The 57,671-nt window shown below is 46.7% G+C and carries 47 protein-coding genes and 1 tRNA gene; 31 read left to right on the top strand and 17 right to left on the bottom strand.

Features of this window, described 5'->3' with window-relative positions; translation table 11 throughout:
* Window positions 1-179: 179 nt before the first annotated feature.
* A complete protein-coding gene (locus HQM11_11660; GenBank protein MBF0351681.1) occupies window positions 180-2,162 on the top strand; it encodes a neutral/alkaline non-lysosomal ceramidase N-terminal domain-containing protein in 1,983 nt (660 codons plus the stop codon).
* A gap of 2 nt (window positions 2,163-2,164) precedes the next feature.
* Here the strand turns inward: HQM11_11660 and ppk1 are convergent, their stop codons facing one another.
* On the bottom strand, window positions 2,165-4,264 hold the full coding sequence (gene ppk1, locus HQM11_11655; protein ID MBF0351680.1) for a polyphosphate kinase 1: 2,100 nt from the start codon (window positions 4,262-4,264) through the stop codon (window positions 2,165-2,167).
* A gap of 254 nt (window positions 4,265-4,518) precedes the next feature.
* On the opposite strand from ppk1, the gene HQM11_11650 reads away from it, so the two are divergent.
* From HQM11_11650 to hisD, 3 genes are read left to right on the top strand one after another with little or no spacing between them, the layout of a single operon-like run.
* Window positions 4,519-6,414: a response regulator gene (locus tag HQM11_11650; protein MBF0351679.1), complete on the top strand. Its 1,896-nt coding sequence runs from the start codon at window positions 4,519-4,521 to the stop codon at window positions 6,412-6,414.
* The gene (locus HQM11_11645) at window positions 6,411-7,547 is read left to right on the top strand and encodes a SpoIIE family protein phosphatase (protein MBF0351678.1); all 1,137 of its coding nucleotides are present in this window, start codon (window positions 6,411-6,413) and stop codon (window positions 7,545-7,547) included. The genes HQM11_11650 and HQM11_11645 overlap by 4 nt, the downstream gene beginning before the upstream one ends.
* Before the next feature lie 15 nt (window positions 7,548-7,562).
* Complete coding sequence (hisD, locus tag HQM11_11640; protein MBF0351677.1) at window positions 7,563-8,855, top strand: histidinol dehydrogenase; 1,293 nt, start codon at window positions 7,563-7,565, stop codon at window positions 8,853-8,855.
* Window positions 8,856-8,890: 35 nt separating this feature from the next.
* On the opposite strand, the gene HQM11_11635 is transcribed toward hisD, so the two are convergent.
* Window positions 8,891-8,968, bottom strand: a tRNA-Met gene (locus HQM11_11635).
* 118 nt (window positions 8,969-9,086) lie between these two features.
* Here HQM11_11635 and HQM11_11630 point away from each other — a divergent pair.
* Window positions 9,087-9,359 carry a TMEM165/GDT1 family protein gene (locus HQM11_11630; protein ID MBF0351676.1) on the top strand — a complete coding sequence of 91 codons (273 nt, stop codon included), beginning with the start codon at window positions 9,087-9,089 and terminating at the stop codon, window positions 9,357-9,359.
* Between the two features lie 56 nt (window positions 9,360-9,415).
* Here the strand turns inward: HQM11_11630 and HQM11_11625 are convergent, their stop codons facing one another.
* The 6 genes from HQM11_11625 to HQM11_11600 all read right to left on the bottom strand — a co-directional run bounded on the left by HQM11_11625 (window position 9,416) and on the right by HQM11_11600 (window position 14,563).
* Window positions 9,416-10,381 carry an Rpn family recombination-promoting nuclease/putative transposase gene (locus HQM11_11625; protein ID MBF0351675.1) on the bottom strand — a complete coding sequence of 322 codons (966 nt, stop codon included), beginning with the start codon at window positions 10,379-10,381 and terminating at the stop codon, window positions 9,416-9,418.
* 233 nt (window positions 10,382-10,614) lie between these two features.
* A complete protein-coding gene (locus HQM11_11620; GenBank protein ID MBF0351674.1) occupies window positions 10,615-11,355 on the bottom strand; it encodes a transporter substrate-binding domain-containing protein in 741 nt (246 codons plus the stop codon).
* A gap of 47 nt (window positions 11,356-11,402) precedes the next feature.
* Window positions 11,403-11,855: a nucleoside deaminase gene (locus tag HQM11_11615; protein ID MBF0351673.1), complete on the bottom strand. Its 453-nt coding sequence runs from the start codon at window positions 11,853-11,855 to the stop codon at window positions 11,403-11,405.
* Window positions 11,856-11,883: 28 nt separating this feature from the next.
* Window positions 11,884-12,120, bottom strand: a complete 237-nt coding sequence (locus HQM11_11610) for a hypothetical protein (GenBank protein MBF0351672.1) — start codon at window positions 12,118-12,120, stop codon at window positions 11,884-11,886.
* Window positions 12,121-12,142: 22 nt separating this feature from the next.
* Entirely contained in the window at window positions 12,143-12,820 is a 678-nt protein-coding gene (locus HQM11_11605; protein ID MBF0351671.1) for a hypothetical protein, read from the bottom strand.
* A 24-nt stretch (window positions 12,821-12,844) separates the two neighbouring features.
* Entirely contained in the window at window positions 12,845-14,563 is a 1,719-nt protein-coding gene (locus tag HQM11_11600; GenBank protein ID MBF0351670.1) for a hypothetical protein, read from the bottom strand.
* 365 nt (window positions 14,564-14,928) lie between these two features.
* On the opposite strand from HQM11_11600, the gene HQM11_11595 reads away from it, so the two are divergent.
* A complete protein-coding gene (locus HQM11_11595) occupies window positions 14,929-16,551 on the top strand; it encodes an outer membrane protein transport protein (protein MBF0351669.1) in 1,623 nt (540 codons plus the stop codon).
* A gap of 17 nt (window positions 16,552-16,568) precedes the next feature.
* A complete protein-coding gene (locus HQM11_11590) occupies window positions 16,569-17,939 on the top strand; it encodes an adenylate/guanylate cyclase domain-containing protein (protein ID MBF0351668.1) in 1,371 nt (456 codons plus the stop codon).
* On the opposite strand, the gene HQM11_11585 is transcribed toward HQM11_11590, so the two are convergent.
* The 4 genes from HQM11_11585 to yajC all read right to left on the bottom strand — a co-directional run bounded on the left by HQM11_11585 (window position 17,940) and on the right by yajC (window position 22,122).
* On the bottom strand, window positions 17,940-18,812 hold the full coding sequence (locus HQM11_11585; protein MBF0351667.1) for a prephenate dehydrogenase/arogenate dehydrogenase family protein: 873 nt from the start codon (window positions 18,810-18,812) through the stop codon (window positions 17,940-17,942).
* Entirely contained in the window at window positions 18,812-19,735 is a 924-nt protein-coding gene (secF, locus tag HQM11_11580) for a protein translocase subunit SecF (GenBank protein ID MBF0351666.1), read from the bottom strand. Before secF ends, HQM11_11585 begins: the two co-directional genes overlap by 1 nt.
* Before the next feature lie 19 nt (window positions 19,736-19,754).
* On the bottom strand, window positions 19,755-21,320 hold the full coding sequence (secD, locus tag HQM11_11575) for a protein translocase subunit SecD (GenBank protein MBF0351665.1): 1,566 nt from the start codon (window positions 21,318-21,320) through the stop codon (window positions 19,755-19,757).
* A 421-nt stretch (window positions 21,321-21,741) separates the two neighbouring features.
* Window positions 21,742-22,122 (bottom strand): preprotein translocase subunit YajC, encoded by a 381-nt coding sequence (yajC, locus tag HQM11_11570; protein ID MBF0351664.1) that lies wholly within the window; start codon window positions 22,120-22,122, stop codon window positions 21,742-21,744.
* A gap of 84 nt (window positions 22,123-22,206) precedes the next feature.
* Here yajC and HQM11_11565 point away from each other — a divergent pair, with 84 nt between their 5' ends.
* Entirely contained in the window at window positions 22,207-23,346 is a 1,140-nt protein-coding gene (locus tag HQM11_11565) for a hypothetical protein (GenBank protein ID MBF0351663.1), read from the top strand.
* A 118-nt stretch (window positions 23,347-23,464) separates the two neighbouring features.
* On the top strand, window positions 23,465-25,162 hold the full coding sequence (locus HQM11_11560; GenBank protein ID MBF0351662.1) for an acyl-CoA dehydrogenase: 1,698 nt from the start codon (window positions 23,465-23,467) through the stop codon (window positions 25,160-25,162).
* Window positions 25,163-25,233: 71 nt separating this feature from the next.
* On the opposite strand, the gene HQM11_11555 is transcribed toward HQM11_11560, so the two are convergent.
* A complete protein-coding gene (locus HQM11_11555; GenBank protein MBF0351661.1) occupies window positions 25,234-26,901 on the bottom strand; it encodes an acyl-CoA/acyl-ACP dehydrogenase in 1,668 nt (555 codons plus the stop codon).
* A gap of 13 nt (window positions 26,902-26,914) precedes the next feature.
* Window positions 26,915-28,153: a crotonyl-CoA carboxylase/reductase gene (gene ccrA, locus HQM11_11550; GenBank protein MBF0351660.1), complete on the bottom strand. Its 1,239-nt coding sequence runs from the start codon at window positions 28,151-28,153 to the stop codon at window positions 26,915-26,917.
* Between the two features lie 585 nt (window positions 28,154-28,738).
* Here ccrA and HQM11_11545 point away from each other — a divergent pair.
* On the top strand, window positions 28,739-29,746 hold the full coding sequence (locus tag HQM11_11545) for an NAD-dependent epimerase/dehydratase family protein (protein MBF0351659.1): 1,008 nt from the start codon (window positions 28,739-28,741) through the stop codon (window positions 29,744-29,746).
* Between the two features lie 37 nt (window positions 29,747-29,783).
* A complete protein-coding gene (gene miaA / locus HQM11_11540; protein MBF0351658.1) occupies window positions 29,784-30,731 on the top strand; it encodes a tRNA (adenosine(37)-N6)-dimethylallyltransferase MiaA in 948 nt (315 codons plus the stop codon).
* 11 nt (window positions 30,732-30,742) lie between these two features.
* On the opposite strand, the gene HQM11_11535 is transcribed toward miaA, so the two are convergent.
* The gene (locus tag HQM11_11535) at window positions 30,743-31,981 is read right to left on the bottom strand and encodes an aspartate aminotransferase family protein (GenBank protein ID MBF0351657.1); all 1,239 of its coding nucleotides are present in this window, start codon (window positions 31,979-31,981) and stop codon (window positions 30,743-30,745) included.
* Complete coding sequence (locus HQM11_11530) at window positions 31,978-33,411, bottom strand: aspartate aminotransferase family protein (GenBank protein MBF0351656.1); 1,434 nt, start codon at window positions 33,409-33,411, stop codon at window positions 31,978-31,980. Before HQM11_11530 ends, HQM11_11535 begins: the two co-directional genes overlap by 4 nt.
* A 140-nt stretch (window positions 33,412-33,551) precedes the next feature.
* Here HQM11_11530 and HQM11_11525 point away from each other — a divergent pair, with 140 nt between their 5' ends.
* Genes HQM11_11525 through HQM11_11510 form a run of 4 tightly spaced genes read left to right on the top strand, consistent with a single transcriptional unit; the run spans window position 33,552 to window position 39,674 of the window.
* On the top strand, window positions 33,552-34,505 hold the full coding sequence (locus HQM11_11525; protein MBF0351655.1) for a tRNA-dihydrouridine synthase family protein: 954 nt from the start codon (window positions 33,552-33,554) through the stop codon (window positions 34,503-34,505).
* Window positions 34,506-34,563: 58 nt separating this feature from the next.
* Window positions 34,564-35,721 carry a SpoIIE family protein phosphatase gene (locus HQM11_11520; protein ID MBF0351654.1) on the top strand — a complete coding sequence of 386 codons (1,158 nt, stop codon included), beginning with the start codon at window positions 34,564-34,566 and terminating at the stop codon, window positions 35,719-35,721.
* Between the two features lie 17 nt (window positions 35,722-35,738).
* On the top strand, window positions 35,739-36,749 hold the full coding sequence (locus tag HQM11_11515; GenBank protein MBF0351653.1) for an ABC transporter substrate-binding protein: 1,011 nt from the start codon (window positions 35,739-35,741) through the stop codon (window positions 36,747-36,749).
* 12 nt (window positions 36,750-36,761) lie between these two features.
* The gene (locus HQM11_11510) at window positions 36,762-39,674 is read left to right on the top strand and encodes a PAS domain S-box protein (GenBank protein MBF0351652.1); all 2,913 of its coding nucleotides are present in this window, start codon (window positions 36,762-36,764) and stop codon (window positions 39,672-39,674) included.
* Between the two features lie 253 nt (window positions 39,675-39,927).
* Here HQM11_11510 and meaB read toward each other — a convergent pair whose 3' ends face one another.
* Complete coding sequence (gene meaB / locus HQM11_11505) at window positions 39,928-40,914, bottom strand: methylmalonyl Co-A mutase-associated GTPase MeaB (GenBank protein MBF0351651.1); 987 nt, start codon at window positions 40,912-40,914, stop codon at window positions 39,928-39,930.
* Between the two features lie 247 nt (window positions 40,915-41,161).
* On the opposite strand from meaB, the gene HQM11_11500 reads away from it, so the two are divergent.
* The 16 genes from HQM11_11500 to HQM11_11425 all read left to right on the top strand — a co-directional run bounded on the left by HQM11_11500 (window position 41,162) and on the right by HQM11_11425 (window position 57,565).
* Window positions 41,162-43,951, top strand: coding sequence for an Hpt domain-containing protein (locus HQM11_11500; protein MBF0351650.1), 2,790 nt, complete (start codon window positions 41,162-41,164; stop codon window positions 43,949-43,951).
* 51 nt (window positions 43,952-44,002) lie between these two features.
* Window positions 44,003-44,206: a hypothetical protein gene (locus HQM11_11495; protein MBF0351649.1), complete on the top strand. Its 204-nt coding sequence runs from the start codon at window positions 44,003-44,005 to the stop codon at window positions 44,204-44,206.
* A gap of 81 nt (window positions 44,207-44,287) precedes the next feature.
* Window positions 44,288-45,289 carry a magnesium/cobalt transporter CorA gene (gene corA / locus HQM11_11490; protein ID MBF0351648.1) on the top strand — a complete coding sequence of 334 codons (1,002 nt, stop codon included), beginning with the start codon at window positions 44,288-44,290 and terminating at the stop codon, window positions 45,287-45,289.
* Between the two features lies 1 nt (window position 45,290).
* Window positions 45,291-46,271: a magnesium/cobalt transporter CorA gene (corA, locus tag HQM11_11485; GenBank protein ID MBF0351647.1), complete on the top strand. Its 981-nt coding sequence runs from the start codon at window positions 45,291-45,293 to the stop codon at window positions 46,269-46,271.
* A 133-nt stretch (window positions 46,272-46,404) separates the two neighbouring features.
* On the top strand, window positions 46,405-46,653 hold the full coding sequence (locus tag HQM11_11480; protein MBF0351646.1) for a DUF433 domain-containing protein: 249 nt from the start codon (window positions 46,405-46,407) through the stop codon (window positions 46,651-46,653).
* Entirely contained in the window at window positions 46,650-47,018 is a 369-nt protein-coding gene (locus HQM11_11475) for a DUF5615 family PIN-like protein (protein ID MBF0351645.1), read from the top strand. The genes HQM11_11480 and HQM11_11475 overlap by 4 nt, the downstream gene beginning before the upstream one ends.
* A gap of 100 nt (window positions 47,019-47,118) precedes the next feature.
* Window positions 47,119-47,577, top strand: coding sequence for a hypothetical protein (locus HQM11_11470; protein ID MBF0351644.1), 459 nt, complete (start codon window positions 47,119-47,121; stop codon window positions 47,575-47,577).
* On the top strand, window positions 47,574-49,793 hold the full coding sequence (locus HQM11_11465) for a hypothetical protein (protein MBF0351643.1): 2,220 nt from the start codon (window positions 47,574-47,576) through the stop codon (window positions 49,791-49,793). The genes HQM11_11470 and HQM11_11465 overlap by 4 nt, the downstream gene beginning before the upstream one ends.
* Window positions 49,794-49,801: 8 nt before the next feature.
* Entirely contained in the window at window positions 49,802-50,869 is a 1,068-nt protein-coding gene (locus HQM11_11460; GenBank protein MBF0351642.1) for a DUF444 family protein, read from the top strand.
* Entirely contained in the window at window positions 50,869-52,491 is a 1,623-nt protein-coding gene (locus HQM11_11455) for a SpoVR family protein (GenBank protein MBF0351641.1), read from the top strand. The genes HQM11_11460 and HQM11_11455 overlap by 1 nt, the downstream gene beginning before the upstream one ends.
* A 23-nt stretch (window positions 52,492-52,514) precedes the next feature.
* Window positions 52,515-52,700: a hypothetical protein gene (locus HQM11_11450; GenBank protein MBF0351640.1), complete on the top strand. Its 186-nt coding sequence runs from the start codon at window positions 52,515-52,517 to the stop codon at window positions 52,698-52,700.
* Window positions 52,697-53,305 (top strand): zeta toxin family protein, encoded by a 609-nt coding sequence (locus HQM11_11445; GenBank protein MBF0351639.1) that lies wholly within the window; start codon window positions 52,697-52,699, stop codon window positions 53,303-53,305. The genes HQM11_11450 and HQM11_11445 overlap by 4 nt, the downstream gene beginning before the upstream one ends.
* 69 nt (window positions 53,306-53,374) lie before the next feature.
* Window positions 53,375-55,867, top strand: coding sequence for a hypothetical protein (locus tag HQM11_11440; GenBank protein MBF0351638.1), 2,493 nt, complete (start codon window positions 53,375-53,377; stop codon window positions 55,865-55,867).
* A 97-nt stretch (window positions 55,868-55,964) separates the two neighbouring features.
* Complete coding sequence (locus tag HQM11_11435; protein ID MBF0351637.1) at window positions 55,965-56,525, top strand: DUF3782 domain-containing protein; 561 nt, start codon at window positions 55,965-55,967, stop codon at window positions 56,523-56,525.
* Window positions 56,526-56,666: 141 nt separating this feature from the next.
* Complete coding sequence (locus HQM11_11430; GenBank protein ID MBF0351636.1) at window positions 56,667-57,254, top strand: hypothetical protein; 588 nt, start codon at window positions 56,667-56,669, stop codon at window positions 57,252-57,254.
* Between the two features lie 95 nt (window positions 57,255-57,349).
* Window positions 57,350-57,565, top strand: a complete 216-nt coding sequence (locus HQM11_11425) for a hypothetical protein (protein MBF0351635.1) — start codon at window positions 57,350-57,352, stop codon at window positions 57,563-57,565.
* The last annotated feature ends 106 nt before the right edge of the window (window positions 57,566-57,671 follow it).

Raw genomic sequence — 57,671 nt, 5'->3', positions numbered from 1 at the left:
GAGGATCTCTGAAGCGTCCATCCGTCAAAGACGACCTGTCACATTGAGAAAACGATACTGTCGAATTCAATCTTCCTGTTTTCCAAATAAAAATTTTCTGTTAAGAACAATGGTAGACAGCGTTGTTAGCGGTCCAATCCACCGATTTGTTGGCTGAACCCCGGCTTGACAGGAGACTTATGACATCTTCACAGACTCGCACCTCAGATTATGAAATAGGCGTTGGAAAACAGGATATCACCGGCAATGTTCTGGGTCTCGGGATGATGGGTTATGGCACACCTGAGCAGAAAACCTGGGGCATTCAACTGCGGTTATGGAGTCGGGCATTCATCATGCGCGATACGGACTCAGGAAAAAGAGTGGTATTTGTCTGTGCGGATTTATGTTTCATTTCCCAATCCATCAAGCTTGCTGTCATCAGAAAACTCCGACGCCGTTTCGAAGGCTTGTATGATCATGAAAATGTGATGATCACGGCAACGCATACGCATTCCGGCCCCGGTGGATACTCCCATTATCCGTTATACAACATCACCACCTGGGGTTTTTCCTCACAGAATTTCAGAAGAATCGTGAATGGTATTTTTCAATCTGTCATCACGGCACATCGTCAATTGAAACCGGGACTGTTTTTCATGAACAGGGGGGAGTTGACAGGAATCAGCGTCAATCGCTCTCCGGAAGCGTATCGGGCAAATCCTGACTCAATCGAATATCCGCATGATACCAACAAGGAAATGACTGTTTGTACATTCACAACACTGGATGCAAAACCTGTGGGGGTGATTAGTTGGTATGCGATTCATCCCACCTCCACCAGCAAAAACAACCGTTACATCAGCGGAGACAGCAAAGGTTATGCGGCCTGGCGTTTTGAGAAAGAAATGCGGGAGAAATATAAGGATAATTCATTTGTGGCGGCGTTTGCCAACAGTGAGCATGGTGATACATCACCCAACATTCGGGGAGATGGTATGGGCGAAGGGAAAGATGACCTGGAAAGTACAGAAATATGCGGTTTCAGACAATTTGAGAAGGCCTGGGAATTGTTTGAGGCAAAAGGCAAACCTGTGACAGGACCGTTAGATTTTAGGCACCGATGGGTAAAAATGCCCGGCTATGTGGTTGCTCCGGAATTTACGGGCACCACTGAAATTCGTTTGCCAACTTCGGCTTTGGGAGTTTCCTTTGCCGCGGGTGCCTCACAGGATGGCCCCAGCGATGTGCCGGGAATTCAGGAAGGACTCAACAAGGGCAAAACATGGACGCTTCCACATATCTGGAAACACAATAAAGGTCTTTCGGCTAAAGCCATTGGCACTGCGACCTGGATGTTGTCACGCCTCTGGGATGATCCGGAACATCAGCATAAACCTGTCATTTTACCCACAGGAATTTCGCAAAACGCACCATGGACGCCGCAAACTCTGCCATTTCAGATTTTTCAGATTGGCATGCTGGGCTTGATTTCAGTTCCGGGAGAAATGACCACGATGTGTGGCAGACGGTTGAAACATCAATTATCGAGCGTCCTGATCAACAAGGGGATCCAGCATCTTGTGATCGCTGGACTGGCCAATACCTACACCGGTTATATTGAAACGCGGGAAGCCTACGCACTTCAGCATTATGAAGGTGCCTCCGTTCATTTTGGCCCCTATACCTTCAATGCGTATCAGCAGATTTATTCCGAACTGTCTCACATGATGGCGTATGGCATTGCGGTCAAGGAATCCCGGGCACCGATTTTTCAGTTCCCCATGTTCCAGCGTGTGGAACTCCGGCAAAGAAGTCTGAAAGCAAGCCCCACGCAGGGGATGGTCCGCCAACAACCCCGTAGCGTATACCATCCCGGTGAGAAAGTTCTGTTTCAGCTCAATGCATCCAATCCGAATGATGACCTGGAGCAGACTCAAACCTATGTGCTCGTAGAACGACAGCATCAAGGCCGATGGGAATGCGTTGCTGTCGATTCAGATTGGGATACCCGGGTTCGATGGTTTCAGCAAAAAAAAGACCTCATCGCAGAAATCATCTGGAACATCCCGGACGAAACAATTCCGGGAATTTACAGGGTGGTGTATCAGGGGTCTCAGAGAACATTCCGTGATTTTGTGCCTTATCAGGGAGTAAGCCGCACATTCAGAGTCACTTCCTGATTCTACAAATTTCCACTTTTGGCATACCAATTGAGGAGATAATCCTGCGAATCAATTCCGTCTTTCTGAAGATTTTTCAGACGTTCATATTTGCCGTTGGACTGTAAAACAAAGGCTCTCACAGAATCATTGAGCACACTGCCCAGAACCATATTTTTGAGATGCTCCATGATTTTGGGGTCCAGTACAGGGCACAGGACTTCAACCCGTTTATCCAGATTCCTCTCCATCAGATCCGCGGAGCCGATATACATGTTTTCCTGTCCACCATTCAGAAAATAATAAATTCGGGAGTGTTCCAGAAACCGGCCCACCACTGAGATCACTCTGATGTTCTCACTGATGCCCTTGATTCCGGGGCGGAGACAGCAAATGCCCCGAACAATCAGGTCAATTTTGATACCGGCCTGTGAGGCCTGATACATGGCACGGATTATTTCAGGGTCTGTCAATCCGTTCGCCTTGATAATGATTCTCGTTTCCCGGCCTTCACGGGCATGCAGGATTTCCCGTTCAATCATTCTCATAATGCCGGGGCGCAGACCCGCTGGTGCTACCAGTAAATGTTTATAGTCCTTTTTATTGGAGTAACCCGTGATCACATTGAACACATCCGAAACATCACCACCGATTTCATCATTGGCGGTAAATAATCCGGTATCGGTGTAAATTTGCGCGGTTCCGCGATTATAGTTTCCTGAGCCAATATGCATGTAGCGCCGGATACCATCGGATTCTTTGCGAATGACCAGACACAACTTGCAGTGTGTTTTGAGCTTCATCACGCCATACACCACATGCACGCCCACTTCCTCAAGGCGTTTGGCCCAGATGATATTATTTTTTTCATCAAACCGGGCTTTGAGTTCAACCAGAACAGACACCTGTTTCCCGGCTTCAGCCGCCTGAATAAGCTGGTCCACAATCGGTGAGTTGGAACCAATGCGGTACAGCGTCATTTTAATCACAATCACATTGGGATCATTGACTGCCGCCGAAATAAAATTTTCGACAGAAACAAACGACTCAAACGGATGATGCACCAGCAAATCCTGAATCTTGATGCGTTCAAGCAGCGTATCCCGGTTGTGTTCACTGAACAGGACAGGTGGCGAAAACGGTGTGTCTTTCAATTGTGGCCGATGGAGTTGATAGAGTTGCATCAGACTGCCATAATTCATGCGACTGTCCGTCCGCGTGACCACACCTTCCATCGCCCGGGTGTTTTCAATCAGAATGTTCAGAATACGGTCGGGCATGTTCTGTTCTACCTGGAGCATTGAAACCTCGCCATATCTGACTCGTTTCAGGCTTTCATCCACTGTTTGCAGGAGATCATCCGCTTCATCTTCCTGTATGACCACATCCGTATCACGGATCATCCGGAACAAATAGATTTCTTCGATTTTGGTCCCTGGAAAAAGCTCTTGCATATGGTCTTTGAGCACATCTTCCACAAACACAAAGACATGCCCTGAAATACCGCAAACCTGCTCAGGAATACGTACAAACCTCGGCAATACGGCTGTAATTTTAACCCGGGCAAATCTGGTTTCTCCCTGATGCCGGATCACAACAGCCAGGCTGGTGCTGAGATTGGAAATATGTGGGAAGGGATGTCCGGGATCATAGGCCAGAGGAGTCAATACGGGATATATTTCCTTGAGAAAATACGAGCTTAGAAATTGTCGGATTTGGTCCGTATAATCGGCGGCATCCAGAAACACAATCGACTTTTCCCGAAGTTGAGGCTTCAAGGTTTTTTCCCAGCATTGAGTCATGTCATTGAGCATTTTTTCAGCACGTTCCCGAATCGCCCAGAACTGGCGGCGTGTTGTCAGGCCATCCTGTGAGAGATCATCAATATTGTTCACAATCTTTTTGATGATTGTTGCCAGACGAATCATAAAAAACTCATCCAGATTCGTGCCGACAATCGCCAGAAATTTCACTCTTTCCAGCAAAGGATGCATGTCATCATATGCCTGGTCCAGCACACGTTGATTGAATTCCAGCCAACTCAACTCACGGTTGATATACAGCAGAGGGTTTTTAAGATCGGCAGGATCAAGATTTTCCCAGTCCAGCGGGAGTTCCGGCATGGCTTTGCTTGGCCTTCCGTTGTTCAGAATTGTTCCGCTATTGGTGGTAGATACTCCTTTTTTCATGTTTTTTCTGACAGATGGCATTTTTCTCCTCTTCAATTTATGACATATTTGAGTGCTGAAACTTGTTTTCAGACTTGTAAGCGCTACTTCTTCTCAATACATATAGCCTATAAGTGTTTTATTTGTGTTAACGGGATTGATTGACAAACGCAATAGAGGAATAAAAATCATCTCTTTCTGGTTATCCTATGTTTAAAAATTGGCTGTGGTTTTCTTCTCAAAATCAGGAGGAATCTTCTTATCACCGATTATCAAAACTGCTGGCAACGCCAGGCACAGAGGACGGGTTCGGGCAGATCTGCCGACAGGTCGCGGCTGAATTAGGTGTTCCTTTTGTGCTGATCGGCGAGATTCAGCACAATTCTACAATCATGACCAAAGCGTTCTGGCACAGGGACCACCTTGAACCAAGCCGGAGCATCTCCGCAGCAGATCTCAAATGGGATTTCTGTAATGCGACCCAACGTTGTGAAATTCATGATCCCGAAGCCTTAAAAACGCCATTTTTCATGAATCGGAATATAAAAGGCTATTTTGCCTGCCCTCTCCAAAATCCCGAAGGCCTCTGGATCGGAATACTCGCGGTGTTTCATGACAAACCGCTGCACCTTGATGCCGCGCAAACCAGCCTTTTGACTCTTCTGGGAAACTATCTGACCCCCTGGATTGAACTGGCTCAGATCAAACGCCACTATGCCCGACAAAACCACAATTACTATGACAGCATGTCCCATGAGATCCGCTCACCTTTGAGTTCGGTCAAAGGTTTTGCGGAAGTTCTGCTGACGATGTTTAAAAAACAGGAGATGAAAGAGCAGTGCGAACACTATCTGCAGATCCTGCTCAGCAACATCAGTAATCTGGAAGAAGCCATTTACAATATTTCCGCGCTCGCCAAATTCAATCCAGACAGTACCGAGCCTAAATGGGAAAAATTCGATCTCAGAGTCATGGTGAAAGGCTTGATGACCTTGCTGAAAAAAACGGCTATGGAACAAAATATTGATTTCAGTTATGCCTTTCAGGGGCAAACCCCCGTCCACATCAGCAGTGACCGGGGACGCTTGAATCATCTGCTCAAAGGATTGCTTGAAATCTGTCTGGAGGGTCCCCCCTCTTTTTCTGTTGTACGTCTCGAAGTTGAGCCCCATCCAGATCAGATTTTATTTGCGCTGGTTTTATCCATCAATGAAGACGACATGCAACAACGCGAGCAACAATTTCAGATGTTAACGCAACCTCTTGACAAACAGGTACAGGGTGCTTTTCAGGATGCGAGACTCAAGCGGATTGCACAATGGGGATCTGAATTGCAGGGAAAATTCACTCTGGAACACACGGCAACTCATTTGACACTGAATTTCTGGTTGAACATCGATAAAATAGCCATCACACCAGAAAGGATCATAAAATCTGAAAAACAGGTTTATGCAGGAAAAACGGTATTGATTGCCGACGATAATGACACGCATCTGTTTCTCACTAAAATTATGCTCGGTGATCTGGGAGTGCAGGTAGAAACAGCGATCAATGGCAAGGAAGCCTTAAAAAAAGCAGAACAGTGTCATCCCTCACTCATTCTCATGGATCTTCAAATGCCTGAAATGGATGGAATTCAAACCACTGAACAGTTGAAACAACGACCAAACTGCGCCAATATTCCTGTGATTGGAATCTTGCCCTATGGCACCAGCGATACTGAAAAAAAATCAGGCTGTTTTGAGGACTGTCTTTCAAAACCATTACAAAAAGACTCGTTACTGGCCCTGTGTAAAAAGTATCTGGGAAGAGAAAATGATCCGGAATCACCTTCGGAACATACGACATCCGCCACCATGACGATGCAGGACATTCCAGACGCAATGCGTCAGACTTTTATTCAAGAAGCGGAAGAACTCGCAAACATCAGTTTCTGGCGCTATACCGTGCTGGAAAAACAATTGGAAACCATGAAACAACAACTGAATTCTGTTCCATATATCAATCAACAGATCACTTTGTTGCAGGAAGCTCTGGTCAATATGGATCAGGAGTCCTTCCAAACTATTCTTGATCAACTCCTGCAAACTTTGAGGTCCATGTGAATCAAGATACCAGACCCCTGATCCTTGTGGTGGATGATTCACCGGATGTGCTCAAGTTCATGGTATTGCTATTAAAAAACAGCGGCTTTGATATTTTGTCGTTGATGAACAGTCGAGAACTTGAAACGGTGCTGAACGAACAGAAACCTGATCTGATTCTGTTGGATTTATACATGCCTGAAATGGACGGAATTGCTGTCCTTAAATTTTTAAAAAAATCCCACTACAACATTCCTGTCATCATGCTGACCAGTGAGAATGAAAAAACGATGCTCGCATCCTGTCTGGATTTTGGTGCTGTGGACTATATCACCAAACCGGTTCATGAACTTGAGTTGAACGCACGCATTCATACCGCACTGCGGATGGATGCCCAATATCATGAAATTCTTGAATTAAAAAATCAGTTGGCCGAACAACTGGAGGAAGTCGGCGACATCCAGAAAAAACTGCTGGTCAGTCAGGTCCCCCAAACGCCTTTTTTTGACGTAGAAATTTTTTATGAACCGACTGAATACGCCAGTGGTGATTATTATGATACCTTTCCCATTGATGATGAGCATACAGCTTTTGTGATGGCGGATGTCAGCGGACATGGGGCTCCCGCCATGGTCACCATGACGCTGGTTCGGGGGTATCTGCGAATTTTGACCAGTAAGGATCTTTCACCCTCCGATGCGTTGGTCAAACTCAATCAGGCGTTATGGGATACGTTGCCCACCCAACAATATCTCACCATGTTTTATTCCATCTTTCATCATCCCTCAAGAACTCTGCGCTATGCTTGTGCCGGACACACTCCGCCTTTGATCTATCAAAACCAACAGCATCGGGTTTCTGTCCTGAAAACACATTCAGGATTGCCGCTCAAACTGCTGGAAGCCCAAAAACACTATGAGGAAGCTGAAATCAGGATTTCATCAGGCGATCAACTGCTACTCTATACGGATGGATATTCTGAATGTATGAACGAAAATAAATGTTTTCTCGGAATTCCGCAGATGAGTATTTACTTTGAGCGATCTATCCAATATCCTGCCGTTCTGAAAAACATGGTAAAATTACTCCATCAATACACTGGCAGTATGCATAAAACCGATGATATCGCTATGCTTCTGGTGAAATTCAAATAGATTGGAAACGGCGTTATGAAAGTACGTATTTTTGAAGGAATGTCTCAATATCTGCAAAATCTGGCAGACGTGCCCACCCGTGATATTTCGGCCTCTGTGCGCCAGATTCTGGAAACTGTCAAACAAACAGGGGATGCGGCTTTGGCTGGATACACCCGGCAATTTGACAAAATCGCGTTGACGCAATTCAAGGTTCCTCCAGACGCGTTAAAACAGGCTTTGTCAGCACTGCCCCCCTCCCTGAAAGAAACCATTTGTCGAGCCGCCACCAATATCAAGGAATTCCATCAACGGCAAAAAACAGAAACGCAACTCCGTTTTGAGAAAGATGGCGCCATTTTGGGATGGAAAGTATCCCCCATTGATTGCGTTGGCATCTATGTTCCGGGGGGACGCGCGGTCTATCCATCGACAGTGTTGATGAATGTGATTCCGGCACAGGTGGCTGGAGTGCCCAGAATTGTGGTTGTGTCGCCGCCGACAGAAAGCGGATTGCCCCACACGCTGATTCTGGCAACACTGGAATTATTGGGAATTACTGAAATCTATGCGGTTGGAGGTGCCCAGGCGATCGGCGCATTGGCCTATGGCACAGAAACGATTGAACCTGTATATAAAATAACCGGCCCAGGAAACGCCTGGGTTGCGGAAGCCAAACGGCAGGTCTACGGAATTGTCGGAATTGATTCATTTGCGGGTCCCAGTGAAATCATGATTGCCTGCACACAACCCGAGATTCCTGTGGAATATCTTGGCCGCGATATGTTGTCACAAGCTGAGCACGATCCTGACGCCCGGGCTGTCCTTGTGACAAACTCTTCGCAACAGGCTCTGAGTGTCGCCGCATGGCTGGAAGAAATCATTCCCACCCTTCCCCGTCGGGAAATCATCGAAGCCTCTTTCCTCAATAACTCAGCGATTGTGGTGGAAGAACATGTTGATGACATTTTTGACGCCATTAATGTGTTTGCCCCGGAACATCTGGAACTCCTGATCCCTGATCCCTTCGAAAAGCTACACAAAATCCGGAATGCGGGTGCGGTGTTCATGGGACCTTATAGCCCTGAGCCTGTGGGCGATTATTTTGCAGGCCCCAACCACACTCTGCCCACTTCAGGTTGTGCGAAATTCTCTTCTCCGCTGGGAGTTCAGGATTTCATTAAAACAACCTCGGTGATTGGCTATTCTGCTCAACGCCTGCGTCAGGACAGCACGGCCATTATGGAATTCGCTGAAAGTGAAGGCTTGTATGCTCACGCATCGGCTGTTCGCGCACGTCTGGAGATTCCACTGAAAGATAGGGAATGATTTGCTGAACTGAGGGGCTGTCGCAATGAGGAAAATGGTAGCAAGGGGGGGAATTGAACCCCCAACCTCAGGGTTATGAATCCTGCGCTCTCAACCAATTGAGCTACCTTGCCAAAAGGAAAGCGCCGGTAATACATGAGTTATCTTGACAAAACAAGGCTTTTTTAGAACCATGACGCGGTTGTTTGAAATTTTTTAAACATGAAAATGACCGACTGTTAACGGAGTGTTATGAAAGAATTATGGTTTGTTTTCGCAAGTGTGTTTTTGGCGGAACTTGGTGATAAAACCCAGCTTGCCACCCTGATGTTTTCTACCAATCAGGAATTGAGCAAATGGGGTGTTTTTGCGGCTTCTGCCTCAGCCTTGGTGCTGTCTTCTTTTCTGGCCGTTCTCGTGGGAAGTCAGTTGAGCCACCTCATCAACCCCCGCTGGCTCAAAATTATTGCTGGCGCCGGATTTATTCTGATTGGACTGTGGACTCTCTGGGATATCCGCAATTGAGTACCCATCATGGTGATCCAGTCTACCTTGTTTCAAAACTTTGGACTGGGACTGGCTCAGGATTTCATGGCTGTGTCAGGATTAATTCCCGCTTGTTTGAGCAGTTCCCGTAATTTGTTTGTTTCCTGCCGCTCCATGTTCAATTCCTGCTCAGCTTTCTGTTTTTCCTGTTCAGCTTTCTGTTGTGCTTGCTCAGCTTTCTGTTGTGCTTGCTCAGCGTTCTGTTGTGCTTGCTCTGTCTGCTTCCGGGTTTCTTCCAACATCTGACGAGCCTGTTTCAAATCATCCTCCGCCTTTTGTTTTTCACGTTCAACACGCAGCATTTCGTTTTCACGGAACCGTTGCAGTCGTTGGCCTTCCAGGCGGGCTTCATACAACCAGTAATCGGCATCTCTTTCGGCAAAACGTTTCATGACACTCATGGCATCCCTCAAAGGTTCAATGGGTTGAAGTTCTTCCGGGAGATTCTCCCAGTGTCTGGCTTCCTCGAAAAAATACATCCAGGCATCTTCCGGTTCGAGTGGATGGTGTTCCGGTTTTTTCCATTTGGGCAATTCCAGAACATGAATAGCACAATGATCCGTCAGACTGACCTGATGTTGAGAATCATACACCTGAAAATGATGATGCACAACAGATGATTCCGAAAATAGGGTGCCGTCCAGCAACCAGATGGCAATGACCGGATGAAGTCGGGAATAATCTTCACCTTCCTCAATTTGTTTTTTGTAAAGCACGCTCCAGTTGTACAGCATGCGTTCACTCAGACATCGTTCAAGTGTCAGTTGCACTTCGATCTGATAAAGATGTCCTTGCGCATCCTGAGCCTTGACATCCACCACTGTGAGTTTGTCGTTGAGGAATTCCTTGGCGTTGTAGGGGTTGAGGATTTCTACATCGGTGATGGGGCAATTCTGCTTGAGGATACTGTTGAGAAAATGAATCAGAATCCCCTTGTGCTCCGGATCACCCAGAATGGCCTTGAACACACAGTCAATCAAGGGGTTGATCAATCGTTTCATAAAAACCTCTCAACAAAGAAAATCAGGAAAACATTCTAAACGATTACATGCCACTCTGGGATCACATCGTAGACCAATCGGTAACATAGTCTACGCACCATCTGGGGCGGGGGTTCTGTGGCTAAAAACGACGGTATCGCAGGGCAAATATTCTGAGATACCCCGGAGTCTGTATATCCGTGATTTTCTGTTCAATGGCTTCCCGCATATTTTCTCCGTGAAAAGCTCTTCTATCAAGGGCTTATGTTGTATTTTGCTTTGAGCACCGCTATTTCACCAGCATGTCCATTGAGAAATTTGTTAAATTTTTCAATAACCTCAGGATGTTTTTTAGAGGATATTTTGTATGAATCACTGGTGTGTGGAAGACTTGGATCAAATACCGCACCACCTGGTTTTTTCAAAATTTCATTCAATTGATAACGGGCAACTGTGATATTGATATAGGCACAGTCAACCCTTCCCATAATCACTTGCTGTAACAGTCCTGTGAATGAATTATTTTCAGAGACCTTGATCGAACCAGATTTGATCTGATCCAGATAATCCCATGCTGTAAATCCACGCACTGTTCCAAGCACTTTAATGCTTGACAGACCTTTTCCCACTTTCGCGGGCAAGACCATACAGCCATCAATATAGTCAATCACAGGATCACTGTAAATAATCTGGATATCTTTCCTCAGATCTGTCTGCCAGTTGGGGTGATCAGGAAATTTGAAGTCAATTTTTCCCGCAAAAAAATTGTCATACAGACGTTTGACAGGAAAGGGTTTTATCTCCATCTCCAGTTTTTCTGTTTTTTCAAAGAGATTGAACAGATCAGAAGCATAGCCCAGATAGGTCTCGCCCTCACTGGAATATAACGGGAAATATTGAAGATCTTCGACACCCCACAGATATTTTTCCGCATGGCTTTGTTGAGTTGTGATAAAAAACAGCCCCAAAGTCCATAGCACTATCCATTTTTTCATAGACACACTCTCTCAATATAGATTAACCAAACGGACTTACCAGAAATTCAATAACAGATTTTTGAATTCAGATTTGCCCATATTTCAAAAACATCAAGTGCCTCATCCCGTAAGAACTGCGACATGGGAAGAGAACGTTCTGAAACCGGTTTCAGATATTCGTCATAAATTGCCCGATCATCAAAACCAATGACGGCCGCGTCTTCACGGGTTGCCGCATAGTAGATCCGGTCCAGTCTCGCCCAGTAGATGGCCCCCAGGCACATGGGGCAAGGTTCACAACTGGTATAAATGTCACAACCGTTCAATTGAAAGGAGCCTGATTGTGCCGTCGCGTCACGAATCGCCACAATTTCTGCATGAGCTGTAGGATCATTGGTGGAAGTAACCTGATTCTGTCCTCGGCCAATCACTTCACCCTGTCTCACGATTACCGCACCAAAAGGTCCTCCTTTTCGGGCTTTCATGCCATCCATTGCCAGTTGAAGGGCTTCTTTCATGTAGCAGGCATTCATTGATGCGGGGATTTTATTTGGCACAATATTTTTTGGTGAACAGGGTTTTGAGTCGCTGGTATTCAGACATGGCATCTTCTTCAAAATACAGATGAAAGACGATCTCATCGGTATAAAGATTGATCATCCTGGTTTCGAAACTGACAAACAGAATATGTTCCATGTTCAGGAAAAATCCGCCTCGTTCCATGCCCACGGGTAATTTGCCGACAACCGATAATCCAGGTATTTTTCTTATTTCAACAAACATTGGGCCTGTTTCTGCTGAGGTGTTAGCCTGCGATTTCAATCATGATTTCATCCACAAATCCTGAAAGTGTCGCCAATTGTTCATCATTCAGGGTGGGGAGTAGTTTTTTCATGGCTCCATGAATGGCTTTTCGCGCAATGACCACCCCCCAATTGACGGTTTTCATTCCCCACTGGCCAACCTGCAATCTGCGGGCAGCCTCCAGAAAATAAAAGTCCAGACCGGTGTCTGTCAGTGCGTACATGACAGTGAGTGTGTATTCAGAATGCTGGCTGGGTGGGGATTCGTTCTGGATACGCCTGACATTTTCTTTCAAGCGTTCTGCCAGTTCGCCTTCAATGGGAAATCCCAACGAAGCTTTTCCGTCATGTTCAAGTAGCATTTCTTCCAACAGGCCCATGAGTGGATGCAATTGTTCATTCGTCATGTTTTTGAGAATTTTGCGGATCATCACATGCAATCCGCCCTTGGCTGTTTTCAGTGCCATGTTGATGATGGTGATCCCCCAACCTCCAAGTTTTAATCGTTGAATCAACCCTGCAAAATAAAAATTCATGCCGACATCCACCAATTCACAGATCAAGTCGATGACAAATGGCAGATGCTGAATTTCAGGCGGTTCCCTGCGGACTCGCCGACAGGCCTCCTTGAGTTTGTGTTCCAATTCGGAATTTAGAGGAAACGCGATAAAAGCAGACATAATTCCTATCACTAACGGGTTCGGTTATTTCTTTTTGGATGCGGGTTTATCCATTTGCAGGCCTTCCTTGTTGTCCCAGAAACGGCCAAGATCTTCTTCTGACAGCTTGTAGCCACCATGCAGGGAACCTGCGACAGGAATTGTTGGAAAGGTGACATTGTAGCCAAAAGTCCCGCTGACACGCCAGGCCATTTGTCCCATAAGGTTTTCACGACTGAACAAGGTGTTGACCATAGGAATCAGATACTCCTCACTACGATTCAGCACAACCATCATCGCGTCAACATCCAGATGTTTCAGGAATTCTTTCTGAATATCCCGGTTATCACGCAACAGGATGTTGACTGCTTCAACAGAAGGTTGGAGATCCATGTTTTTGACCACTTTGGCCAGAAATCCCGGGTTGTTCATCATCAGCACGGTGATGGCTCCACCCAGCAATTTTCCATCCAGTCCGCCGATAAGTTCGCTCATGAATCCTGTATTTTCTTCCATCAGGATATTCGCCGCATCCGCGATCAGTTTGACGTTGACCGGTTTCAGCACATTGGAGACCAACCTTGGATTCTGCTTGAGCAATTGATTGACCGAAGTTCCAACAGCCTGCATATCAAGATCTTTGGCCATTGTCGCCAGAAATTCCGGATTTTCCTGAAGTGTGGCATTGAGTGCATGGGCCACCACCTGGGGATCCATGCTTTTCACAAGAACCGGCAGAAATTTGGGATTGGCTTTGAGCAAATTGTTGGTCGCGGTACCCACTGCGGTGGCATTCATCCCACCGACCATGTCAGAGAGCAGCATGGGGTGATCTTCAACCAGATAATTGATGGAAGCGGCAATATTGCCGGTTTCAAGGTCGCCCACCAGATTGGATGCCAATCGTGGGTTGTCTTTGATGACATGATTGACGGTTACCGCCAGTCCTTGAGTGTTCATGCCGCTGATCAATTCAGACAGCATTTTGGGATGTTCTCTCAACAAATTGTTGATGGATAATGCCAGAATCCTGGTGTCGAGACCACCCGCAATGCCGGAAATAAATTTCTGATGTTGCTCCAGCAGAATATTCATTCCCTGAGTCAAAACTTTTGTGTCGATGCCTCCCACCACTTTTGAAACAAACTCGGTGTTTTGTTTCAACAAATTATTGACGGTCTGGGCAATGATCGCCGCATCCAGTTCCGCCAGCAGACTGGAGGCGAAATCCGGGTTTTTCTTCATCGTTGTATTGATCATGCCAGCCAGAGCATTGGGATCAAGAACACTCAGCATTTCACTGGCAAACGCCGGATTCTGCTTGACGAGAATGTTGACCTGCGTACCAATCGCTTTTCCATCGACTTTTTGCGCGAATTTGCTGGAAAATTCAGGCGTGTTTCTGGCGGCCCGGTTCAGTGCTTCAGCCATGAGCACCGGATCCAGATGCTGGACGTAATCACTCAGCAGATCGGGACTTTCCCGCAACAGATTATTGACCATGGTCGCCGCGGCTTCACGATCAATGCGTCCGGGTAAATTACTCAGCAATTCCGGATTATCCCGCATGTATTTGTTGATGGTCGGAATGATAAAACGGGCACTGATATGCTCAATGACCGGATCAGCCCAGCGTGACAGAAAAAATGCTGGTGCCACAACAAAAATGACGAGGATTGTGGCAATATTCGCAAGATTGAGAATCTTCTGCAAAGTTGAGTTCATGAGAATTCCTGGACTTGGAGCTTTTATGGCTTCGGGCATGTTCCTCCTGTTCCGCTGTGATCAGACAAGAACAAATCTGGTTAATAAACGGGTTGCAAAACAAATCAGTTCACGTCAAGACATCGTCACGCGCTATCTGACTTATTTTCTGGTATCAAAATAAATACATGTTCACAAAGGGAAATTTGAACAATCCTCATTTTTTAAAACAAGTCCCTGAATTTATAATTTTTTTATCTTTTTCAGGTTGTTTCTTGCAAAAGATGATTTTCTCCGTTAAAGCAACACCTAGCGACATGAAACTCCAGTCTGAGGCCAGATCTGTGATTTCAGCAGGAGTATTCAGTCAGGGGGATGCCTCACCAGGTGAGGTCAAAAAACTAACCTGAAATGATGAGTGATTTATGCGAACGCAATGGAAAATCAATGGAATAATGGTTCTGCTCTGGTTTATGGGCATTTCAACAGCGTATGGTGCTTTGGGGAACGCATTGACGAGTACCAATCAACTGGTTCAAAATGCCGTCATGACCTTCAATGACTATGCTGAAACCGTGGCCACCAACCCGGCAGGCATGATGCGACTGGAACCGGGAATGCATTTCAGTATTGGTGGACACCTCATCAATTTTCGATTGCAGTGGGAAGGCTCTTTCGGGGGCGATGGCAGTGCGGATCAGGCTGATAAGAATATCGGGAAAAAACAGACAGAAACATCATTACCCATTGAACTATTGCCGCTTGAAACAGGTGGGTTTCTAACAGCACCCAGTTTTGAATTTGCCAAAAGAAATGACGATGACGCCTGGGGTTTTGCCTTCAAACCCACCTTTGCGGCGGCCATGAAATGGGATAGAAACTGGGCAGGAAAAGATATTGTACAGGATGTCACACTGGTGATTGTAGGACTCAATGTGAACTATGCCACCGATCTGGATGAGAACAATCACATAGCCTTTGGCGTGACCCATCATATTCCTTATTTTGATTACCGCCGGGATGGGATTGATCTGAACCTGGATAACCCTCTTGTGCTGGAAGGTGTAACCGATTATGTCAATGAGCTGACCCTGGGACTGGCGAATCTGCTTCCTGAAGGGTTCAATCTGGACACGATTGTTGGTGGTGTCATGGGATTTATCTCTGACAATATGGGTTTATTCGGGTTGAGTAATCCAATCCGATTGAACGAAACCATCCATTTGTATGGAAATGGTGGCGGACAAAATTTCAATGTGGCTTATCTCGGGCAATATGAAAATTTCTTTCTGGCTATGCATTATCAATCGTCCTTCAAGCTCACGATTCTCGGTGAAGGGAAATTTTCCATCAACCCGCTGGCTGAAGCAGGTCTGATTCTGGCGGATACCGCAATTTCCAAGGCGTTCCCTGCCATGTCCAACGGACTCAATTTAAAATTGAATGACATGTCGTTCAAAGCCAATGTCGGCTTACCCTGGTATATGGAAACAGCACTGGGGTGGAAAGATGATCCGGAAAACCCAACCATCGAAGGTGAAGTGGGCTATGCGGAAATCGGTTTCAGCATGTTTTCTACGCTGAGTGCCGATTTGCCTCAGCGTGCCAGTCTGTTGAAAATTGTTGGCTTTGAAGAAGACAATATCTCGCTCCCGTTCCAATTACAGGATATCAAAGTTTACCGCGCTGGCGGAGCCTATCATTTCAATGAAAAATATCTGATACGGGGTGGCGCTGAAAAAACCACAAGTTTGACTGATCCACGATTAATGTCAGCGATTATCCCTATCGGGGAAGTTGTGAAAATGGGGATAGGTGGAGAATACCGCATGTCGAACACAGACAGCATCAGTTTTGGTTTTGCGACCATCATTCTTATGCCAACCACCACCAACAGTGACGTTCGCAACAACGCCAGAGCCGGTGTGTTTCAGGATCCGTTCAATGGAACCTGGCAAGGGCTTGTGGGTGCGGCCAGTGTGACCTATAACTTCAAATTCGGCGGGGTCAAGGAATTCTGTGACTGGGCTACTGACTCAGAAACCTGATCTGATATTTTAAAGCCATGTCTCACGGACATGGCGTTTCCTTCCGTATTGCCATGAAACACACATCTCTCTTTTCCTTGCATCATACTTCTCATCTTCCTGAAAATGCGGAGAAAGCCTTTGAAAGCTACTTGCGCCAGCAATTATTGAGAGCTGAGGAACTGCGTACCCTGCTGATCATTGCCATCTTTTCTCTGGTACTGATCGTTGTCACAGGATTTTACATGGTTCTGCCCCGCCAATTCGATGAATTGTTCAATCATCGGCTCCACCTGGGCCATGCGTGGTTCTTTTTTGGCGGAATCATTGCGTATGAATTCATTTCCAAAATGGTGATTCACAAGGCCATTGAAGACAACAGTCGCTGGGTGACATGGATGCGTTACGGACAGGTGATTGAAGAAACCACCATCCCCACCATCGGTATCTGGCTGATGGGATATATTATTGATCCGGTCGGCGCTCTCCTTGGTCCGGCAACCTATATGTATTTTATTTTTCTGGTACTCAGCATCTTGCGTCTTGATTTCAAAATGTCGCTGTTATCGGGCTTTCTAAGTGGTCTGCAATATCTGGGAATATCGTGGTACAGCATTCATCAACCGTCAGCAGAGTCTTATCCCTATGCCATGACCAATATTTTTCATCATCTGGATAAAGCCGCGATTCTGGCATGTACTGGTTTTATCACCGGACTGATCGCCCGCGAAATCAACAAAAGAATCTGGCTGTCGTTCAATTCAGTTGAAGAACGCAACCGGGTGGTGAATATGTTCGGACAGCATGTTTCTCCGCAAGTGGTGAATCAGTTGTTGCAACAAAAAACGGATGTGAACAGCGAAATGCGGCATGTGTGCGTGATGTTTCTGGATATTCGGCAATTCACCCGGTTTTCAGAAGCCCATTCGCCTGAAGAAGTTGTGGTTTATCTCAACACCCTGTTTGGATTCATGATTGAAATCATCAATCGACACAAAGGCATCATCAATAAATTTCTGGGAGATGGATTCATGGCAATTTTCGGGGCGCCTCTGGCCGATGGTGAAGAAAGCCAGAATGCCGTGAATGCGGCTCTTGAAATTTGCAGAACGATCGAAACCCTGATTCAGGAAGGAAAAATCCAGCCCACACGAATTGGCATCGGCCTGCATACCGGCAACGCCATTACCGGCAATATCGGCTCGCAAACCCGCAAGGAATACACGGTGATTGGCGACACGGTCAACCTGGCCTCACGCATCGAACAACTCAACAAACAGTTCAATTCCCAGATTCTCATTTCAGAATCTGTCTGGGAAAAAATCATGCATGTTGAATCCATGGTGAGCCTGGGCGAAGTCCCCATTCGTGGACGGAATCAGCAGATTCAATTGTATCAACTGGGGTGATCAACTAATCCACTGATCGCGGGATGCTTTGGCCTGTTGAAGCAGTTGTGCCAGGCCGTCACGGTCGTCTTGTTCGATGGCTGTCTGGAGATTTTGCATGACCGCAAAAAATTTATTCAGATTGGCCAGCAGGTTGGCTTTGTTTTCCAGAAAAATATCGGCCCACATTTCCGGACTGGAAGAGGCTATCCGGGAAAAATCTTTCAATCCGGCACCGGAAAATTTCAGAATCTCCGGTTCATCCGCTCCAGCGATGGTTTGAATGCTGCCATACGCCAGCAGGTGCGGCAGATGACTGACCCAGGAAAACACCCGGTCATGAGTGTTTTCGTCCATTGTGATCACACGACTTCCGACTCGTTCCCAGAGGCTTCGGATCAATTCCAGATGCTCTGGTGCGGTGTTATTCGCCGGCGTCACAATGAACATTTTGTTTTGAAACAATCCGGTGCGGGCATGTTGAGGACCAAATTGTTCGGAACCGGCGATGGGATGTCCACCGACAAAGGCTATGTCTGAAAATTCAGAGGCCATCAGACGCATCACCGGGCCTTTGACACTGCCCACATCGGTCATCACAACCTGTGGAGAAAGTTTTCCGCGCAATTCACGAATGACCGTTGAACAGGACCGTACCGGTACAGCCAGAACCACCAGGGTTGCTTGTTTGAGCGCCTCATCCCACACGGTCGAAGCCTGATCAACAATTCCAAGTCTCAAAGCCTGCTGGCAGTGTTCTTCACGGAGATCATAACCGATCACCTGCTTCACAATTCCCTGTTTTTTGAGATCCAGCGCCAGCGAGCCACCAATAAGTCCAAGACCAATGATGGCAAGGGATGGTAACGGGAACTCCACAGAAGATGGCCGCATCACGCCTGTTTTTGTTCAGATTTTTGAGGAACGACCCGATTGAGCCACAACAAACAGGGACTTGCGATGTAGATGGTTGAATATGTTCCTGAAACAATTCCGACCAGCAGAGCCAATGCGAAATCATGAATAATTTCACCGCCCATCGCATACAACGCGGCTACTACCAGCAGGGTAGTACCCGATGTGAGGATGGTGCGGCTCATCGTTTCATTGGTGCTCAGATTGATCAAATCGCTCAGCTCACGTTTGCGGAAACGTGCCTGATTTTCACGCACACGATCAAAAATAACAATGGTGTCATTGAGGGAATATCCTACCACCGTCAGCAATGCGGCCACGACGGTCAAAGTAATTTCATGCTCAAAAAATGAAAACACACCCACTACAAAACAGATATCATGAACCAGTGCGGCAATGGCACCTACCGCAAACCGCCATTCAAACCTGAAGGATATATAAATCAATACCAATCCCAAAGCCACCAGGATCGCATCAAGCGCACTTGTTTTCAATTCGTCACCAACCTTGGGACCAATGCTTTCAATGCGCCGGATCTCCATTTGAGGATATTGGGTACCTAAATATTTCTGGATGTTACCGGTCAGTTCTTCTCCGGTTCCCAGAACACTGTCCACCGGAAGCAACAGCAGAATTTCGTTGTTTTCTTCATCGCCAAAAGTCTGAAGCATCACCTCGCCAATATTGAGCGAACTGAAGATGGTCCGTATCTCATCCAGGTTATACGTTTGTCCCAGACGGATCTGCACATTGGTTCCACCACGGAAATCAATTCCATAATTCAGACCTTTATGCAGAAAAATGGACACCAGTGAGGCCAAAATCACAATCCCGGAAAAAATCATGGCCATTTTATATTTTCCGACAAAATCCAGATTCAGCGTATCTTTAAATAATTCCATTTGAGTCACTCCTGTTCACCTAAATACTGATTGAATTGAGTTGCTTACGATTCATATACACCACATCAAACAAAAATCGGGTCACGACAATCGCCGTGAACATACTGGAAAGAATCCCGATGGACAGCGTCACCGCGAATCCCTTGATGGGGCCTGTACCAAACTGGAGCAGTGCCAAAGCGGCAAACAGGGTGGTGATGTTCGAATCAAAAATAGTGGAAAACGCCTTGCCAAAACCTTCCTTGATAGCCGTTCTGGGTTTGGAACTACTTTTCAGTTCTTCCCGGATGCGCTGAAAAATGAGCACATTCGCATCCACAGACATACCAACCGTCAACACAATTCCCGCCATTCCCGGCAATGTGAGTGTCGCGTCAAACGCGGCCAGAATAGAAACAATCAGGAGGATGTTCATGCCAAGAGCAATATCCGCAAAAAGACCGGCAACCTTGTAATACACAATCATGAACACCAATACCAGCACACCGCCGAATATCAATGACGTCAATCCTTGCCTGATCGAATCTTCACCCAGGCTGGCACCCACAGTGCGTTCTTCCCGAATTTCAATAGGCGCGGGCAGGGAACCGGAACGCAGAACCACAGCCAGATCACTGGCGTTTTCCAGAGTGAACTGTCCTGAAATGGAAGCTTCACCCCCGGTTATGGCTTCACGAATCACCGGTGCGGACTGAACTTTGTCATCGAGAATGATCGCCAGACGACGTCCTTTGTTTTTTTCGGTAATCTTGGCGAAACGTTCTGCTCCCGTAGCGTCAAAAGACAGTGCGACATAGGGTTCATTGTTTTGTGAATCGAACCGAACCTGAGCATCTCTGATGACTTCTCCCGTCAACAATGCTTTTTTCTCAACCACAAACGGAATTTTCCGTTCAAGTTTCTGCAATTGTCTGTTCCAGACTTCCTCATATTTAACTTCTTCATTCGCTGACGCAGTACCACGGGTTGCGTTATCATTCACCAGACGGAATTCAAGAATCGCCTGGGGGCCGATCAATTCAATCGCCCGCTGTCTGTCTTTCAATCCGGGAAGTTGAATGAGGATGCTGTTGTCACCCTGACGCTGCAACGATGGCTCACTGACACCCAGACCATCAATCCGGTTTCTCAGCACTTCCAGTGCCTGATCCACAGATCCCTTGCGGATACGCTCGGCTTCTGAAGCTTTCATACTGATCCGGATCTGGCCATTTTGCTCTGTCTTGTCAAACAGCACCAGGAATCGGTCATAGGGGTCTGCCTCGAGATCAATCTTTTCAGTTTCAGCGAGTTCCAGAACGATATCATTGCCATCCTGTGCGATATGAATGTAATCCACCTGGTTATCCAGCATCAACTCTTCCAGTTCCTGGGTTGTTCTGCGGACAATCTCCGTCACGGCCTCATCCACCTTCACTTCAATATCCAGATACATCCCGCCCTGAAGATCCAGTCCCAGGTTGACTTTATGCTCAACTTTCAGTGGATCGCCCCCGGGTTTATAAGCTTCCCATGTGGGCCATGCGTAAAACAATGCCGCGCTCAGAACCAGTAAAATCAAGATTCCTTTCAGTTTAATCTCCATAACCTTTCCTTTTTGGGATCGTGAAACCTTCCTCAATCAATCCATTTCCAGCAAGTTCTCCTACTGCGGAAACAGTGGCCCACAGGCCAATCATGGGAAGAAAATTATTGTTGCTTGAATACCTGCAAGGCAGGCGATTGTTCGTTTTATAAAATTTTAATGACAAGCTGTGTTACCAAAACTGAAGGGCAATCGAATCAATTTGATGCACCTTCAGCCGTTGCAATACCATGAAAACCATAAGGTTTGTGGTTAATTTGTTGCTGTAAATTTTCTGGTGACGGCAACCGCTTCAAGCCCTCGCACGGTGTCATTCCGTGCTTGACACGGAATCCATCGGCGCACTCCGGGATCCCCGTTTTCACGGGGATGACATCGTGGCAGGCCACAGGATTTCATCACAAAATTATTTACAGCAGGGTTAATTTTCGATTTTCTCGATTTTCTCGATTTTCTCCGCTTTTTCCTCAGTATTTTTTTTCTCAGAAAGTTCCTGTACCAGTCGCCCAATTTGCTGACGTTCAATCTTGATGCGCACTTTGTCAGAGACTTCCAGCGTGACGGAATCATCTCCTAATTTAAAAATAGTGCCGAAAATGCCGCCTGTTGTGACAACCTGATCTCCTTTTTTCAGATCTGCCAGCATATTCTGATGAGATTTTTGTTTTTTCTGCTGAGGTCGGATGATAAGAAAGTAAAACACTACAAAAATCAGAATAAACGGAATAAATTGTATCATTGCGTTAGGACCTGCACCTCCGCCCGGACCTTGTGCCATTGCTACCGATTCCCATGGAAACATGTTATTTCTCCAAAAAAAGATTGATCAATCAAACGGTTCAAATAAAAAAAACGGTGTCTAACACCATTTATGGAAAATCTCACGATGAAAATACGTTGTTTGCGAATTGACTGGTATCCACGCAGGATTTTCAGGTCGGCGTTACCTGCTGGAGCATGGAATCTCAATGGTCTCATAAAAATTCTGGCAGGACTGTTTTTATTTAATTTTATGGTATCTGCAGGATTCTGCGCCGAAATCCCTCTGGAAACAGGAACAGAAATTCGGGGAGATGCCCGGTGGATTGAAACCAGTGAAGCCCAATACATCAAGCTGGAGATTCCTCGCGTCACCCTCAATTTCAGCGGCAACGTGACGGACATAACCCGGTTTCGTCTGCGTCTGGCCTTTGACTCATGGATGTCAGAAAACACCGGAGATCCTTCAAACACGGTGGAGTATGCCTGGATTGAACGACAAGTGACTCCTGATTTTCACCTCCGTGCCGGCAAAATTTTTATTCCCTTGGGCGCATGGGAAAACGACGCGTCTGCCCTGGACCAGTATTTATATTCCCTTGCGGTTTCAGCCTTGCCTGTCACTTACGCCAACGGTCTGGATATCCGTTTTCTGGCTGGCGGTCAAACGTTTGCGCTTCAGGGATTTGAAAGTCCGTATGAAGCTCATGAAGAATCAGCGGCATTACTGGCTTACAACCTGGTCTGGTATGGCAGTTTCGTTGAGGGACAACTGTTGCCCCTTGTTTCATGGGGGCGAATTCCGGTTCCACGGACCCAAACAATTCTTGAAAATATCACTGTGACCACCGCTGTTCATGATACCATCCATTCAGGTGTTGGTCTTCGCTGGACGACCGTAAGAATTATGCTGGAAATGGAATATACCCGCCAAACTTTTGCAGAATATCAATCTGAAACCGATGATTCCGGTCAGATTTCCCGGGTTCGTTTTCCTGAAGAACACATTGCATCACAGGTTTTAAATTTCAGCTACCATTGGCCGGAAACATGGAACTGGTTGTTCAAATACACCCATGATGAAAATCAGTCCGGAGACAAAAACCACATACGGCAAATTGGTGTGGCCACAGGTTGGGAGTTTTTTCCGGATGAAACGGAAAACTATCGGATTCATACCATACTGCTCCGGATTACCGATTATCAAGGGGCCTCAACCAACATCCGCCATGAAGTGAATCTGGGAACCAGTATTCGGTTTCCATGAATGTAGGGGCGATCCCTACTATTATCGTCTCGTCATTTGTGATGAGTTCATTGATATCTTGTGCGTTCACGCAGAGCAACCGCACCTAATCCTCAGTTAATCCTCAAGGGAGATCACCATGGAATTATTCAATCCCAATAAATATCAGGATCGTCATCCGGTCGCAAAGACCAATGAAATGATGAAAAATATCATCGCCTGGTTTGAGCAAAAAGGCCTAAAAAGCATCAAGGAAGACTGGCATCAGAAAAAATGGAATTATGAATTTGTAGAGTTTCTAAAACAGCAACAGGTCTTCGCCACCTTGATGACACCAGAAAATTATGGCGATCCCGGATCAAGCTGGAATACCTTCCGCAACGTGGATTTTGCGGAAATCAGCAGTTTCTATGGAATCACCTACTGGTACACCTTCCAGGTCTCCATGCTTGGACTCGGCCCGATTTTTAACGGCGACAATGAAGCCGTGAAGCACAAAACCGCAAAACTTCTCCAGGAAGGCGCTGTTTTCGCGTTTGGCCTTTCTGAGAAAGAACATGGCGCCGATATTTATTCATCCGATATGATGCTGTACCCGCAACCGGATGGAACCTGGCTGGCTCGAGGCGACAAGTATTATATCGGTAACGGAAATGAAGCCTCCCTGGTGTCTACTTTCGCGAAAATTGATGGCACCAATGAATATGTATTTTTTGTGGTGGATTCCAAACACCCCAACTACGAATGCGTCAAAAACGTGGTGAATGAGCAGAACTATGTTGCCGAATACAGATTGAATGATTATCCCATCACCAACCATGATATTCTCAGTCGGGGACAAAAAGCCTGGGATGACATGCTCAACACCATCAATCTCTGTAAATTCAATCTGGGATTTGGAGCCATCGGACTTGCCACTCACGCCTTCTATGAAGCCATTGATCATGCGGCCAATCGCAATCTTTACGGCAAATTTGTCACCGATTTCCCCCATGTGCAGCGTTTGTTTGTCGATTCCTACTGCCGCCTGTTTGCCATGAAACTGTTTGCGACGCGCGCAACTGATTACATGCGATCCGCCTCCAGAGATGACCGACGCTATCTGTTGTATAACCCAATGGTAAAAATGAAAGTCACCACCCAGGGGGAAGAAGTGGTTCGGATGTTATGGGACATTATTGCGGCCAAGGGGTTTGAAAAGGAGCCTTTTTTCGAGATTGCCGCTCATGAAATCGGAATGCTGCCCAAACTGGAAGGAACGGTTCATGTGAATATGGCCCTGATTGTCAAATTCATGAAGAACTTTTTCTTCAGCCCTCAACCCTTTCCTGAAATTCCACGACGTTCAGACAACAACAATGACACATTCATGTTCCATCAGGGTGAAACCAAAGGACTGGGCAAGATTCAGTTCCATGATTATCATCTGGCCTATGACTCTGTAAATCTGGAGAATGTGAAAATTTTCAGGGAACAAATTGAGTTGTTTAAAAAATTATTGATCAAGGCCGGACCAACGGATGAGCAATCCAAAGACATTGATTATCTGCTGGCCTTGGGTGAAATTTTCACGTTGGTGGCTTATGGGCAACTGTTGTTGGAAAACATGAAGATTGAAAAGGTCGAAGAAGATCTGATGGAAGAAATTTTTGATTTCATGATCAGGGATTTTTCAAAACACGCCTTGACGCTGTATTCCAAAACCAGCAACTCGGATCTCCAGAAAAAAATGGCTTTGGAGTTGATCAAAAGTCCGGCCTTCCGTCAGGAACGTTTTGATAAAATCTGGAAGAACTATATCTATTCCATGAAAGCTCAGTATTCCATGAAAGACTGATATTTTACAGAAGGGATGTTCGGCAGGCAATGGGAGGGGAACCGGGATTCCGGTTCCCGCAACAATAAAAATCAGCCTGCTATTTCACGAAGAAGAGCAGGCATGACCACACGCAGAGCCAGAATTTCTTCGGCTCCTTCAAAGATACTCAACACACGGGCATCCTGAAAATAGCGGGAAACCGCATATTCCTCAGCATAGCCCATACCACCATGAAGCTGGAGCGCTTCACGGGTGACATACTCCGCCTGACGGCAGGAGAGCAGTTTCACCATGGAGGCTTCCATCTGCCCTTTCTTTTCGTTCATCAACCGTGCGGCTTTGTAGGTCAATTGACGACAGGCCTGAATCGACATGGCCATTTGAGCTACTTTTGCTTGAGATATTCTGTAGTCAATCAGGGACTTACCAAAAACCTTCCGATCCTTGGCATATTGCTTTCCGGCTTCATAAGCCGCCTGCATGACGCCCAAAGCTCGAGCCGCTGTTTGCAGACGTCCGCCTGAAAAGCCTGCCATCTGCATGTAAAAGCCTTTTCCTCGACCTTCCTGTCCACCGATCTGTTGATCTTCAGGGACAAAATAGTTTTCAAAATTGACTTCATAGGAATGCATTCCGCGATAGCCGATGGTGGCGATCGCACGTCCGGAAATATGGCCGCCCTGTGGTTGGGTGTATTCAAAATCATGGCCGTTGAACGAAGGTTTTTCAGCAATGAACAAGGACAATCCCTTGTGTTTGAGTTTGGGATCTTCCTCTGAACGTGCCAGCACCATCAGCAGATCGGCTTTTCCGGCAAAAGTACACCAGGTTTTAACACCGTTGATCAGCCATCCGCCTTGTGTTTGCCTGGCTGTGACAGACACTCCGGCCACATCGGAACCCACGTTGGGTTCTGTGACCGCAACCGCGCACAGTTTTTCGCCGGAAGCGAGCTTGGGCAACCATTTTTTCTTCTGTGCTTCGGTTCCGCCTTTCAGCAGGGCTTTTGACAAAATTTCAGGCCGTGTGATCAGACTTCCGACAATCACAGCGCCACGAGACAAAGCTTCGGTGACCACCACGATTCCCAGATTGTCCTCTTCGTCCTGAAATCCGCCATATTCCGCAGGAATGGACAGGCCGAAACAGTCGAGTTCCTTGACCATTTTGATGATTTTTTCCGGAATGAGCAAATCTTTGCGATGGATTTCTTCAGCCAGAGGTTTCACTTCTTTTTCAGCAAAATCCCTGAAGGTTTCTAGCATGAGCGTGTGATCTTCGCCCAGATTCCAGGAACCATCCGACTGAAACCGATCAATCAGTTCCAGGACTTTTCCAGCATATTCACTGCCTGCTGTTTCAGCGATAAACTGACTGGTGATTTTGTCGGTCAAAAACTGCTGACATTCCGCAGTGAAGCTATCCAGTCTGAGGGCGCAATAGGACAACTGTTCCCGAATCGCCTGGATGGTTGTGCCGATATAACCGATGGCCATCGTTCGTTCCAGTTCGCCGAGTTCCGCATATTCCACCATGACTTCAGCCGCCTGCCATTGGGAATAAACCATCCCCAGACGATAAGCTTCCACCTGATAGTTATCCATCAGATCAGTATCAATCGATCCGTCTTTGGTGGACAATTCCGCCAGTTTTTTCAAAACAGCGCGGACCTGCTCACCGGCTTGATCCAGCAGGGTTTTCCCTGCGGCCAGCCATGCTGTTCCGTTGCTTTCACCACTCAATACAATTGCACTCATAGAGATCTCCAGATTATAAGGTCGTCATTCCTGTGTTGCGGGCATTGACCAAAATGGACATATTGCCGGAAGGATGTTTGTTTTCATACATCAACTGATGACAGTCACCGGTTTGTTCAAACGTGAACGTTCGAGCCAGACAAGGATCCACTTTCTTGTCAATCACGAGCTGGTTGATGGCCGCGCATTGTTCATCATTGGCAAAATGCGATCCCTGAAGACGTTTCTGTCGCATCCAGTGGTAGCGCAAATCCAAAGTGGCGTTGAATCCGGTTGTGCCAGCACAGATCACCACCATACCGCCGGTTTCCACCATGAAAATGGAGGTTGGGATCGTTGTTTCACCAGGGTGTTCAAACACGATGGTCGGACTGCGTTTTTGTCCAAGAGCGTCCCAGAATGCTTTGCCGAATTTTTTTGCTCCGGCCAGCCATTCATTATATTTTTCGGTGTCTTTCCAGTGTGGCATCATACCCCAGTGATTGAAATCCTTACGATTGATCACTCCGACAGCACCCAGTTTTTTACAATAATCGAATTTATCTTTTTCTGAAACAACCGCAACCGGCAAACCACCAGCGGCCTTGACAATCTGGATTGCCATGGAACCCAGACCACCGGCGGCACCCCAGATCAGCACCGGATCATCTTTCTGAACCTGATTGCCCAACCAGCCATGCAACATCCGGTATGCGGTTGCGCCGACCAGCATGTAGGTTGCGGCTTCTTCCCAATTCAAATGCTTGGGTTTGGGCAGACATTGATGGTCCTGGACCCGGGTGAACTGTGAAAAACTGCCATAATTGGATTCGTAGCCCCAGATGTGTTGACTTGGAGCGATTCCCGGATCTTTGCCGGCCAGAACATGAGGGTCGTTTGGATCCCAGCAGCCACAATGGACCACCACTTCATCACCGACCTTGACGTTTTTCACATCACTGCCTGTTTTCCAGACAATACCGGATGCGTCACTGCCGCCAATATGAAAATCTTCAGGTTCTCCCTGTTTGTTACGAGCTTTGATAACATTGACCGGAATCCCCAGAGCGGCCCAGACATTGTTATAGTTCACACCTGCTGCCATGACATACACCAGAACATCCCGTGGGCCCATTTCAGGCACAGGAATCTTTTCGATCTGAAATGCCTGTTTTGGTTCACCAAAACGTGACTCTCTGATTACTTGAGCTAACATGTATTGTGGAACTTCTCCCAAAGCTGGGTGTTCTCCCATCGGATAATATTCTTTCATATTTTCTTCTCCGTTTGATTGATAAAAACTCCAAAGACGGTTTGGAAAGCAGGAAACCATAAGCAAACAGCCATAACCTTGCAAGTCTATATTGCTTTGATTTCAGCGATACAGACGCATACGGTTGCCTTTTTTCGCAAATCATTTGGACTGGACGAAAATCCATGGATTCTGCTACACATAATCAACATCTCATAGGCCAGGTTCAACACCCATGGGCGACCGGCGAGTCGCCCAACACAATCTCGTCGGCGATGTGCATCACCCAGGGGCGACCGGCGGGTCGCCCCTACGCATAACATAATCCCATTGGGGCGTTGATATCATCTGGTGCGGTATGCACACACACAACGTTGAAACCGTAGGGGCGACCGGCGGGTCGCCCAACACAATCTCGTCGGCGATGTGCATCACCCATGGGCGACCGGCGGGTCGCCCCTACGCATAACATAATCCCGTTGGGGCGTTGATATCATCTGGTGCGGTATGCCCACACACAACGTTGAAACCGTAGGGGCGACCGGCGGGTCGCCCAACACAAAAATAGATACGGGTCGCCCAACAAAAAACAAATAGAGGTTCAACATGTCATCGAAGATTTTTATCGCAGGAATCACAGGTTTTCTGGGCAGTCGCACCGCTAAAATACTGCATGCCCATGGATATGAGGTTTATGGAATGGTGCGATCCGGTTCCCAGACCGATCATGTGCAAAAATATATCAGAGAAACGCTGACTGCGGATTTGCTGATTCAGGAAGATCTGAGCAGAATCAAACAATTTTTGCTGAAACATGAGATTTTCCAACTGATTTTTGCGGTGGGTTCGGTCAATTATCATCACGATTATGAAACCGCACGAAAACATAATGTTCAGACCGCCCTGAATTTTATGCAACTGGCAGAGGAACTTCACACACAGCGGAAACTCCACAAAATTGTTGGTGTCGGCAGTGTCGCGGCTCGTGGTTTTATGCTCAGCAAACCCGCACCGGCGCAATATCTCACTGAATCGGTGAGTCATTTCCAGCCCACCCGAAGTATCTATTGCGATATCAAATATGAAATTCAACAACTGATGACAGTCTATTGCCAACGGAGTCTTCTGCCGTTGGTGATGGTGGAGCCAGGTTCGCTGGTCGGCCCACCAACAGGTCGGGCAACCAGCACCAATGTAGGACTGGTCGAAAAAATCCTGAAGGGCTTCCCTGTACTTGCGGGTGGTGTGAGCTACGCTTCTGTGGAGCGGGTGGCTGAAGGCGTGATGCTGGCGTTGGAAAAAGGACGGATTGGTGAAACTTACATACTGGGTGGTGAGAATTTGACGATGACAGCTTTTGCCAAACTGATTCGGCAACTCCAGCATGAAAGAGTGTCTCCCGACAAACACAGTCTGCCTGTCCTGACCATTCCCAGAGTTGCGGCATTAATTCTGGGAAAACTTAAACTGGTGATCAATCCTCAACAAGCTGTGATGGGCAGTGCGTTTCATTTTGTGAATGACACCAAAGCACGTCAGGAACTGGGATACCATCATGACCATGAGGATTTGATCCAGGCTCTGCAAGAGATGCTCGCGGTTGATGGACCTTAGTTTCTGCAACCATTCACCACTATCGAGGGAACATTCCATGACATTGACCGCTGAAAATCATTTACGCCTGCCTGTTCTGGCAATTGTCGGCCCAACCGCCAGCAGTAAAAGTGAGCTGGCAATTGAACTGGCTCAGACTCTGAATGGAGAAATCATCTGCACAGACTCCATGCAGGTTTACCGCTTCATGGATATTGGCACGGCCAAACCTGACAAGGTCGATCAGGCAAAAATCCCGCATCATCAACTGGATCTGATTGAACCGGACCAGACCTATTCTGCCGGCAAGTTTGAGACGGATTGTGACCACTTGATTCAGGCAATAGCACAAAAAAACAAACTTCCGATTCTGGTTGGCGGAACCGGATTGTATTTTCGGGCGGCAGTTTATGGAATTTCCAAAATTCCAGCAGTTCCGGAAGCGCTTCGTGAACAGGTGGAAACATGGCATGCTGAACATGGTCTGAATTATTGTTATCAGCAATTGCGGAATCATGATCCTGTGATGGCGGAAAGGTTACACGCCAATGACACCTCACGCATTCTGCGCGCACTGGAAGTATGGTTACACACCGGCACCTCCATGGCTGTATTTCAGGAACAAAACGCCTTTGCCGACGCAACGCCCAAGTATCCATTGTTGGCGCTGGGTTACCAGTTTGAGCGGGAAACACTCTATGAACGGATCAATCAGCGCACCCTGTTGATGATGGATGCCGGATGGATTGAAGAAGTCGAATTTCTGCTGGAACGTTATTCACCGGAACTCAAACCCCTGAAGGCTATTGGCTATCTGCAGATTGCTCAATACCTTTCCGGTAAACTGACCCGTGACGCAATGGTTGAACAAATTCAGCAAAAAACCCGCAATTTTGCCAAACGCCAATTGACCTGGTTCCGCAAAGAACCGGATATCCACTGGTTTGCCAAAGGTCAGGAGTCACTCATTCTCGATAGCATCCGCAGGTTTCGGCAAAATGATTAGATCTACCTTATTCACGAGGTGCTCAGAGCACTCAACGTGATTTCAAGCGCATCCAGGATTTTCCGGATGTGAGCGGCTTGAAGGGTCAGGGCCGGACGCAATAACACGGTGTTTTGATCCACCCGACCGGGTTGACACAAGACACCGTTTTTTGCCAGCGATTGACAGACCTTGCGAGCCTGTGCCCTGTTGCCAAACCGTAGCGACCACAACAAGCCTTTTCCCGCCACCGAACGCAATGGAGGATATTTCTGTTTAAGACTATTCAATCCACGTTGAAATTCCAGCCCTGCTGTTTCAGCATTGTTCCAGGGTTGAGTGGCTTCATAAACTTCCAGTGCTTTCAGCGTCACCCGGCAACCAAGATCAGAACCGCCAAAAGTGGAAAGATGGATCAACGGATGGGCGTTCATGAAGGTGCCCAGTTCAGGGGTATAAAGTGTGACGGTTAACGGGAAAAACCCTCCGGAAACAGCTTCCCCCAACACCAGCATATCCGGCTCAACGGTGTGATGCCGAAAGGCAAATTTTTTCCCGGTTCGCCCCATGCCTGTCTGGGTTTCATCAAACACCAGCAGGGTGCCGGTTTCATTACAGCGTTTTCTGATCATCCTGAGCAACTCCTCAGAAAATTCATGGGCATGATTTTCGGTTTGAACCGGTTCCAGAAAAATCGCGGCTGTTGTTGTGGTGATGTTTTGAATCAGTGTCTCCGCAGGCTCAAAGTCCACAATCTCGGTCATGGGAACCAGTGGCGTGAACAAGGCTTTTTCGGGAAGATCACTGAGCGACAGCGCAAAACCGGTTTGTCCGAAACAGGACCCCTTGACAGACAACAAGCGGGCTTTTCCGGTATATCCCCGAGCCAGTTTACACGCAAAATCCAGTGCCTCACCCCGGGTCACACCAAACATGGATTGGGAAAGATTTCCTTCAGCGAATTCAGCCAGTTTTTTTGCCAGTATCGCTTTTTCCCGTGAAATCATCGGGAAATTTCCCTGATCGGCCTCCAGCAGAATCTGCTGAAAATGTTTCTGTATTTCCGGATGCCGTCGGCCCAGATTGAAAATGCCGGCAGAGGTGTGGCAATCAATATATTCTCGGCCTTCCATGTCATAAATCATCACATCCGATGATCCCGCAACCACAAAATCCTGCCCCAGCGATTTGAGACGGTTCACTTGCGCTTTGGAAACCAGATTGCCCCAGGTTTGTAGCATTTCTTTCTGTGACACAGTTTCATTGTTCATTTTTTCCTCCGTAAAAATGGATTCAGTTTCCGTTGCAGGTCTTCCAGTTTTCTCAAGCCGTTAAACACGGTGGTCTGAAATTTTTCATCATTCAGCCATTCCAGCAAAAATGGTACTTTGGCCACATGCAACGCCACAGGAAACAGCCATTTCATCGCATGAACCGCATGGCGAATGGCGTCAATCACCTGTTCCATTTCATCCTCTGAAATCACCAGCGGAAACATGAACCGCATGACCTGAGGAGCGTTTCCGGAATACACCGCGAACACCCCGTTTCTGGCGAGCGCGTCGGACATCATCGGCCCCATGAATTCATGGAGATATTCCACACCAATCATCAACCCGATCCCGCGAATCTCTTTGATGATTTCGGGATTTTCCTGCTGTATCTCGCTCAAGGCGGTTTGAAGCTTGTTGCCCATCCTTTCGGCATGTTCCCACAGACGATTTTTCTGGAGATACTCAAGCACGGCCAGGGATACTTCACACCCCAGATCGGTGCCGCCCCAGGAAGTGTGAAATTCCGGGTGGGCTTCCACAAACGTGACCAAGGCGGCTGAATCCTGATACAGCACCGCGGCATTGGCATAAACACCACCGCCCATGGATTTGGCCAGGGCCATGATGTCCGGAACCACGCCGGAGTGTTCGCAGGCAAACATTTTTCCTGTCCGTCCAAAGCCTGTCTGGACTTCATCAAAAATCAGCAGACAGCCAAATTTGTCGCACAGTTGCCGCAATCCCTTGAGATAATCCGGAGTTCCCACAAAGATTCCAGCCTCTCCCTGTACCGGTTCCACCAGGATCGCGGCTGTCTTTTCTGAGACAATGGAGTTCATGGCGTGCAGATCGTTGAAGGGCACAAACCGGAATTCAGGAATCAACGGTTCAAAATATTTGCGATAATGTTCTTTGCCGTTGGCTGAAAGGGCAAAGCCGGTATGACCATGATAGGCCTTGACGGTGGAGATGATTTCTGAACGTCCTGTTGCTCCGCGTGCCAGTTTGATGGCGGCTTCCAGAGCATCACCGCCACCCGAGGCAAACAGAATCCTGTTCAGATTTCCGGGAGCCAGTTCGGTCAGTTTTCGGGCCAGTTTGACTTTGACAGGAGAAATGCTCTGCATGTCGCCCATGTCCCATTGATCCAGAGCGTTCCGCAAAACCGCTGTTATTTCAGGATTCAAGCGGCCCACGTTGAAACTGCCGGCCGCGGAAAATCCATCCATGATCCGTTGTCCGTTGACAGGTTCCGTGAAATGGATTCCCTGCCGTTTTGTTTCCAGAACATCCAGATGGCCCGCACGCAGATATTTGATCTGTCCTTCATTGATGTATTCCCCAAACCATTGATCAATCTGTTTCTTTTCAGTGGCCGACAGCCGATCCTTAAAATACTCGTGATGATTTGCCGTGATATTTTTCATAGTCATCCTTTTTAACATCAGGCGTTGTAATGTTTCAGACGGGATAATCCGCTTGAAACAAAAACGCTTCCCGGTAAATTGTGGCGCTTGTTTATCAGAATAGTTCCTGTTTTTCCTGTTGATTATTTTTTGAGTGTCACATGTGGTCTGAATTTGCAAAACCAATTGTATGCCTGGCGCCAATGGATGGCATCACCAACACGATGTATCGCCAGATTGTCCGGCAGTTGAATCCTGCTGTTGTCCTGTTCAGTGAATTCACCAATGTTGAAGGTTTGATCCGCAGTGATTTTGTGCGGCAGCGTCTGGATTATTCGCCAGTGGAGCATCCGTTTTTTATGCAGTTGTTCGGCAACAATCCGGAATCCTTCGCCGAAGTCGCCCGGATGGTGGAACAACGCGGCATCCTTGGCATTGACATCAATATGGGGTGTCCCGCAAAAAAAGTGGTGGCTTCCCAGCATGGCAGTGCGTTGATGAAAGATTCTGACACGGCCTGCCGCATTGTGGAAGCGGTCCGAAGCGCCTGTTCGCTGGAAGTGTCGGTTAAAACAAGGCTTGGCTGGTCGGACTCGACAGGCTTGATTCCCTTTGCCAGAAAACTGGAATCCGCCGGAGTATCACTGCTCACGATCCATGGCAGAACGTATCAGCAGGCCTACAAGGGACAGGCTGACTGGAACCCCATTTATGAACTGAAACAGCATCTGGCCATTCCGGTGATTGGAAATGGCGATGTGCAGAATTATGTCGATGGCATGAACAAACTGAAAAATCTGGATGGCTTCATGATTGGCCGAAAGGCGATCGGCAATCCGTGGGTCTTTCAAAATCCTGAAACACATCATCCGCCAACACTGGTTGAAACCGTTACAGTGGCTCAGGAGCATTACCGTCTTCTGCGTCTAACCTTGCCGGAACGCATTGCGATCCGTGAATTCCGCAAACATTTGTCCGAATACATCCAGGGATTTTATCAGGCGAAAGAATGGAGAACCCGACTTGTCACGACGGATTCGGAAACACACCTGTTTGAATTGATGGAACGTCTCAAGGAGCACTCTAGCGTGGAAACGCTGGCCAAAGCAGGATAATATTTCAGACTGAAGCAACCGCCCCAGTCTTCCAACAAACATCCAGTTAAAGGTCTTGATGACAAAAACACCCACCAAAGCACCCATGATTTTAATTGTGGATGATGTTCCCAAGAATATTCAGGTTCTCGCAGGTTTTTTAAAACAGGAACATTATCAGATCGCCTTTGCCCAGAATGGGAAAAACGCCCTTGAACTGGTACATAAAATTTCAATTGATCTGATTCTGCTGGATGTCATGATGCCTGAAATGGATGGCTTTGAGGTCTGTGCCCGTCTGAAAAAATCCCCGGTGACACGCGACATTCCCATTATTTTTCTGACCGGAAAAGTTGAACCGGAAAGCATTGTTGAGGGATTCAGGGCGGGAGCGGTGGATTATGTTTCCAAACCCTTCAACCGTGAAGAATTGATGGCACGGGTCAGAACGCATCTTGCTTTGAAACAGGCGCTGGTAGAAGTTCAGAAGCTTTATAAACAGAGTGAGGAGGAATTGAATGTCGCCTCCATCATTCAACGGGCTGTGATGCGGGAAACCGTGGCTGTTCCTTTTTTATCGTCTGCCATGGTTTTTCATCCCTTGGGCAAGGTGTCAGGCGATATGGTGGACTTTTGCCTCAAAGACAACCAGTTCTGTTTCTTTATTGGTGACGTAACCGGCCATGGCGTTCCGGCATCCCTGATCACCATGATGATTCCCGGAATACTTGATGGACAAAACGAGCAGGATAGTGCCAAAAATGTTGTCGAAAAAATAAATAGAACATTGAGTCATCGCGATCTGGAAGGCCGTTTTATCACCGGGATTTACGCGACAATCACCCCGGAGGGACAATTGACTGTTTGTAATGCGGGACACCCGGCTTTGATCATTGTTCCTGCCGATGGATCCCCCCTGGTTCAATTGTCGACAGGAGGAATGCCGATGGGGATATTCGCAGAGGAAAGCCTCAGTTCCTATGAAGAAAAAAACATCCAACTCCATCCGAATGACAGGTTTATTGTTTACACCGATGGCATCACGGAATGGGAAAACGCTGAGGGCAAACCCTATGGGCGAAATCGACTGCTCTCCTTTTTGGAAAAAAACAGAACGTCCAGTCTTTCAACCCTTCTGACAGATTTGATGGAACACCTTGAATCATTCAGCGAGAGAACCCCCTGCAATGATGATTATACCATTGTTGGTTTTGAATATCTGGGCAACGAGAGATAAATACTGTCGGAGGAAAAATGAAGAACAGTCCATTAACAAAAATAATATCCATCGCGGGATTACTCATTGTCACCACAGGATTACTCATAACTCTTTTCAGTCATTTTCAGAAAGAACACATCCTGACGGTTGGTGTCGCACAATGGGGAAGCAATCCCGAATTCGCAAGGAGTGTCGATGGCTTCAAGGAAGGTCTTGAGGAACATGGGTATATCGAAGGAAACAATGTGCGGTTCATTGTCAAAAATTCCGAGGCTGATTTGGAAAAACAACGAGCCATCATTGATTCTTTCATTCAAGCAAAAGTCGATTTGATCTATTCGCTGACAACTCCGGGAACAATGATCGCGAAGGAATTGACCAGCAAAATGGAAAACCCGATTCCTGTGGTGTTTTCCATCTGTACCTATCCTGTGGAATCCGGACTCATTGACTCATTGAAATCCTCCGGAAATAATCTGGTTGGAACCCGCAACTATGTTCCCCCGTCAAAACAGTATTACGTTTTTGAAGAAATATATTCCGAAACAAAATCATTGGCTGTGGTTCGCAGAAAAGATGAACCCAATTCAACAAATCAGTTCAATGAAATCAAAAATTTGCTGGAAAATCGTGGAATTAAAATAATTGATATCGCGGCGGTTGATCTGGAAGATATACGTCAGCAGTTGCAGGAACATGTGGATGAGATAGATTCCATCTTTTCAACCTGTGACACACTGACCCATGCCGGAGGTGAGGAAATTATCAATGACTTCAGCAAACAGTATAAAAAACCCAATTTTGCCTGCAACAAGGAGGGCGTCTTGAAAGGCGCTCTGGTTGGCAACGTGGGCGATTTCATGGCTCTCGGGAAAATAGCCGGAGAAAAAGCGTCTTTAATTTTGCAGGGTTCAGAACCTTCCTGGCTGCAAACTGAATCACCCAGAGAAGATTACATTGTCATTAATCTGAACACAGCAGAGACACTGGGCATTACAGTCCCACAGGAAGTGCTGGCAAAAGCCAGGGAATTGATCAGGGATTAACGGAAACTCTTTATGACGATCAAAAAAAAATTATTCACAGGATTTTTAATTCTCTCAGTTTTAGCCGCGATTGAGGGATTTTGGGCGCTACGGCAACTTCAGTATGTTTCACGGCCCCTCAGTGAAGACATTCCGTTGAGCATTGAACAGGTGAGTCATGACGCTGAGATGGATTCATTGGCTCAAACCATCCGTTATTATGATGAAGTTTTGACCAACAGTGCTCGTAATTTTGCCTTTACAGGAATTCAAAAGTGGAAACAGCGCTATTATGCGTTCGAACCTCTGCTAGACCAGGCGATTCAACAAGCCATTGATCGTGGAGATGAAAAAGACCAAGAGATTTATCATCGACTGAAACAGGCCAATAACCTGCTGGTTGACATGGAACATGAGGCACTTGAACAAGCCCTTCAGGGGCATCTGTCCAGAGCCGTTGAAATTTTGGAAAACCGCGCCTATCGGGAACAAAAATGGATTTTTGAGGGGCATTTGCGGGAATATTTTGTCAAACGGGGTGTGCAATATGAACACTCGTTTGAATCTTCACTGGTCACCATCCGTATCGCCGCCAGACGCGCTCAGCAAACTTTACAGAACAGTCTTGAATGGACAGTGACTTTTGTCATTTTCATCCTCTTCCTGGCGTCTGCGATCGGGGTTTTTATCACCAGATCAATTGTCACCCCGATCATGAATCTTGTCACCGCGACTCAACAGATCTGTGACGGGGATTTTTCGCATCGGGTCGCGGAAACAGCCAGTGGAGAAATCGGGATATTATCCAGATCTTTCAATCAGATGACCGATAGTCTGGTTGAGTCAAACAGGGAACTTCAGAATGCCAAAGAACAGTTGGAAATCCGTGTCACACAACGAACGCTGGAACTCAAACAGGCCAATGAGCGGCTCCAACATGAAATTATGACACGTCAGGAGATCGCGGAGGATTTGCGTGAGCATGAAATCCATATCCGTACAATCGTGGATAATATTGTGGATGGTATCATTACCATCAATGCCTATGGCCTTGTGGAATCCATGAATCATGCGGCTGAACGCATTTTCGGATACAGTGCGAAAGAAGTGATTTCCAACAATATCAGTATGCTGATGCCTGAGCCTTATCAAAGTGAACACGACGAATACATGAAACTGTATCGGGAGTCAGGCAAGGCTCGTGTTATCGGCATTGGCCGGGAAGTGGAGGGACAACGGAAAGATGGAACCATTTTCCCGATGGATCTTGCGGTCAATGAAATTTATATTGATGGGAAACAGTTGTTTACGGGTATCATCCGGGACATCACAGAACGCAAACAATCTGAACGGAAAATTATACAGGCACAAAAGGATGCTGAACAGTATGCCGCAACGCTTCTGGAATATGCCATCGAAGTGGAACGAAAAAACGTTGCTCTGGATGAAGCCCGTCAGAAGGCTGATTTGGCCAACAAAGCCAAAAGCCAATTTCTGGCCAACATGAGCCATGAAATCCGGACCCCGATGAATGCGGTCATCGGCTTCAGCGAATTGCTGTCAACATTGATTGTGGATAAAACCCAGAAAACATATATCGAGTCTGTTCAAACGGCAGGAAACAGTTTGTTAACGATCATCAATGACATTCTTGATCTTTCCAAGATTGAATCCGGAATGATGAGAATTCAATATGAGGCCGTCGCATTGCCTTCCGTGATTGATCAGGTTGATCAGATTTTCAGATTGATCCTGGAGGGTAAACAACTTGAATTTCTGGTGGAGCTTGATCCGAAGTTACCCGCGTTTTTGATGCTGGATGAGGTGAGAATTCGGCAGACTTTGATCAATCTGATTGGAAACTCAGTAAAATTTACCGAAAAAGGACACATCAAACTTTTTGTAAAAACTGAAAATAAAACAGGCTGTCAGGACAAGGTTGACCTGTATGTCAGTGTTGAGGATACAGGCATCGGTATTCCTCAACATCAACAGGAACTTATTTTTGAGTCATTTCGACAGCAGGATAGTCAGAGTACCCGCAAATTCGGCGGCACAGGGCTGGGACTGAGTCTTACAAAAAAGCTCGTAAATCTGATGAATGGGACCTTGACAGTCAGCAGTATCCCTGATCAGGGAAGTGTCTTCACCATACAATTGCGGGATGTCGAGATACCTGATACCGCAAAGTTTTCCCTGAACACCTCATTGATATCGGCTGAGCGTCAATTCTATTTCGGTTCCAAAAGAGTTCTGGTGGTGGATGATTTGGAACCCAATCGTTTTCTCGTCAGGGAAAGCCTGAAAAAAAGTGGTGTCGAGGTGCTGGAAGCGGAGAATGGTCAGAAAGCATTGCTGGTGGCGCGGGAATATCATCCTGATGTCATCCTGATGGATATCCGGATGCCTGTCATGGATGGGCATGAAGCGACTAAAAAATTGAAAGGTTCTCTGGAAACCGCGGATATTCCTGTCATCGCCCTGACGGCGTCTATTGAGCACAGCGAAATATCGAGGTTGCAGGATTCCGGTTTTGACGGATATCTCCCGAAACCCCTGAAATTGAATGCCCTCCTGGAAGAATTATCCCGATTCCTAAAAAATGAATTTGAATGTTCCCCGACAGACAATCTGCCGAAAGAGACCTCATCGCCCGCGGAACACCGGGTCATCACACCTGAACTGTTGGAACGTCTGGAAAATGAAATATGGAAACAATGGGAAGTGGTAAAACTGGGCGGGGTGTTTGACACGATTCAAATATTTGCCGGACAATTGTTGAAACTGGGGGAAGATAACGCGATTCGTCCTCTGCGGGAATTCGGCGAGACTTTACAGTCTCATGCGGAAAATTTTGACGTGGAACACATGAACATCACGCTGGCGTCCTATCCCAACCTGCTGGAAAAACTAAAAAAACAATCGCAGGTAAGTACCCGACCATAAATCTGTAACCATTTTTGCTGGTTCCCTACCTCTGGCGCAAGGCTGTTAAGTTAAGCACGCTGAAGGTACCGGCACCAATTCCCCCTTGGTTTAAGGGGGTTAGGGGGATGTTATTCTGAGCGCGAAATCCCCCATGCCCCCTTTGAAAAGGGGGATTTTTTCGCAGGTAATTTTTTAACTTAACAGACGTGTACCTCTCTTAGCCCACCTCCGGTGGCTTGCCAATGAGCCGGGGAAGGGCACCAGAGGTGCATTATTCCCCCCGCCAGGCCTTCAGCAATTGTGCGGCCGCGACCGTGGGCAGAAGATGATCATTTCTGACAGAATGTTCCACGGAGGGCAACAGGTTGCGTACTGCCGGGTGTTTGTGAAACTGACGTTGCAGTTCTTCCTCAACCAGCGACCACATCCAGTCATAGGCCTGATTTTGACGCTGTTGTTCCCACACTCCAGCATCAGTCAATTGCACCCTGTATTTTTTAATGGAAGTCCACAATTCGTCAAAGCCCATGCGTTGCAGCGCACTGCATAGCAGGACTTCAGGATTCCACATGGCTTTCCGGGGATGCACCAACCTCAGCGCATTGGAATAATCACGTTTAGCCAGTTGTGCCTTGGCCAGATAATCACCATCAGCCTTGTTCACCAGAATCAGATCAGCCATTTCCAGAATACCTTTTTTGATGCCTTGCAGTTCATCTCCGGCATTCGGAAGCATCAACACCAGGAACATATCAACCATCGAAGCTACCAGTGTTTCAGACTGCCCAACCCCCACGGTTTCCACCAGAATCACATCATACCCCGCGGCTTCGCAAACCAGCATGGCTTCACGTGTTTTACGGGCCACCCCGCCGAGTGTGCAGGAAGACGGTGTCGGGCGGATGAACGCCCGGGGATTCCGCGATAGATCCACCATGCGAGTCTTGTCCCCCATGATACTGCCGCCTGTGATCGGACTGCTGGGGTCCACTGCCAATACAGCAACCCGGAATCCGTTTTCAATCAGATACAATCCAAAGGACTCAATAAACGTGCTTTTACCAACACCGGGAACACCGGTGATGCCCAGTCTGACAGATTTCCCCGTATAGGGTAGCAAGGCGTCGAGAATGGCCTGTCCCTGTTCGACATGCGATTCCACAGTGCTTTCCAGCAGTGTGATGGTTTTGGCCAGAGTCCGGCGGTTTCCCTGTCGGATTTGATCAACAGCTTCAGAAATGGATAGGGTCAACGACATGGGCAAAAACTGAAAAAGGTTCCGGTTTAATGTGTGTGACAATATTTCTGACGTTATGCCAGGTTTTAACAAAAAACAAACGTCTTTCTACAGGCAAACGCACACGAAAAAAAATAAAAAAATAAAAATAATGCAAATAAACCGGATCTGACTCTTGCTATCATGGATTTTCGTATGCTAAAGCTAAGGTGAGGGAAATTTTGAGGAGTAATCCTCTATTTGTTATTAATCCGGGAATTGGGGAGTTATGAAAAAGATATTCGTTCTGATCATTTCACTGCTGATGGGAGTGTTCTGGTTTTCACCTGCGTTTGCCGCGGATGAAGTCAAATGTGATTCTTGTCTGTTCAAAATTGATAATCTGGATAAACCCTTTCCAATGCATGGCACATGGCTGTTCACACGGGATGATCGCCCTGAAAACAAAAATGTCGTGCTTGATACAACTGACTGGAAAGTCATCAAGGCTCCCGGTCCGTGGAAAAAAGCCTACAAGGATGGAGTTAATTTCAGAGTGGGCTGGTATCGGGCGGTATTGGACTTCAATCCTGACTTGATCGGGACAGAGGTTACCTTTCTTGTGGGAACCTATCTGGGAAAATTCCATGCCTACCTGGACGGCGAGGAAATCTATGACCGGGAAGGTCAGATCACTCTTGGACGATACTATGGGGTGCAACCGGTTCCGGTGCGGTTTACGATCACCAAACCGCGTCAGGTTCTGACTCTGCGTGTGAACACCATTCTGATGACAGGGATTTATCAGTTGCCTCTGGAAATCAGAAAATATCAGAAGTTTGATGGTTCCCTGGCATTCCGGCATTTCATGGGCGGTGACTTCAGGATGCTGGCTTCCACGGTATGTTTGCTGTTTGGACTCTTCTTTTTGCTGGTTTACGTCAAAACCCGTTATCCGATGTATCTGTCGGTATTTTTGATTACATTCGGAATTTACCCGTTTCTCATCAATCCCACTGACATCATGACCCGTAACTGGAATGTGGAAACACTGCTGATTCTGCATTACTGGGGGATGGGTGCGATCTTTTTCATGGTCTTGTTTGCTGAGTATGTCACCAACTATATTTACCCCCGGATGAACTGGGTGTTAGGAATCCTCACTCTGATTGTGGCTGGCACCTTCCTGTTTCTTGGACTGGTTCATTTCAATCTCCATATATTCCAGATATTCCGCACCATTATTTTTATCTTGGTGCTAACCTTCATCCTCATAATGTTCTATCTGTTGATCAAGGGGATACGCAACAGGATTCCGCATACGGGAACCATGATGGTGCTGATGTCCATCTTTCTCGTTTCAGCGGTCAATGACATCATGCTGGCACTAGGGTTGTTGTCTACCATTTCCACCATCGCGTTTGGTATTCTGGGTGCGATTTTCGCCATTCTGTGGGTTACCAGTAACATTTTTGCCGATACGTTTCTGGAAAACAAACGACTGGTGCGTGACCTGAAAAACATCAATGAAAATCTGGAAAAAATCGTGGAAGAGCGCACTGAAAAATTGCGCCAGAAAACCAATGATATTGCCAGTATGCTGGAAAATCTGGAGGAAGGAATCCTTGCCATCCAGGAAGATGAGACCATTCATCCCGAATACTCCCATTTTCTGGAAACCATCTTCGAGACCAAAGAAATCACCGGCAGGAATGTGATGGATCTGATTTTCAAGGAATCCAGTGTCGGCATCAACGATCTGGATCAAATGGAAACCGCGATCAGTTCCAGTCTGGGTGAAGATGAAATGAACTTCATGTTCAACCAGCATCTACTGATCGGTGAAATCGAAAAAGTGATCAATGGAAAAACCAAGCACCTTGAATTTTCCTGGTCTCCCATGTCCAACGACGGCACGATTGAAAAAATACTGCTTTGTGTCAGGGATATGACGGAACTGAAAAAATTACAGGCTGAAGCGAACCAGCAGAAAGAAGAACTGGAAATCATTGGCCAGATTCTTACTGTGTCTGCCACCAAATTCCATACGTTCCTTAAAAACGCGGATAAATTCATTGAGGAAAACCGCAAACTCATCAGTGAAACAAATGACAAAAACAAAGATGTCATTGCGACCCTGTTCCGCAACATGCATACCATCAAGGGAAATGCCCGTACCTATGGCTTGAGCTATATCACGGACGCAACCCATCAGGTGGAACACACCTATGACCAACTCAGAAAAGATCCGGATAAAATCTGGAACAGCGAAGAATTGCTGGTTGAACTGGAACTGGCTGAAAAGGGAATTGCCCGCTATGCTGAAGTATTCCATGAAAAACTGGAGGGCTTTGCCGGAAGCGGTGACGAAGGCAAAATGATTGACAAATCCTTGATCAGTTATCTGGAAAAACTGGAACTCGATATGCAACAAACCTTCCCCAAAGGTGCGACTTCCATCAAACGTTTCCGCAAGGCTATGGACACACAACCCCTGGATGGCATTGTGCAGGAAATTGTGCAGAACCTGCCAAAACTGGCGGCTGAACTTCAGAAAGAGCCACCCAAAGTCGAAATCCATGACAACGGAATCCGTGTGGTTCAGGACTCCATCCCCATGCTGAGAGATGTGTTCATGCACATGTTCCGCAACTCGATGGATCATGGTCTGGAAACCGGTAATATTCGTCTGGGCAAGGGCAAAGAAGCTCAGGGCAATATCTGGCTGACCGCTGATATGATCAATGACCGGTTGATCCTGAAAATGGGCGATGATGGGCAAGGCCTGAATCTGGAACGACTGAAGAATAAAGCGGTTGAAACCGGATTGTTTTCCGATGTGAGTACCGTTTCTGATACGGAGGCCGCTGATTTGATTTTTAAATCAGGCTTGTCCACTGCTGAAAAAGTTTCAGAAATTTCAGGACGAGGTGTCGGGATGGACGCTGTCAAACGCTTCCTTCAAGGCCAGGGCGGTGATGTTTCCATCCTTCTGGACAATACCAAAGGCTCGTCTACCGGACGTAACTTCGAATTACAGATCAGCCTGCCTGCCAACTTGTGTGTTCAGATCAAATAATCCACTGATCCAAACTACCCCTTCGATTTTGTCCTGTAGGGGCAGACCTGTGTGTCTGCCCCGGATCAGGGCGAAGGTCGTAAACGTCAGGAATTTCCCGCGATAAAGTCCCAAACACCGCTCCTGCCGAACAGGCCTCAAGACGCGCGAATCTTACGAATTCCATTCCCAATGAAACAACAGGGCACAGCCTCTGCAATGCTGATCCGCAAACAGTGCCTCAACAGGCACAGGATGTTGCTTCTCAGAGAATGATTTATGGAATCAAAAACCCCCGCCTTGTCAACCGAGGAACATTCCTCAGCAGAAACCGTGGCACCCTTGGCCCGGCATGTGATGCATGTCATGAGCTACAGTGCTGACGTGCTGAAAGAACGTGCGGTGACAGAAGAAGAATTCGCGCAGATCCATTTATGGTATTTTCCGATTCCTGTACGAAACGAAGGCGACCGCTCTGTCACCTGGTTGCATATCCATGACAAATTGCGTCCGGAAATGATGGAACAGTTGGGAATGTTGTTTGGCCTGCATCCCATGCTACTCGAAGACATCATGAGCAATGACGAGCGCCCGAAAGCTGAAAACTATGGCAATTTCTTCTTTGTGGTTCTCAAGGAAATCGGCTTTGATGAAGCCAAAGAGGACATTTACACATCCCAGATCAGTTTTGTGTTAGGGCCAGATTTTCTGCTGTCATTTCAGGAATCAACAGGTTTTGGCTTTCAGGGAATGGCCGAACGCATCCGCACCGGGAAAGCACGATTGCGCAAATTCGGAGCGGATTATCTGATGTATGCACTCATTGACCATGTGGTCGATAACTATTTTTACGCACTCGAAAAAATTCATCACAATCTGAATGAACTGGAAGAAGTGATTCTCTCCTCACCAACCAGGCAGACACTTGAAAAAATTCATTTGCTCAAACGTGAAATCATTTCGCTACGGAGCATCATGATGCCTTCGATTGAAGTGATCCGGATCCTGCAGAAGGGCGACACCCATCTCATCGAAGACCCGAACCTGATATATTTCCGGAATGTTCACGAACAAATCACTCAGGCCATGGATATGTTCATTACGTTTCAGGATTTGCTATCGGATATGGTCGATACCTACGTTTCCGGAATCAATCACAAAATGAATGATGTCATGAAACTTCTCACCATTCTCACAACCATCTTCATTCCGCTCACCTTCATTTCGAGTTTGTATGGAATGAATTTTGATTACATGCCGGAACTGCACTGGAAATGGGGCTATGGCATGGTGCTGACACTGATGGTCACACTGGCAGGCGGCATGTTGTATTATTTTAAAAAGAAAAAATGGTTTTGAAATGTCACAGCACCAAATCACATTAATGGCCTATAGCCAGAACGATCTGATTGAAAAGGAACTCCCGGAACTGGGTTTCCCAATGGGGGAAAACTGGAATGTCGCCTGGCTGAATGTGAGCAATCTGCTCGAAGGCTCGGTGCTATCCCAGATGCAACAACTGTTTGAAGTCCATCCTCTTTTGCGGGAAGATATTCTGAATCTGAGAGGGCGTCCACGAATCAGCGAATTCGACAATTATCTGCTGATCATCCTTAAAAGTCTAAGCTATGACTCCGAACAGCAGAAAGTGATCAAGGAACAAATCAGCCTGATTGTTGGCTCCAATTTTGTTCTGAGCCTTCAGGAACAATATTCGGGAATTTTTGACGGTGTTCGTAAAAGTCTGCGATCTCCCAAAAACCGTTTGCGGAAAATGGGACCGGATTATCTGGCCTATGAACTCATTGACGCTGTCGTCCGTAATTATATCCTGACCTTCAATAAGTTTGGACACCGTATTGAAGATCTTGAGCCCCTGATTCTGGAAAATCCCACCCCGGAAAATCTCCAAACAATTTATCACCTGAGCCGTCAAATGACTTCTATTCAGGCAACCTTGCTGTCCATGCGGGAAATCACCCGCACGCTTCAAAAAGGGCATATAGAGCAAATTGATGACTCAAATCTGATTTATTTCCGTGATTTGTATGAGCATCTGGCCCGTGCGGTCGATCTGGTCACAACCTATCAGGACATGCTCAAATCCGCCCGCAACGCCTTTCATTCCAGCATCAGCAATCATCTGAACCATGTGATGAAAGTCCTCACCATCATTTCCGCGGTGTTCATGCCACCCACGCTGATCACCAGTCTTTACGGAATGAATTTTGATGAAATCCCGGAACTGCGTTTTCACTGGGGTTATCCGGCAACGCTGGTTGTTATCATGGTACTGGTCGGAATCATGTTGTATTTTTTCAGGAAGAAAGGACTGTTGTAGGAGTTGTTTGACAATCATGACCTGTTTCGGCATCGAGTCCCTTAGCGGCAAATTATGGAGAACAATTGCGATACCGCATGTTGTTCATGATAGAGTGTGGGCTGAATGATTCAACGTTAACAAAGGAAATAAAATGGAAAATAAAGACTCGCTTTTATCCAGAATCACAATCGATCCTGAAATTCTGGTTGGAAAACCCACCATTCGCGGAATGAGGATTTCTTTGGAACAAATTCTCAGAGCACTGGCTGCCGGAGTTCCGGAACAGGATCTGCTGGATGATTATCCTGAACTTGAGTCTGATGACATTCATGCGGTTCTGTTGTATGCGGCAGAACTGGTGAGTGAAGAACAGGTGTTTCCAATAAAGGTATCAGCATGAATGATGCCCCCATCAAATTTCTCATGGATATTGGTGTTGGAAAAAAGGTTGAAGCATATTTAAAAGAAAAAGGCTTTGATGTTAAAAATATCAGAGATCTTGATCCCAAAATGCCTGACGAAAAAATCATTCAAATTGCGGCTATGGAACATAGAATTGTGGTCACAATGGATAAGGATTTCGGGGAGTTAGTCTATCATTCCAGTATAGTTCATAGTGGTGTATTGCTACTTAGACTGGAAGATGCTGGCAGTGAAAGAAAAGTACAGGTCGTACAAAATATTATTGAGAATCATTCAAAACAACTTGTGAACAGTTTTTGTGTCTTTCAAAAAGACACAATACGAATTCGAAAACTGTCTTAAACGGCCCACCTTAAAAGCTATTTAAAATCTCAAATATAAAAAACAGTTCTCAAATTGAGATTAATGCTACGATCCATTTGATAACGGAAATAAAACCGCCATGACCATTGAAAACAATTTTCTGATCCATGTTTTTATGGGCCTGCTCTCCTTTTGGGGCATTCAAGGCGCAATCGCTCTGGCCGTTCGGCATCAGGCCCTCAAAGACCAGCCTGTGGTGTCTGCCTGTGACCGTGTATTGGCATCTCCCCGGGCATTTATCCTTAAAATCCCGGTAGCGTATTTTGCCGCCTTGTTCTATGCTATTATTCTGGGACAGCTTTTGCATATGTTGACCACAGGACGGCCTTTGCCTCCCTGGCTTGCACTATGGATTCTGGCCGGATTTCTGGTGACCACCGGCTATGCCTGGTTATTGTTTGTCAGACTGAAAATGACTTGTGTCCGATGCACACGTCTGTATCTGATCAATTATGCGATCGTAGCATGCCATGTGGCGATTTATTGGACAACTTACCTTGAATTTGCTGAAAAGATCATCCGCGGAGAGTTATTATGAATAAAACCTTGCATTCGTTACTTGAGCAAACCAGTTCCGACGATGTCGCGGAAGAAATTCTGTCCTTCACGGAATATCTCGAACTGGTACGGCAGTGTCCCTGGATCACCCGGACCACGCCTCAGCTCCTGCATGACATGATTCTTTCACGGGGTGTGGAACATTCTATCGTGGTGGGAAAACCTGTGAAACACCGGTATCAGTTTTTTGAAGAACCGGAACTGGTCGGCAAATACGTTGTATTCGGTCAGCAGAAAGCCAAGATGAATCTGGTGGAAAAAGTCAACAATGCCAGCCGTGGACTGGAAGCGTCCAAACGACTCTGGATCTTGCTCGGGCCTCCCGGTTCCGCCAAATCTCGCTCCATGGATGGAGTCAAACAGGCCTTGCATGAATATTCTGTTTCAGAACATGGAAAGACCTACACACTCCTGTTGCCCACCGTGGATGAACGTCTGAAAGAACGCGCGTTGTTTGAGGAAGATGGCGTGTATTATCTGCAAAGTCCGTTGTTTGAGATGCCGTTACAGGCCATTCCCGCCAACATTCGTGAAAGTTTTGCGGCCGAATTGACTGGACAGGTCGATGCGGATTCCATCAAAAAATGGCTCAAACAGCATCCACATTATGACAATGAATTCAAAATCCAGATTGAGGGCTGGCTGTCGCCTTATTCGGATTATGTTCTCAAAGAATTCATGAAAGCCAAAAAAATCAAATTTGCCCAACTGGTCAAATTCCTCAAAGTCAAACGCATGATTTATGATTCACGCACCAAAACCGGCATTGGTTCCTACACGCCACGGGATGAGAAAAGTCAGGAAGCCGGTTCACTGGTAGGCAACATTGACTATAGCCTTCTGCCACGCTTCGGCAGTGAATCACATCCACTGGTCCATGACTACAAAGGCGAACTGTGTGCCGGAGCCAATGGTTTTGTGGAAATTCATGAAATTCTGAAACTTTCGGACAAGTTTCTGTACGAATTGCTGTTTGCCACCCAGGACCGTTTTTTCAAACCGGAAGGTCAACCCCCGATCCCGTTCAACGGCGTGATCATCGGACACACCAATTTTCATGAATTCAATATGTTCATGGGCAACGCCTCGTTTGAAGCCTTGCGTTCCAGAACCACATTCATTGAAATGCCCTTGTCTGTGGATTTTATTCAGGAACAGCAGATTTACGCCTTCACCTATTCCAACGAACACCGCCACTGGAACAAACAGAAAAAACACATGGCCCATGTCGCGCCTCACAGTCTGGCATTGTTGAGTCTGATGTCCACCATGTCTCGACTGTATGAATCCAAACAGAATCCCAACATGACCCTGCTACAAAAAGCGCTGATTTACGCCGGACGCACCGACAGCGGCGCTGACAACAACATGGCCAAGATGATTCTGGATGAATTTGAATTTGTAAAACCCTCAGAAGGAACCTTTGGTCTGGACCCCCGGTTTATTCAAAATGTGTTTGAAACCACCGAGCATTTTCAGATCAATGAACACGCGGCCAATATCAAGAAACTTCAGGAAGAAGCCGGAGAACACGCTATGCTGACATCCATCGCGCTGGAAAATCCCTGTTCCACGCCGCTTGACCTGTATGTGCAGATGGAACGCTCCCTCAAGGATTCGTATGCCACCCAGAAAACACGGCTGAGTCATTATGTGGAAAAAATCCTGCCTCAAGCCAAAAGCTGGATTTTCGGCCAGATCGCCAGTGATGTTTACAGCGCGATTTTGCGGGATGACTCTGTGATTGAATCCACCTGGAAAAAATACACCGACCATGTCAGGGCCTATGCCCATCATGCAAAAGTCAAACACGATGTGACTCAGACCGATGTACAGCCTGATGAAAAATTCATGCAGAAAATTGAACAGTATCTCGGAATTCCGGACAAGGAAGTGTTCCGCAAGGAATTGAGCGATGCCATTTCCAGCGTGAATTATGCTGTGATTCTGTCCGATGAACCTTCGTATCAGAACGCCATCAAAAAATATGTGTTTGAAAACGAATTCAAGTCCGGTGAAAACATGAAACTGCTGGGCTGGATCAAAAGCGGCACCAGTTCAGCGGTGGTGAACAAAAAAGAACAGGAACAGCTCAATGACACCATCAAATATCTGATGGAAGTTCGGGGCTATTGCGGAAAATGCGCGTATCAGGCATTGACCATCACCGCCAATGCTTCCAGCATCATTCTCTGAGACGGATTATGTCCATTGACAATATTTCCTCCAACGAGTCCGAAGGGGCGTTCAATGAGTTCATGGATGAACAGATGGACAACCTTGTCCAGAACATCCTCAACGAAGGCAACCTGACCAATTTTGGAGAACGGGGAAGTGACATCATTGTGGAAATGGATGACATCGTTGTGCCGACTTTTGTGTATGAAAATGAGGCAGAAGGCGGTGCGGGACAAGGCGCTGGCGGTCCGGGGTCCGGAAAAGGTGGCGGCAAACTCAGGTTCAATCTGCCGTTCCAAAAACTGATGGAACTGATCGCTGAAAAACTGAAACTGCCCAATTTGACCAAATCCAGCCGTGGAAAAATCAAGGAACTCTCCCACGAATTTAAAACGTTTGGTCCGGTGGGCGTTCTGCTTGATAAAAAACGAACCTTCCGGAAAGCCTTGAAAACCAGTGTGGGAACCGGTGTGTATAATCCCGCAGAAGGAAAATACAACCTGGAATTCCGCCGCAGGGACAAACGGTTCAAACAGCCTGAGCGTGTGGAAAAGCCCAAATTTTCAGCCGTTGTGTTTTACATGGGCGATATTTCCTATTCCACCTATGGCGAACGGCTGGAACTGGAAAAACGGCTGGTCAACTTCATCCAGAACTGGCTCGATTTCAATTATGGCGCAGGCAAGGTGGAGCACCGGTTTTTCGTGCATGATTCAGAGGCCTATGAAGTGCAGGCGGATGAGTTTTATAACATCAGCAATGTGGGCGGCACGGAAGCCTCCATTGTGTTCCAACTCGTGCATCAGGTGGCGATGAATGAATATGATCCGTCATCCACCAATTATTACGCGTTTTATTTTGGCGATGGCGAATTGTTTGACGCGGACGCCGCCGCGATTGTGGAATTGCTGGAATCATCCATGAGGCCTGTGTTCAACCGGATTGGCGTGGTGGAAGTCAAACCGGGGCGCATGAGTTTGCTCAATCGCCAGATCTCGACTCAATTTCACAAGGATGATGTGGTGCGTCTTGGAGAAATCAACAGTAAATCGGATACGGTCACAGTGATTAAAACCCTGTTTGAGGCCCGTTAATGGAAAGTACCAAATCTGTACCTCTGCTTTATAATCTTGAACAACGAGTTCGGTATCATGCCGGTCAATTTGAGCGGAATTTGCCGGAAATGCGGTTCTTTGTGCTCGACAGTCTGGAATTCATGTCGCTACTGGAAAAACACGTGTATCCGGTGAGTCCGGTCAATATCTGGGAAGGCAAACGCATGGTGACTCGCAAGTACCGTGTGGAAACCGGGCAGGAATCCAGTTTGTATTATGAAGTGGTGCAGACCGGAAATCCCTCCTATGCCTATTTGAATCACACCAATTCCCCGATGATGCAGGCCTCCGTCATGGCCCATGTGTGTGGACACTGTGAATTTTCCGAATTGAATGTGCTTCAGGACTCCACCCATGACCGCACCGAATTTGTCATGTATCTGGTGCGTAAGGCCGATCTTGCCCGACAACAAATGGGTGAAGAGGCTTACCGTCAATTCTGGAACGCGTCCGAATCCATCATTCCGTTCATCGCGCCGCATTCACGGTTCAATCTGGCTCGTGCCATTGATACCGACGTGCTGGACCGTCAGCAGGAAACAGACACCTATGTTCCTGAAACTGCCGGTCCTTCATATTTTCAGCCTTATTCCGACACCCTCGATTCACTGATGAAAAAGCAGTCACGAGAAGACGCCTGGCATAAGGAAATGCAGACAAAGATGCGACAGGAAACCTTGAGTTTGCGCGGTTATAAATTGCGAGCGCCCTGTCAGGATATTTTCGGATTTTTAAAAAACTACGCTCCGGCGAGCCAATCTGAAAAATCATTGCTGAATTATTTTTACACAGTCTATTCCACCCACGATTTCATCATGCGGACCCAGATCATGAATGAAGGCTGGGCGATGTACTGGGAAAAGAAAATCATGCTGGAACTGTTCAAGGAACGGTCCGTGACAGGCATCATTGATTATGCCAAGGTATTTTCCGGCGTGTGTTATCCCCGGCCCTACTATCGGCGCAATCCGTATCACCTCGGATTTTACCTGTGGACACACATTGAAGAGCTTTATCGGGAAGGCAAGGTTTCGCTGGATTACCTCGAAGAAAAAGACAGGGAACTGCGCAATCAATGGAACCGGCCTGATTCTGTGCCACCCATCCAACGCATGGAGCATCTTGTACGAACCGTGACGGATTATGAATTTTTACGCAGATTCCTGACGCCCAAACTGATCCATGAATTTCATCTGAACCGGTTTGACAAACGGGAAGCCCAGCAATTGGGAATCTCTTCGAACCATGTGATTCAGGCTGACAAACAATGGGTGTGGGTGGATCCGGAACCCATCAAGGAAGAGATGCTGGATTTTTTCACCCATTTTTACCGTCCCCGGATTTATGTGATTGATGCCGACTTTCAGGATGGCGGTTTGCTGCTCTACCATCGGGATGATGGACGTTCACTCAAAAAAACATGGATCAAACCCACGCTGAAAAATCTCAATCACATCTGGAAAGGACCTGTATCCATGATCACCAAAAACTGGCTTTATACCTATTCAGCCAATCTATTCAAGGAAACCGTCATCAACTCCGTCAGTTTTGATGAAGTACAGGAACGAATCCAGCAGGAACAGAAACCTTTTAAACTGTAATTTTGAATTTACTTCGAGAATCTATGAAAAAAAAAATAGCATTTGAAGAAACAGATAGAGACGGAGAGGAACAACTCTCAGTTTTAATTAGGCAGGCGGGTAATGAGGCACGTCTGAAAAAAATTGAAGCGATGGATCACCATTTTAATAAATTACGTGATGTCATTGCTGAAGTTGTTTCCCGCAAGCAAGGTTCTTTGCCAACATGACAGAAGCACAAAAACCCAGATTGATCATTGTTGCCGGGCCAAATGGCTCTGGGAAGACTACAATCACTGATAAACTCTTGAGACACGAATGGATGGATGATTGTGTCTATATCAATCCAGACTTTATAGCTCAACAGGAGTTTGGGGATTGGAATTCATCAGAATCTGTAATCAAAGCCGCAAATAAAGCCAAAGCAATACGTGAAAACTGCCTGGAAAGTATGGCTAGCATGGCTTTCGAAACCGTTTTTTCATCACCGGAAAAACTGGAATTTGTTAGGCGTGCTAAATTAGCGGGTTTTTTCGTGAGGTTGTTCTTTGTTTGTACAAATGATCCTTCGATTAACGCTCAACGTGTTGCTTTACGTGTTATGGAAGGGGGGCATGATGTTCCGATTCCCAAAATTATTAGTCGTTACTATCGATCAATTGCCAACAGTGTAGAAGCATTGCAATGGGTTGATCGCACTTATTTCTACGATAACTCTGAGACAGATGCTGATCCTGTTCTGCTGTTCAGAGTTACAGACAAAAATATCGCAAAAATTTATAGTGACATAGCACCCTGGTCACAGGATATTATTGAGTCGCTTCATCAAATTTGAAACAGAAAATGAACAAATCCTGTGCAAAATTCGATATTCTATTAATTTTAATAAATCCATGAGGTGATTATGACTTCATTCAACTATCAGGAACTGCTTCGTTATCATCGCAAGAAAACCTTAAAGTTTTCTGAATTTGTAGATGCGTTGATTCAGAATCCCCAAGCTCATTTGCAAACCTCCGCCTCGCTGATTTCGGAAGCCATCCGTTTTTTTGGTTTGGAAATCGTGATACGCAGTGGCGAGCCTGTCTTCAGTTACAATATTTTCAAGGATCTGTTCAGCGGTGGATGCAACGCCGTGTTCGGGCAGGAATTTTGTATCAAGCGGATTGTCGATGTGGTGGAATCCGCCAAAACAGAAGCCGGTCCCAACCGGGGGATTGTGATGGTTGGCCCACCGGCTTCAGGCAAAACCAATATTGTGGATCTGATCACGCTCGCGCTTGAGGAATACACCCGACAAAAAAATGTGAAACTTTACACCTTCTTTTTCTGTTTTCAAAATGAAGGCGGACGTTCCGTGGAAGTCCGGACAGCGTTTCATCACAACCCGTTGCTGTTGTTTCCCACCGTGCTTCAAGGCAACGGATCGGAAATCTCACGCCCTCGCCAGGAATTGCTGGAATACATCAACAGCAAACGTAAGGAACATGAAAAAATCAATGTGCCGACCTATTATCAAAACGCCTCACTGGACAAACGCACTCTTGATATTTTACAGTCATTGTTGCAGAACCCGCTCAATGAAGGCAAATCGTTGTTTGATATCATTGAAGAATACATCCAGGTTGAGGAAATTGAATTTTCATCCGCTCAAGGCCGGGGAATTTCCAACATTGATGAAATGGCACGCTTGCGCATCAAAATTGAGCCATTTGATCTGAGTTCAGAAGACATGGCCACCATCAACCAGCATCTTCCCGGAAAAATTTTGTATCAGTACGACGGTTCCATTGTTGGCTCCAACCGTGGAATATTACACATCCATGACGCGTTTGGCGTGACTGGAGAGCATGTGCCCGAACATGATTACAAGCCATTGCTCATGCTACTCGGCAGTAACAGGGTTTCGGTGGAATCCACTCAGGTTGCCGTGGACAACACCGTAATTCTGACCACCAACATTGAAGAAATCCAGTTGCTCGACAGCCAGCTCACGTCTTCCAAGTTACTGGACCGGATTGAAAAAATCCCGGTCAATTATCTGCTCGACGCCAATTCTGAAATGGACATCCTCAAACGGGATATGGCCAACATGCGGGAAGAATATGACCTCGATCCGAATCTTCTCAAGATTGCCGCTTATTATTCAGTCATGACCCGTTTCATGGCACCAATCCGCAAAAAGCTGCCGGAAAGCTGGAGTGAAGCAAAAAAAGCACTGTTTCACAGCATCACGCCGGAACAGAAACTGTTCATTTATTCAGCCCACATTGAAGATCCTGTTTCTTTGATCCAGAAACTTCCGCATTGGCACCCCTTTAGAAACGCGGCCATGCAGGCCGGAATTGATCTGGAGAACAAGGAATCGTTTGAGCATTTTATCAGCCGTCATCCCAACGCGATTCCATTAAGGCAATCTGAAATGTTCACGGAAGAACAATTGAGTCTGATCAACGATGAATTCATGCGGGTTTTGTGGAATGAGCATTATCCTAACGAAGGCCGTTACGGCATTTCGATCCGGCAGTTGCAGAACATCATGCGCAACACCATCACCAATTCGGAGGGACGCAAAGTCCATGTGGGGATTTTTCTCAGTCAGCTCAAACGGGTCATCGCGGAAGGCCCCAACCTGCATCACTGGCTGTCGAACACGCCACCAACTCCCGAACGCCCGGTCAAGCCCCGAAAAATCGGTGATATGAATTATCCTGAAGGACTCGGCGGTTATGGTGATTTTGCCGGACTCGTTCAAGTGGTCAAAGGGCTGTATCATTACATGGTTCGCAAAGAAATCACGATTTGCACCGTGGACCGTGATCCGGAGCAGATTGAAACAGATTTACGCCGTTATTTACAGCATGCCCTGCTGGCAAGAGCGCACCACAACAAGGCCTTTTCACATGTCATGGTGCCGAAATATGTATTCATTGATCCCTTCACCGGCGAAAAAGTGGAGGAACCTGACCTGCATTATATGCGTTCCATTGAAAAAATTCTTTCAGGAGATCATGAACACGCCATTTTCCGGCAGGAAATCGCCCAGCGTTTTCTGGATCTCCAGGCTCATGAAGAATTGAAAATTGAAGAGGGCAAAAGCATCATCGCATCCAGAAATGACAAACTTCTGCATTGTTTTGCCAGAGAATACGCGACCTTGCTTTCACATCGCAAAGTGGACGGCAACATCAATCCGGAATTGCTGAGAGACGCGTTTTTTCACAAAAAAAACGATCCGGTCCAATATCTGAATCAATCCCCGGAAATCAGACAATTTGTGGAAAATATTCTGAACAATATGTCCACCCGGTTTCGCTATTCCGATGCTCTGGCTCTGGATACCATTGTGTTCGCGTTGCGTAAAAACATCATTCAGTTTGAAAATGTCATCAGTTGAGTTTGCCGAAAATCCTGCTTGCGATCCTTCCCGCTTCTTGCCAAAATGAGTCAACCCTGTTGTTGACTCCCTATCACCTCCCTTCATGGTGAAAAACATGACCGATGACGAATTGAAAGCACTGGTAGCCAGCCTGGCTATCGCGCAAAAAGAAACAGACCAGCAAATCAAGGAACTTTTCCAGAATAGTAAGGCGACAGACCAGCAAATCAAGGAAGTTTCCAGGAATGTCGGTGGCTTGAACAACAAGTTCGGCTCATTTACCGAGGGGATGGCCTTTCCTTCCATCTCCAAAATCATGGAAGAACAATTTGGAATGGAAACATTTCTGACCCGTCTGAAACGTAAAAAAGCTGGCGAACATGCGGAGATTGATGCGATTGCCTACGCCAATGGCAAACGGAATGAACTGTTTGTCATCGAAGTCAAAAGTCAACTGGACAAGCGGGAAGTGAAACAGGTGCTGAAAATTCTCAAACACTTCCGTGAGTTTTTTCCGGAATTCGGCGATAAAACACTCAAAGGTATCATCGCTTACGTTGACGCCAAAGAATCCGCCAAGGAGGAAGTCCTGAAATCCGGACTGTATCTGGCATCCATCCATGACGGACTGTTTGCGTTGGAAACTCCGGACAATTTTGTTCCACGTGAGTTCTGACGCAACTGAATCTCAAATTTCAGCTTCCCCTTCCGGACTTAATCTGTTAAAGGCGAAAAAAGTCATATTTTGAAAATTTATGATTTTTCAGAGCTATGCCATAATCCGGCAAAATCATTCAACCCCTCTTCTGGAGCAATTATGTCAGAAAAAAATCCCGTCCTTGGCCGTGTGGAAGAAATCCGTCAATCTGTCAATGATGCAGTGGAACAGGCTGTGGAACGAGTCCTGTCTGAATCGCTTAAAAATACTGAAAAAGTCGGTGAAATCACGCATGCCATTACAGAGAGCCTGGAAGATGTGATTCAGGGAGCATTGGACAATACGGTTAAAATCGGAGAACTGGCGGATATCATCACGGAACGTGTGGACAGTGTTGTTTCAGGAGTGCTGAAAAACACAGAAAAAGCGGCTCAGATCACAGAGGTTTTGACCGTCAATGTTTCAAAAATTCTGGAAGAAGGTTTGAAACGCATTTCAAAAGCGGGAGAATTTGTGGAAGCCCTCAGCGAAACACTGGATGACAAACTCCGGATGGTCCTCGCAGGAACCCGACTGATAGGCAAGGTTTCTGAAGCGGTGACCGGCGTGTTGAAAGCTGTGCTCGGTACCGCGCTGAATGTGACCAACAAAGTGGAAGAAGTTTCTGTCGCAGTGCAGGACAAAGTGGAAGGTACCTTGAACAGTGCTCTCAAAAAAGTGCAGAAAACTCCGGATGAATCAAAATGATCCACGGGGACCTGTCCACTGTCTGATTCCATACATTGTCATCATTCCTTGGACAGTCCCATGGTTTCTTCTTCTGATTCATTCAGCGGGATAGAATGCCCTCGAAAATAAACGTATTACGGCACCTGAAGACACTGGGGTTCTATCTGCCGGTCTTATTGATACTGATGGCCTGTGATTCGAGACCCCGGTCTGATTACAACCCCACCTATTCCGACCAGTCTCCGCTGAAAAATACCAAATTAATATTTGCGGTTCATCCTCTGCATAATCCCACCCGACTGTTTGAGCAGCAATTATGTGTGAAATGATTACCAGCGCAGATCTAACACGAATTTTCCTTCCAACTCGAAACAACACATCCCCAGAAATCGAAAAAGCGGTCTATTTTTTTAAAAAAGCAAAAAGCCGATAATC

The organism is SAR324 cluster bacterium (assembly GCA_015232315.1).
Classification (GTDB): domain Bacteria; phylum SAR324; class SAR324; order SAR324; family NAC60-12; genus JADFZZ01.
The sequence above is the reverse complement of the archived record's forward strand: the minus strand, read 5'-3'. Positions and strand labels throughout refer to the sequence as shown.

Coding starts and splice junctions, on each gene's coding strand:
- HQM11_11660 (MBF0351681.1), top strand. CDS start 180: ATGACATCTTCACAGACTCGCACCTCAGATTATGAAATAGGCGTTGGA.
- ppk1 (MBF0351680.1), bottom strand. CDS start 4,264: ATGCCGGAACTCCCGCTGGACTGGGAAAATCTTGATCCTGCCGATCTT.
- HQM11_11650 (MBF0351679.1), top strand. CDS start 4,519: ATGTTTAAAAATTGGCTGTGGTTTTCTTCTCAAAATCAGGAGGAATCT.
- hisD (MBF0351677.1), top strand. CDS start 7,563: ATGAAAGTACGTATTTTTGAAGGAATGTCTCAATATCTGCAAAATCTG.
- HQM11_11630 (MBF0351676.1), top strand. CDS start 9,087: ATGAAAGAATTATGGTTTGTTTTCGCAAGTGTGTTTTTGGCGGAACTT.
- HQM11_11625 (MBF0351675.1), bottom strand. CDS start 10,381: ATGAAACGATTGATCAACCCCTTGATTGACTGTGTGTTCAAGGCCATT.
- HQM11_11620 (MBF0351674.1), bottom strand. CDS start 11,355: ATGAAAAAATGGATAGTGCTATGGACTTTGGGGCTGTTTTTTATCACA.
- HQM11_11615 (MBF0351673.1), bottom strand. CDS start 11,855: ATGAAAGAAGCCCTTCAACTGGCAATGGATGGCATGAAAGCCCGAAAA.
- HQM11_11610 (MBF0351672.1), bottom strand. CDS start 12,120: ATGTTTGTTGAAATAAGAAAAATACCTGGATTATCGGTTGTCGGCAAA.
- HQM11_11605 (MBF0351671.1), bottom strand. CDS start 12,820: ATGTCTGCTTTTATCGCGTTTCCTCTAAATTCCGAATTGGAACACAAA.
- HQM11_11600 (MBF0351670.1), bottom strand. CDS start 14,563: ATGCCCGAAGCCATAAAAGCTCCAAGTCCAGGAATTCTCATGAACTCA.
- HQM11_11595 (MBF0351669.1), top strand. CDS start 14,929: ATGCGAACGCAATGGAAAATCAATGGAATAATGGTTCTGCTCTGGTTT.
- HQM11_11590 (MBF0351668.1), top strand. CDS start 16,569: ATGTCTCACGGACATGGCGTTTCCTTCCGTATTGCCATGAAACACACA.
- HQM11_11585 (MBF0351667.1), bottom strand. CDS start 18,812: ATGCGGCCATCTTCTGTGGAGTTCCCGTTACCATCCCTTGCCATCATT.
- secF (MBF0351666.1), bottom strand. CDS start 19,735: ATGGAATTATTTAAAGATACGCTGAATCTGGATTTTGTCGGAAAATAT.
- secD (MBF0351665.1), bottom strand. CDS start 21,320: ATGGAGATTAAACTGAAAGGAATCTTGATTTTACTGGTTCTGAGCGCG.
- yajC (MBF0351664.1), bottom strand. CDS start 22,122: ATGTTTCCATGGGAATCGGTAGCAATGGCACAAGGTCCGGGCGGAGGT.
- HQM11_11565 (MBF0351663.1), top strand. CDS start 22,207: ATGAAAATACGTTGTTTGCGAATTGACTGGTATCCACGCAGGATTTTC.
- HQM11_11560 (MBF0351662.1), top strand. CDS start 23,465: ATGGAATTATTCAATCCCAATAAATATCAGGATCGTCATCCGGTCGCA.
- HQM11_11555 (MBF0351661.1), bottom strand. CDS start 26,901: ATGAGTGCAATTGTATTGAGTGGTGAAAGCAACGGAACAGCATGGCTG.
- ccrA (MBF0351660.1), bottom strand. CDS start 28,153: ATGAAAGAATATTATCCGATGGGAGAACACCCAGCTTTGGGAGAAGTT.
- HQM11_11545 (MBF0351659.1), top strand. CDS start 28,739: ATGTCATCGAAGATTTTTATCGCAGGAATCACAGGTTTTCTGGGCAGT.
- miaA (MBF0351658.1), top strand. CDS start 29,784: ATGACATTGACCGCTGAAAATCATTTACGCCTGCCTGTTCTGGCAATT.
- HQM11_11535 (MBF0351657.1), bottom strand. CDS start 31,981: ATGAACAATGAAACTGTGTCACAGAAAGAAATGCTACAAACCTGGGGC.
- HQM11_11530 (MBF0351656.1), bottom strand. CDS start 33,411: ATGAAAAATATCACGGCAAATCATCACGAGTATTTTAAGGATCGGCTG.
- HQM11_11525 (MBF0351655.1), top strand. CDS start 33,552: ATGTGGTCTGAATTTGCAAAACCAATTGTATGCCTGGCGCCAATGGAT.
- HQM11_11520 (MBF0351654.1), top strand. CDS start 34,564: ATGACAAAAACACCCACCAAAGCACCCATGATTTTAATTGTGGATGAT.
- HQM11_11515 (MBF0351653.1), top strand. CDS start 35,739: ATGAAGAACAGTCCATTAACAAAAATAATATCCATCGCGGGATTACTC.
- HQM11_11510 (MBF0351652.1), top strand. CDS start 36,762: ATGACGATCAAAAAAAAATTATTCACAGGATTTTTAATTCTCTCAGTT.
- meaB (MBF0351651.1), bottom strand. CDS start 40,914: ATGTCGTTGACCCTATCCATTTCTGAAGCTGTTGATCAAATCCGACAG.
- HQM11_11500 (MBF0351650.1), top strand. CDS start 41,162: ATGAAAAAGATATTCGTTCTGATCATTTCACTGCTGATGGGAGTGTTC.
- corA (MBF0351648.1), top strand. CDS start 44,288: ATGCATGTCATGAGCTACAGTGCTGACGTGCTGAAAGAACGTGCGGTG.
- corA (MBF0351647.1), top strand. CDS start 45,291: ATGTCACAGCACCAAATCACATTAATGGCCTATAGCCAGAACGATCTG.
- HQM11_11480 (MBF0351646.1), top strand. CDS start 46,405: ATGGAAAATAAAGACTCGCTTTTATCCAGAATCACAATCGATCCTGAA.
- HQM11_11475 (MBF0351645.1), top strand. CDS start 46,650: ATGAATGATGCCCCCATCAAATTTCTCATGGATATTGGTGTTGGAAAA.
- HQM11_11470 (MBF0351644.1), top strand. CDS start 47,119: ATGACCATTGAAAACAATTTTCTGATCCATGTTTTTATGGGCCTGCTC.
- HQM11_11465 (MBF0351643.1), top strand. CDS start 47,574: ATGAATAAAACCTTGCATTCGTTACTTGAGCAAACCAGTTCCGACGAT.
- HQM11_11460 (MBF0351642.1), top strand. CDS start 49,802: ATGTCCATTGACAATATTTCCTCCAACGAGTCCGAAGGGGCGTTCAAT.
- HQM11_11455 (MBF0351641.1), top strand. CDS start 50,869: ATGGAAAGTACCAAATCTGTACCTCTGCTTTATAATCTTGAACAACGA.
- HQM11_11450 (MBF0351640.1), top strand. CDS start 52,515: ATGAAAAAAAAAATAGCATTTGAAGAAACAGATAGAGACGGAGAGGAA.
- HQM11_11445 (MBF0351639.1), top strand. CDS start 52,697: ATGACAGAAGCACAAAAACCCAGATTGATCATTGTTGCCGGGCCAAAT.
- HQM11_11440 (MBF0351638.1), top strand. CDS start 53,375: ATGACTTCATTCAACTATCAGGAACTGCTTCGTTATCATCGCAAGAAA.
- HQM11_11435 (MBF0351637.1), top strand. CDS start 55,965: ATGACCGATGACGAATTGAAAGCACTGGTAGCCAGCCTGGCTATCGCG.
- HQM11_11430 (MBF0351636.1), top strand. CDS start 56,667: ATGTCAGAAAAAAATCCCGTCCTTGGCCGTGTGGAAGAAATCCGTCAA.
- HQM11_11425 (MBF0351635.1), top strand. CDS start 57,350: ATGCCCTCGAAAATAAACGTATTACGGCACCTGAAGACACTGGGGTTC.